The sequence below is a fragment of the Citrobacter sp. wls613 genome, assembly GCF_005281195.1.
GTDB lineage: Bacteria > Pseudomonadota > Gammaproteobacteria > Enterobacterales > Enterobacteriaceae > Citrobacter > Citrobacter gillenii.
In genome coordinates this window covers 385,155-442,825 of the sequence record NZ_SZXN01000056.1, presented here as the reverse complement: position 1 = coordinate 442,825, position 57,671 = coordinate 385,155, and the positions used below count along the sequence as shown (strand labels likewise).

Here is a 57,671-nt window from a genome sequence, read left to right as displayed (position 1 = left end):
TTTTGGTAGCAATATGGAATTCCTCGGCGCGACGATGCAGCAAACCGTTCATGCCGAGCAAAGCGCCATCAGTCACGCCTGGCTGCGCGGAGAAAAGGGACTTGCCGCCATTACCGTCAACTACACCCCCTGCGGCCACTGCCGTCAGTTTATGAACGAGCTGAACAGCGGGCTGGATTTACGCATTCATTTGCCGGGTCGTGAGCCGCACGCGCTGCGTGACTACCTGCCGGATGCTTTTGGTCCGAAAGATCTCGACATCAAAACATTGCTGATGGATGAGCAGGATCACGGCTTTGTGCTGCAAGGTGACGCGCTGACGCAGGCGGCGATCGCCGCAGCCAACCGCTGCCATATGCCGTACAGCAACGCCCCAAGCGGTGTGGCACTGGAATGCAAAGACGGTCAAATCTTCAGCGGTAGCTACGCTGAAAACGCCGCCTTTAACCCCACTCTGCCTCCGCTGCAGGGTGCATTAAACCTGTTGAATCTGAACGGCTACGATTACCCGGATATTCAACGCGCCGTACTGGCAGAAAAAGCCGATGCGCCGTTGATCCAGTGGGATGCCACTGCCGCTACCCTGAAAGCTCTGGGCTGCAACCACATCGAGCGCGTTTTGCTAGCGTAAAAAGGTCGTCATGTAGGCCGGATAAGCCAACGCCGCCATCAGGCATTATCGCCATAGCCTGATGGCAACGCGTTAGCGTCTTATCTGACCTACATGATCTAAACAGTATTGCTGAAAATCCCCTCAATCAGACTGCTGTTTCTTGCGCTACGCCGTCGGGTACAGTAGCCTGATTAACATTCCATCCCATTGCCGAGTTATCTACATGTTAAAGCGCGTGTTTTACAGCTTGTTAGTCCTGTCAGGCTTACTGCTGTTGACGGTGCTTGGCCTCGACCGATGGATGAGCTGGAAGACGGCACCCTATATCTACGACGAATTGCAGGATTTACCCTACCGTCAGGTCGGCGTGGTATTAGGCACCGCGAAGTACTATCGCACCGGCGTGATTAACCAGTATTACCGCTACCGTATTCAGGGCGCATTAAACGCGTATAACAGCGGTAAGGTGAATTATCTGCTGCTCAGCGGCGACAATGCCCAGCAAAACTACAACGAACCGATGACGATGCGTAAAGATCTGATTGCCGCTGGCGTCGATCCTGCCGACATCGTGCTTGATTACGCCGGTTTCCGTACACTTGACTCCATTGTGCGCACCCGCAAAGTATTTGATACCAACGATTTCATCATTATCACTCAGCGATTCCACTGCGAGCGCGCGTTGTTTATTGCGCTGCATATGGGCATTCAAGCCCAGTGCTACGCGGTACCGTCACCAAAAGATATGCTGACCGTACGCGTACGCGAATTTGGCGCACGTTTTGGCGCCCTGGCCGATCTCTATCTTTTTAAACGTGAGCCGCGTTTTTTAGGTCCGCTGGTGCCCATCCCGGCCCTGCACCAGGTTCCGGATGATGCGCAGGGCTACCCGGCGGTCACGCCTGAACAATTGTTAGAATTACAAAAGAAACAAGGAAAATAAGCATGGATGTGCAAACCCTCTTCGTCGTTTTAGCCTTTCTGTTAATCCCTGTATTTTGTTTTCGTGAAGCCTGGAAGGGCTGGCGTACAGGTGCGGTGGATAAAATAAAGAAGAACGCCCGTGAACCCGTTTATGCCTATCGTCATCAAGAACCGCTGCAATTCTGGTCATACGTTCTTGTTTACGCCGGATGCGGATGTTTATCTTTTGGCATGGTGATTTATTTAATCTTTTATCGATAAAATCCAGTTATTAATATTAGCGCTTGAGAATAGCTAATATTATGATAATAATTCCTATTTTAACATAAGGGATTAATGCTGCTTATCGGCATTTCCCTCACACCATCTTTTATTTGTGAAACCTTTCACAGAATACTCTTCCTGCAATGCTTAGCCTTAAGAAAGGCTTTTTTATTTTTATATTTTGTTATTAACAGTTCGCCTTAATTTACTCAAGCATTAAGGAAGAAAAGATGCCACAACAAAATTATCTGGATGAACTAACGCCCGCTTTCACCCCCTTATTAGCAATAAAAGAGGCCTCGCGTTGTTTATTATGTCACGATGCCCCCTGTAGTCAGGATTGTCCGGCACAAACTGACCCAGGGAAATTTATCCGCTCCATCTATTTTCGCAATTTTAAGGGTGCAGCCGAAACTATTCGCGAAAATAATGCGCTCGGCGCCATTTGTGCCCGGGTATGCCCCACCGAAAAATTATGCCAGCGTGGATGTACGCGCTCAGGAATAGATCAACCGATCGATATTGCACGCCTGCAACGTTTTATTACCGATTTTGAACAGCAGACGGCGATGAAAATTTATCAACCGGCAACCAAAACACGAGGCAAAGTCGCCATTATCGGCGCAGGACCAGCTGGGTTGCAGGCCAGCGTGACGTTGAGTAACCTGGGTTATGACGTAACGATCTACGAAAAGCAGGCTCAGCCGGGTGGCTGGCTACGCTTTGGCATTCCTGAGTTTCGCCTGCCCCAGTCTGTTTTGGATCTTGAGATTGCTCGTATCGTTGAAATGGGCGTCACCATCAAGTGCGATTGCGAAGTCGGCAACACGATCGCCGTCGAACAACTCAAAGCTGAAAATCGCGCCGTGCTGGTGACTGTTGGGATGTCTTACGGTTCCACCCTGCCATTGTTTGACGAGGCGGATAACGTTGAGATTGCCGTCGATTTCCTGCAACGCGTGCGACAGGCGCACGGTGATATCACCTTACCGCAGAGTGCGTTAATTATCGGCGGGGGCGATGTCGCCATGGATGTCGCCAGCACGCTGAAACTCCTCGGCTGCCCGTCAGTTACCTGTGTCGCTCGTGAAGAATTAGCTGAATTTCCCGCCAGTGACAAAGAGTTTACCAGCACGCAGGCATTAGGCGTGTCGATCATCGACGGTTTTACGCCGGTAGCGGTTGCCGGAAATAAAGTCACCTTTAAACACGTGCGTCTGCCAGGGGAACTCTCTCTTGAAGCCGAGCATATTATGCTCGCCGTCGGCCAACACGCGCAGTTGGATGCATTTCACGCGTTAACAGCGCAACGTAATCTTATTGAAACCCATAATTATCAAACCGCCGATCCGGTTATTTTCGCCGCTGGCGATATTGTCAAAGGAGATAAAACCGTGGTGTCTGCCGTGAAAACCGGTAAAGAAGCCGCTCAGGCAATTCATCACTATTTAGAGGGGGCTTGCTCATGTTAACGAAAGATCTTTCTATTACCTTTTGCGGCGTAAAATTCCCCAACCCGTTTTGCCTCTCTTCTTCTCCGGTAGGCAACTGCTTTGAGATGTGCGCCAAAGCCTATGACACCGGCTGGGGCGGCATTGTGTTTAAAACAATTGGTTTTTTTATTGCCAACGAAGTCTCCCCACGATTTGACCATCTGACAAAAGAAGATACCGGCTTTATTGGCTTCAAGAATATGGAGCAGATTGCCGAACATCCGCTGGAAGAGAACCTGGCCGCCATTCGTAAACTGAAACAACATTACCCTGATAAGGTGCTGATTGCGTCAATCATGGGCGAAAATGAGCAGCAATGGCAGGAGCTGGCACGACTGGTTGAAGAAGCCGGTGCAGATATGATTGAGTGCAACTTCTCGTGTCCGCAGATGACTTCACATGCGATGGGCAGCGATGTCGGGCAAAGCCCGGAGTTGGTTGAGAAATACTGTCAGGCAGTTAAACGCGGTTCCTCCCTGCCGATGTTAGCCAAAATGACGCCAAATATCGGTGATATGTGCGAAGTCGCTCTGGCGGCTAAACACGGAGGCGCTGACGGTATCGCGACCATTAACACCGTAAAATCCATCACCAATATCGACCTGAAGCGGAAGATCGGCATGCCGGTGGTCAACGGGAAATCCAGTATTTCTGGCTATTCCGGCAAGGCTGTAAAACCCATCGCACTGCGCTTTATCCAACAACTGCGTTCGCACCCAGAACTGCATGATTTCCCGATTAGCGGCATTGGCGGTATTGAAACCTGGGAAGATGCTGCCGAATTCTTGCTGTTAGGCGCAGCCACGCTGCAGGTCACCACCGGGATCATGCAGTACGGCTACCGTATTGTGGAAGATATGACCAGCGGACTGTCGCACTATCTTGCCGATCAGGGGTTTAACTCACTGGAAGAGATGGTCGGTCTTGCCAATGCCAATATTATTCCGGCTGAAGATCTTGACCGTAGTTACATCGTCTACCCCCATATCAACCTCGAAAAATGCGTCGGCTGCGGACGCTGCTATATCTCCTGCTATGACGGAGGACATCAGGCGATGGAGTGGGATGAGCAGACCCGTACACCGCACTGCGACACGGAAAAATGCGTCGGCTGCTTGCTGTGTGGTCACGTTTGTCCGGTCGCCTGCATCGATTTAGGCGAGGTCAAATTCAAAACAGGTGAGAAAGCACATGCAGTAACGCTGTAACACAAGTAACAAAAAGCCCGGTGCAGTCATTTCTCTGCCCCGGGCTTTTTGTTGTCTATCGTTACTTCTTACGCGCGTATTTCAGTGAGTCCAGCGCCACGGCGAAGATAATAATGCCGCCTTTAATGATGTACTGCCAGTAAGGGTTCACGCCGATGTAGGTCAGGCCATAGTTGATGACGGTGAAGATTATCACACCGGTCACTACGCCAAAGACGGTACCGACCCCACCACTGAACGACACGCCGCCCACGACACAGGCCGCAATGGCATCAAGCTCATACATAAAGCCGAGGTTGTTGGTTGCCGAGCCGATACGCCCTGCTTCCAGCAAACCACCGAAGGCATAGAACACCCCGGACAGCGCATAGATAATCAGCAGGTTCAGCGCAACGTTAACACCCGACACTTTCGCCGCTTCCGGGTTACCGCCAATGGCAAAAATGTTTTTACCGAAGCGGGTCTTATTCCACAGTACCCAAACAAAGGCCACCGCAATCAGCGCATAGAAGGTGATGTAGGAGAGTCGGAAACTGCCCAGCGCAATAAAGCCCTGCGCAAAGGTGGAGAACCCGCTGTCAAAGCCAGAAATAGGCGATGCCCCAACGAAATCGTAATACAGTGAGTTGATCCCGTACACGATGATCATCGTACCAAGGGTAGTAATAAACGGCGTCACGTTCAGGTAAGCAATGATGATACCGTTCACCAGGCCGATAATGGCACCGATGGCACAAACAATCAGTACCACCACGATGATCGGCATAGTGGCCATTTCCGGGAACACCTTGTTGGCGTTCTCCATAGATTGCAGCAACGTTGCGGCAACCACCGCCGCCAGGCCAACCTGACGCCCGGCTGACAGGTCAGTACCTTGGGTAACAATCAGTCCGGCTACGCCCAGCGCGATAATAATACGCACCGAGGATTGGGTCAGAATGTTACTCAAGTTCAGTAAACTTAAGAATGTGGGGTCCTGGAAAATAATAATGGCCAGCAGAACTAAAAGAACAACGTAAATTCCGCCTTCTTTCAGGTAAGTAAGAAAACTTTTCTTATTTAACGCACTCATGAGGAGCCCCTAATCTTAAAGGTGCAAAGACGCAAGACGGAGGATTTCGTTTTGCGTTGTTGTTTTCGTGTCAACAATTCCAGCCACGAGACCATTGCTCATAACCAGAATACGATCGGTAATACCCAGCAGTTCCGGCATTTCAGAGGAGATGATAATAATCCCCTTCTCCTTTTTCGCCAGTTCTGCAATTAACTGATAAATTTCAAATTTTGCACCAACGTCGATTCCTCGCGTGGGTTCATCCAGCATCAGTATCTCTGGCTGCGTTAACAACCAACGACCAATAACCACCTTTTGCTGGTTACCACCGGACAGGGAACCAATTTGCGTACGATGGCCAGGTGTTTTTACCCTCATTGAGTCAATAACCCATTGGGTATCGCTCTTCATGCGGGAATTATCCAACAGACCCACTTTATTTTTATAGTTCTGAATATTGGAGATTAACGAGTTAAATCCAATATCCAGATAGGCATAAATACCGGTTGAACGGCGCTCTTCCGTGACCAGCGCAAAACCATGGTTAATGGCTTCATTGGCGCTGTGGTTATTAATTTTTTTGCCGTGGAGCGTAATCGTACCCGATGATTTTTCACGAATACCAAAAAGGGTTTCAACGATATCCGTGCGTTTTGCGCCGACTAAACCGGCAATACCGAGGATTTCCCCTTTATGCAGATCAAAAGAGATATCACGAATTGACGGTTGACGTAACGACGTCAGATTGCGTACTTCAAGAATCACTTCACCAGGCGTGTTCTCTTTGTCCGGGAAACGTTGGTTCAGCGAACGTCCCACCATCATGGCGATGATCTTATCCATATCCAGCCCTTCAAGCGGCTGGGTGGCAATCCACTGGCCATCACGCAGGACGGTGATTTCATCGCACAACTGGAAGATTTCTTCCATCTTGTGAGAAATATATACGATACCGCAGCCACGTTCTTTCAGCTTACGGATGATGGTGAACAGATGATTAACCTCTTTTTCGGTTAACGATGAGGTCGGTTCATCCATGATGACGATTTTGGCGTCATACGAAAATGCTTTGGCAATTTCTATCATCTGCATTTGTGAAACCGATAACGTACCGACACGCGCACGCGGATCGATATCAATATCCAGCTCATCAAATATCGCTTTGGTATCACGGTACATTTTATCCTGGTCGACAAACATGCCTTTGGTGGGATAACGCCCCAGCCACATGTTGTCCATCACAGAACGTTGTAAAACCAGGTTTAATTCCTGGTGTACCATTGAAATACCGTTTTCAAGCGCTTCTTTAGCAGAATGAAAATCGATTTCTTTACCCTGAAATAAAATACTGCCGGAATCTTTTTGATAGATCCCAAAAAGACATTTTAATAATGTCGACTTTCCAGCACCATTCTCGCCCATCAAGGCATGAATAGAATGTGGGCGGACTTTTAAATTAACATTATCAAGAGCCTTAACGCCCGGAAAGGACTTGTTGATGCCGCTCATTTCCAACAAGTATTCGCCTGACGACTGAGTATTAGTGCTGACCATAATTATACCTTGTTGGCCTTGCAAAGCGTGTTATTAAGGGCGCAACCAAATTGCGCCCACAGACGGAGTATTTATTTGTTAGTGAACTCTGCCAGATTATCTTTATCGACGCCGACGTAAGGAATACGAACGATTTTATTCTCGATTTTCCAGGTCGTGCCATCCGCTGCGCCTTTGCCGGCTGCCAGGTTTTTCGCCAGATCGAAAGTCGCTTTCGCCTGGTTGTTAGCATCGTTCAGCACGGTACCGGCCATTGCGCCAGATTTAACCAGTGCCAGTGCTTCTGGCAATGCATCCACACCAAATACCGGTACGCTGGTTTTGTTGTGTGCTTTCAGCGCTTCTATCGCACCCATTGCCATAGCGTCGTTGTTCGCGATAACGACTTCAATTTTGTTAGCATTTGGACCGGACATCCACGCATCAACTTTATCTTTCGCCTGAGCGGTATCCCACATAGCGGTATCTAACTGCAACTGCTCAGTTTTAATGCCCTTGTCGTTCAGCTCTTTAATCACGTAGGTGGTACGTGCTTCAGCATCCGGGTGTCCCGGCTCGCCTTTCAGCAGAACAAACTGAATTTTACCGTCTTTGTTCAGGTCCCAGTTCGGGTTTGCCGCCCAGTGCTTAGCAATCAAATCGCCCTGGATGATGCCGGATTCTTTGGAGTCAGTACCGACGTAGAAGGCTTTATCATAGCTGTCCAGCGCTTTACGAGAAGGCTCTTTGTTGAAGAACACGATAGGAACGTTCTGACCGCGTGCTTTCTCAATGACCGTGCCCGCTGCTGCCGGGTCAACCAGGTTGATCGCCAGAGCTTTCACGCCTTTTGCCAGCAACACATCAATCTGATCGTTTTGTTTAGACTGATCGTTCTGGGAGTCATTCATCAGCAGCTGTACATCTGGCGCCGTTTTGGCATCTTTTTCGATTGCTTTACGTACCACAGACATAAAGTTATCGTCATACTTATAAATCGTCACACCAATACGGGTATCAGCAGCGTGCGCAGCCGCACCGAATAACATGCTTGCCATTACAGCAGACAGGGTCAACACCTTCTTATTCATGGTATCTCCGGTTTTATTATGCAGGGTAGTACTTGAGATAAATGCTCGGCGGGACAGAACGTTACTAAACTGTTACTGAACGCCGAAGCTCACTTTTAAAAATATTTCTTCCGTGTCTGGCAACGCTCCAAAAACAGGCTTTAATTGTTGTTTAAGACGCCCACACCTCGATGAAAGTGATTATTCACCGTTACATAGTAGTTACAGCGCAACAAACAGTGTCATCATAGCTATCGCATTGTTAAGATACTGTGAATTTACTCACAGATTGAAAGCGGTTACATCAGGTGACATTATCAGTTAGTGATCGGTGCCGCATTCTGTCGCAACGCCACAGAATGACGTCGCACCAGTGTCGGCATAAAACAGTGCGTTGCCGCCGGATCCAGCGTACCCGCCGCCCCTTGTAGCGCAAGCTCTGTCGCCATTTTCGCCATTGACGCAATGGGGTAGCGCACGGTGGTCAGTTGAGGGTCAGTGTAACGGGCAATCGGGATATCATCGAAACCAATGATAGACAGGTGTAATGGAATGGCGATGCCGTTGTCTTTTAACGCCGTCAGCGCTCCGGCAGCCATGTTGTCGTTGTAGGCAAAAACCGCCGTCAGCTGCAAATTGCGCCCCAACAACTCCACCATGGCTGATTCGCCCCCCGGCATATCCGGTGAACCGGTACCTACCCAGCTTTCCGCTGGCGTAATACCGTGTTCCTGCAACGCGCTCATCCAGCCCTCTTTGCGCATCGCATCATCTTCAATTCGGTGGCTTGACGCCAGGTAGCCAATACGTTGATGACCGTTATTGAGCAGCATGCGGGTGGCCATTTTAGCTCCGCTGATATTGTCCAGGCAGACACAGCGATGGGCGTAACCCGGCACAATGCGATTGATGAGCACCATGCCCGGGATGTGTTCCATAAACTCGCCTAGCTCGCGATCGCTCAGCGCTTTTGAGTGGACAATCAAGGCATTACAACGTTGGCGGATCAGGACTTCGATGGCATGACGTTCTTTTTCAGCTTCATGATAACTGTTGCCAATCAGCACATATTTCTGGTGCTGCTGAGCCACCAGATCCACGGCTTTCACCAATGCACCAAAAAACGAATCTGATACATCCATCACCACGACCCCAATGGTGTCGCTCACCTGCGTCGCCAGCGCTTGCGCATTGGCATTGGGTCGATAGCCTAACTGTGTCACAGCCTTCATTACCGCTTCACGGGTGTCAGGACTCACCAACGCACTGTTATTCAGTACGCGGGAAACCGTCGCTACAGAAACGCCAGACTGCCGTGCCACATCACGTATGGTTACCATATTCACTGCCCTGTTTAAGATTGCGGTTGCCCACGGACACCCCAGGCTGTGTATTTTGTCAGCACGGGGTACAGGACTGCGTGAGTCATGTCACAGAAATGAAAGCGGTTACATCCATTTTGTTAATGAATGTGATCCAGATCGTTATCTGGATGTTCGCGGCAATGATGTCCCTGAAGCACGCAGGGTTAATTGACGCCATAGCCACTCCACCGGGCCCTGCCGGTAAAAATGCAGCCAAATGACGGAGAAAAGCAGGTTAACAGCCCAGACGGGAATAACGAAAAACAGCAGCGTCAGCCGGTCGAATTGCATAAACAAACCGAACTGATAAAACACCGTGGTGCAGATAAGCGTCTGCAGCAGATAATTAGTCAGCGCCATGCGTCCTACGCAGGCAATAGCGATAACAATCTTAACGCGACTCAGTTGCGGCCAGAAACCAAACATCAACGCAGCGTAGCCGATGGTCTGAAACGGCGCGCTCAGTTCACGCGGGGCTTGTAGCAGGAAAGCACACCAGCGGTACGCCCAGTCGAGATGCCACTGCAGCATAATCGCAGGCAGATTGATTGCTATACCGGTCACCACCAGCAGCATACCTGTACGTCGATAATGCGACAAACTGTACTGCCCTTTCAGCCAGCCACTGCGCATTAATGCGGCACCCAACAGCATCATCCCCGCCAGTTGCCAGCCGTACTGCGCCCCCAGCGCCAGCAGGCTGTTTGACAGCATATCCACGCGGTTACTCACCGCTTCCATGCCGCCATTAATCTTCCAGTACTTTTCATACAGCAACGCGGAGGCATCCGGTGTCCAGGCGCGACTGGTTTCCCCCCCAGAAATCGAACCCAGCAGCAGCAGTACGCCGATCCCCACCAGATACAGCAGAGCACCGGTGTTAAACAGGCTTTTTACCGATGGGGCATCACGAATCAGCCGCCAGCCGATCAGGCCGATTAAGCCATACGCCAGCAGGATATCGCCATCCCAGAATAGTAAGCCGTGAATAAACCCCAGTAAGACCAGCAGCGTGAGTCGCGACTGGATCCAGCGTTTTCCGCGTGGCAGCAGCATTTGCAGGCCCGCGCCGAAGAGCAGAGCGAACAGCGTGAGGAATTTCACCTGCGCGAAGAGATCGAGCGCCGCCCAGGTCCAGGCATCCGATAAAGTAATGCTGCCAGACCAGGCCGGGTTGAGATATGCCGCCTTTGGCAAACCAAAGGCGCTGATATTGAGAAGCAGGATCCCGAGGATGGCAACGCCACGAATAAAATCCAGCGTGACATTACGCTCCATGGTCCTGCCCTTGTCAGTTGTGGTGACGTACAGCGCGCAGGAATTCCTGACGCGTATTCTGGCTGGATTTAAATAATCCGCCCAGTGAGGTGGTCGTAGTGGCGCTGGTCGCATCGCGAATACCGCGCGCTTTCACACAGTAATGCACCGCATCAATCGACACCGCCACATTATTGGTTCCCAGCAGGGTTTGCAGTGCAGTCAGGATTTGTTGGGTCAGACGCTCCTGCACCTGCGGACGCTGGGCAAAGAATTGCACGATACGGTTAATCTTCGACAAACCAATCACGGATTCTTTCGGGATATACGCCACCGTCGCTTTGCCATCGATAGTGACAAAGTGATGTTCGCAGGTGCTGGTCAGCGTGATATCACGAACGGTGACCATTTCATCAACCTTCATTTTGTTTTCAATGACGGTGATTTTAGGAAAATTGGCGTAATCGAGACCGGAAAAAATCTCATCGACATACATTTTTGCGATGCGATGCGGCGTTTCCATCAGGCTGTCATCGCTCAAATCGAGATTGAGCAATTGCATAATCTCGGTCATATGGCCGGAGATAAGACGTTTGCGCGTTTCGTTATCCATCTCTTGCACGGGCGGGCGCAGCGGTGTTTCGAGACCACGCGCAACCAGCGCTTCATGTACCAGGGCCGCTTCTTTACTGAGTGATGACATTTATTCTTCTCCTGCAGGTGTGGCGCCTCTGCCCTGCGTGGGGCAAAGTTTTTAGGCTGTGTCACAGCCAGAACATTGTGCGTGAGGCTGCGCACATAATCCAGTATTCACCGCGATAATTATTGAAATTGGCACCGCCTTTCAGCGTGTGGCTTTCATGCACCGCTCGATCGGGTCGATACGGAGTGTTAACGCGAGGTTATATAGATGATGATGTATGTTTGCCCATTGCGGAAGTGAAAGTTACTCACGGCATCATGAATTATCTGTATTATGGTGAATTCGCAAACATATTCAGATTCAACACAACAAGGAGCCGTGCATGGAAATGCTCGAAGAGCACCGCTGTTTTGAAGGCTGGCAGCAACGCTGGCGTCATGATTCCGCCACCTTAAATTGCACCATGACCTTCAGCATTTTTCTCCCACCGCCGCGCGAAAATACGCCGCCTCCGGTACTGTACTGGCTGTCGGGCCTGACCTGTAATGATGAAAACTTTACCACCAAAGCGGGTGCGCAGCGCATTGCGGCTGAGTTGGGGATCGTACTGGTGATGCCGGATACCAGCCCACGCGGTGAACACGTTGCGAACGATGACGGGTACGATTTAGGCCAGGGCGCCGGCTTTTATCTCAACGCTACCCAGGCCCCCTGGGCCGCGCATTTCCGCATGTATGATTATTTGCGGGATGAGCTGCCGCAGCTTATTCAAGCGCATTTTAACGTCAGCGAGCGCTGCGCCATCAGCGGACATTCGATGGGCGGTCACGGCGCACTGATTATGGCGCTGAAAAATCCCGGCAGATACACCAGCGTTTCCGCCTTTGCGCCGATTGTTAACCCCTGTCGCGTGCCGTGGGGCGTGAAGGCGTTTAGCGCCTATCTGGGCGAGGATAAATCGACCTGGGCCGAATGGGACAGCTGCGCGTTAATGTTAGCCAGTAAACCGGAAGAGGCAATTCCAACGCTTATCGATCAGGGTGATAGCGATCAGTTCCTTGCCGATCAGCTCCAGCCCGCCGTACTGGCAGAGACTGCCCGCCAGACCGCGTGGCCGATGACGTTACGTATCCAGCCAGGCTTTGATCACAGCTATTACTTTATTGCGTCGTTCATTGAAGATCACCTGCGCTTCCACGCGCAGTATCTGCTGAAGTAACCCCCCGAGGGCGCAAGCCCTCTTTGTTTCTCCATCATTCCTTCACTTTTTCTCCATTTTTATTTCGCAGCTATCTCTTTGATTTTATAAACACTTCCCAGAACATTACATCAAACACAAATGATTTCTATTATCATTTGTGTTTACAAAAGTTCATACTTTTGTACAATCCCTCCGCTTCTTTACTGAAAAGAGTCCTTAAAAGACAAATACATACAATTGTCATGGCCTTTCACATGACACGCAGTTAGATTCATTTAAATGGAATGATACAAATGACTATACCTCACGTTAGGGCCGTTGCTGCCGCAGTATGCGTCGCCAGCCTCCCATCACTCGTCTATGCCGCTGACCAGGATACCGTAGTAGTCACCGCGACCGGTTTCGAGCAAAAGATTCAGGATGCCCCCGCCTCTATTTCTGTGATCACCAAGCAGCAAATTGAGGATAAAGCCTACCGCGATGTCACCGATGCGCTCAAAGATGTGCCTGGCGTCGTCGTCACGGGTGGCGGTAGCAGCAGTGATATCAGCATCCGCGGGATGGCCTCGCAGTACACGCTCTTCCTGGTCAACGGTAAGCGGATCAGCACACGCGGCACGCGACCGAACAGCGATAACTCCGGCATTGAACAAGGCTGGCTGCCGCCGCTGGAATCCATTGAACGCATCGAAGTGATCCGTGGCCCCATGTCATCGCTGTACGGCTCCGATGCAATGGGCGGGGTGATTAACGTGATCACCAAAAAGGTATCGAATACCAAAGGCTGGAGTGGTTCTCTACATGGTGACGCCACCTTCCAGGAAGACCGTGACTCCGGCGATATTTACCAGACTAACGCCTATGCGTCCGGGCCGCTGATTGACGGATTACTCGGCGCAAAAGTCACCGGGTTATTCTCTCACCGTGCCGAAGATGAAATCGTCAATGGTTATAACGAACAGCGCATGCGTAATGGGGGATTAACCCTGAACCTTACGCCGGATGATAAAAACGACATTGACTTCGATTACGCCCGTGAACTGCAGGATCGCGACAGTACGCCAGGTAAATCCACAGCAGAAGAAAGCTGTCGCAACGGAAGCTGTAAGCCAAACAGCAAAAGCGAAAACAAGTATGTGCACACGACCTATTCATTAACCCACAGCGGTTACTACGACGACTTCAACACCACCAGCTATATTCAGCAGGAAGAGACCGATAACCCGGGTCGTCAGATGAAGTCCTATAACACTATTTTTAACAATCAGAACCAGATTTTCCTCGGGGCACATACCCTGACGGCTGGCGGGCAGTACCGTTATGAAAAACTGCGCGATAACGGTAACCAGCTGGAAGCGGCAGACGGTCTGAACAAGCTGACCCGCTGGAGTTGGGCGCTGTTTGCTGAAGATGAATGGGCCGTAACCGATACCTTCACGCTGACCGGCGGCCTGCGTATGGATAAAGATGAAAACTACGGTGACAACTGGACACCACGCGGCTACGGCGTATGGCATCTCAGCGATCAATGGACCCTGAAAGGCGGCGTGTCTGCAGGCTACCGCGCGCCGGATCTGCGCCAGTCGTCAGCAAGCTGGGGACAGGTGACCGGCGGTGGTCGTCTGAAAGGTATCATTGTGGGCAACCCGGATCTGAAACCGGAAAAGAGCCTGAGCGAAGAAATCGGCCTGCTGTGGGATAACGGCAACGACCTCAACGCGGGCGTGACGCTGTTCAACACCGACTTCAAAGACAAGATCACCGAAGTTCGCCGCTGTAACAGCAGCGCCGATCCGGCCTGTACCATCGGCGGAACCCACTATGATTTTGTCAGCGATCGCGTTAACGTCGATGAAGCCAATATGCGCGGCGTAGAATCCACCTTCGGCTGGAAAATCACCTCCGATCTCAACTGGACGGCAAACTACACGTTCACCGAATCTGAACAGAAAAGCGGTCAGTTCTCCGGTCAGCCGTTAAACAAAATGCCGAAGCATATGTTTAACACCACGCTGGACTGGCAGGCCACGCAGGATCTCGGTTTCTGGAGCCGTCTGAACCTGCGCGGGAAAACCTCTGAGTACCTGAGCCGTACCTCGATGGCTCAAGGGACACCGTCCTATACTCAAGTCGATGTTGGTGTGCGTTACTACGTGAGCAAGGATGTGCTGGCCACCGCTGGCGTGTACAACGTGCTGGATAAGCAAATCGATTACGAAACCTATGACACCATACTCGATGGTCGTCGTTACACGGTTGGCCTGACCTATAACTTCTAAGTTTGGCGCAATAAAAAACCCCGGCATTTACCCTGCCGGGGTTTTTTGTTATTTCTTGCCAAAATGCTTAAGACGATTTCTTCACGCGATCCGGGAATTGCATTTCGCTGTAACGCACGAAACGCGTCCCTCTGGTCAGTTTATAGCCGAACCAGATAATCAGGAACAGCGGAATACCAATATAGGTCGCCATCACGCCGCCCCAGTCAATGGTGTCTCTCAGGAACGCTTCGTAGTTTTGCCCCAGGGTGATTATCAGGCACAGCACGAACGCAAAGATCGGTCCCAGCGGGAAGAAGCCTGAACGATACGGCAGATCGTTTATATCACGCCCCTGCATCACATAACCGCGACGGAAGCGATAGTGGCTGATGGCAATCCCCAGCCAGGCGATAAAGCCCGTCATACCGGAGGTGTTCAGCAGCCACAGGTACACGGTCTGGTTGCCAAACATAGAGGTCAGGAAACACAAACCTGCCACCACCGTGGTCGCATACAGCGCATTACGCGGGACGCCGCCACGAGACAATTTGGCGAAAATACGCGGCGCTTTGCCGTCGCATGCCAGGGTGTAGAGCATGCGCGTTGAGGCATACATACCGGAGTTACCCGCCGACAACACCGCGGTCAGGATCACAGCGTTCATTACCGCAGCCGCAGAAAGCAGGCCCGCGTGCTGGAAGACCAGCGTAAACGGACTGACGCTGATGTCTTTCACATCGTTACGCAGCAGGCTTGGATCGGTATACGGAATAATCAGACTGATAATCAGGATCGCGAACACATAGAACAGCAGGATTCGCCAGAACACCTGACGCACCGCGCGCGGAATGTTCTTCTCGGGATCTTCAGATTCACCCGCCGCAATACCGATAAGTTCAGTACCCTGGAAGGAGAAGCCGACGATCATCGCCACACCAATCATGGCTGCAAAGCCACCGGCGAAAGGTGCATCTCCCGTAGTCCAGTTGCTCCAGCCCACCGGCTGAGCGCCTTTGAAGATGCCGAAAATCATCAGCACGCCAACCGCGATGAAGATAATCACGGTGGTGACTTTGATCAGCGAGAACCAGTACTCTGCTTCACCAAAACCGCGAACAGAGATGTAGTTCAGCAGGAAGATGACGCACAGGAACAGCGCACTCCAGATCCAACCTGGCGTATCCGGGAACCACCAGCTCATCACCAACTGCGCAGCGACCAGGTCGACGGCAATGGTGACCGCCCAGTTGTACCAGTAGTTCCAGCCCAGCGCGAAGCCAAAGCCTTCTTCTACATAGTTCTGACCGTAAGTGGAGAACGAACCAGAAACCGGCATGTACGCAGCCAGTTCACCGAGACTGGTCATCAGGAAGTACACCATCAGGCCAATCAGAATATAGGAAAACAGCGCGCCGCCTGGACCCGCCGCAGAAATGGTTGCACCAGATGCAACGAAAAGACCCGTACCGATGGAACCGCCAATGGCAATCATCGTCAGGTGGCGCGCCTTCAGTTCACGACGTAGCGTGGGCGCTTCTGTGGTTTTAGTTTCGGAAACCATGGGAAAATGCTATCCATCCAAAAAATGAGGCGCGATTGTAGCAGACGAAATGGCATTCTTCCGGCACAAATACGCTGTTATAAGAGACCTTCATGACTGGCCGTGGATTATAAGTAAAGCCGAAAATAGTCGGCATGCTGCCTGAAAAAATATCTCCGCCCTACTGCTGGTCGCTGTAGCGTAAAAAGCGCAGCAGCGCATTGGAGAGATGTTTTTGACGGTGATGGACACGCCAAAGAGTACGGACTAAACGCGGTAACGGTACAGGCACTTCACTCAGCGTTCCCGCCTGTAGCTGCTCCTCAATCACCCGACGTGACAGGCAGCTAATCCCTAACCCATGACGCACAGCATGCTTAATGGCCTCGGAGTTACCCAACTCCATGGCCATCTGAAATCGCGGCAAATGAGATAACAGTAGGTAATCCACCAATTCACGCGTACCGGACCCGCGCTCGCGCAGGATCCACGGTGAAGCCGCCAGTTGTTCAAGCGTAACGGGACCGTTTACCAGCGGTGACGTCGGTGCAGCAAACACCACCAGCTCATCCTCCAGCCAGGGTTCTGAGATGATTTCCGTACTGTGGCATGGCCCTTCTATCAGTCCAATGTCGACCCGGAAATCCAGTACGGCATTAATTACGTCCAGGCTGTTCCCCACGCTCAGTTCCAACGGCAGATCGGGAAAATCATGACGATAGTGGGCAATCATGGCAGGTAAAATGTAATTGCCGATGGTGCTGCTGGCATAGACGCGAATCGCCCCATTATCTTCCCGGAAAAGCTGTTCTATCTCGGCCGTTTGCTCAAGCAGCGCCAACGCGCGGGGATAGAGTAAACGCCCGTGCTCATTGACCACCAGACGTTTACCTACGCGATCGAACAGCTGTACGCCAAGCTGGCCTTCTAAATCAGTCAGCGCTGCGCTCACTGCGGATTGCGACAATGACAGCATGACAGAGGCCTGGGTTGTCGAGCCACTTTTCAGTACCTCGGCAAACACTTCAAGTTGTCGCAGGGTGATATGCATGGTCGTTTTCCTCTAGATGGCCCGTGTTTACCACTTATTCAGATTAATTATAAATATATAATCAATTTTATTTTTAAACCACTTCACCTTACTATTTTCTCCAAGAAATCATTCCATTGACAGGAGGGGTTATGACCGAACTCGCCCTAAAGAATCATCGACGTACAGTGTGGCATTTTATTCCGGGGCTTGCCCTGAGCGCAGTCATCACCGGAGCCGCGTTATGGGGTGGTTCTATCCCCGCGGTTGCGGGGGCCGGGTTCAGCGCCCTCACCTTAGCCATTTTACTGGGGATGGTCCTCGGCAACACCGTCTATCCGCACATCTGGAAAAGCTGTGACGGCGGCGTACTGTTTGCGAAACAACATTTATTGCGACTGGGGATCATCCTTTACGGCTTTCGTCTCACCTTCTCGCAGATTGCTGACGTTGGCGTCAGCGGGATTGTGATCGATGCGTTGACGCTGACCAGCACCTTTATGCTTGCCTGCTTCCTCGGCCAGAAGGTGTTTGGTCTGGACAAACACACCAGTTGGCTGATTGGCGCCGGGAGCAGCATTTGTGGTGCCGCGGCGGTACTGGCAACAGAGCCGGTCGTGAAAGCAGAAGCCAGTAAAGTGACGGTCGCTGTCGCCACCGTGGTCATCTTCGGTACCATTGCTATCTTCCTGTACCCGGCGATGTATCCGTTGCTTTCGCACTGGTTTAGCCCTGAAACCTACGGGATTTACATTGGGTCAACCATGCATGAAGTCGCACAGGTTGTTGCTGCCGGACATGCGATTAACCCGGATGCAGAAAACGCAGCCGTTATTGCCAAAATGCTGCGCGTCATGATGCTGGCTCCGTTCCTCATCCTGCTGGCAGCTCGTGTGAAACAACTGTCTCCGGCTAACGGCGGCGAAAAGAGCAAAATCACCATTCCGTGGTTTGCCATCCTGTTCATTGTGGTGGCGATATTTAACTCGTTCCACCTGCTGCCGCAGTCTGTGGTGAACATGCTGGTCACCCTCGATACCGTGCTGCTGGCAATGGCGATGGCCGCACTTGGGCTGACCACTCACGTCAGCGCGCTGAAAAAGGCCGGTGCCAAACCGTTACTGATGGCGCTGGTGCTGTTTGTCTGGCTGATTGTCGGTGGTGGTGCAATCAACGTTTTGATTCACAGCGTAATGGCATAATCAAACACGACTAACCCCCGTTGACCCGCTATACTCTCCCCTTTTGTATTTGAGTATGGCGGGTTTTTCCCGTCATATTTCGAGTTGCAGGCGCTGCTCAAAACGTAATGCGTTTTGTCCTGCAACTCGAACTATTTGGGGAATCAATTATGAAATATATTGGAGCGCACGTAAGCGCCGCTGGCGGTCTGGCCAATGCCGCTATTCGCGCCGCAGAAATCGATGCCACCGCATTCGCCCTGTTCACCAAAAATCAGCGCCAATGGCGCGCCGCGCCGTTGACTACTGACGTCATTGATGACTTCAAGTCGGCCTGCGAGAAGTATCACTTTAGCAGCGCACAAATTCTTCCTCACGACAGCTACCTGATTAACCTCGGCCACCCGGTCAGCGAGGCGCTGGAAAAATCACGCGATGCCTTTATTGATGAAATGCAGCGTTGCGAGCTGCTGGGGTTATCCCTGCTTAACTTTCATCCGGGCAGCCATTTAATGCAGATTCCGGAAGACGAATGCCTGGCACGCATTGCCGAGTCCATCAACATTGCCCTCGCGCAGACCCAGGGCGTAACCGCAGTTATTGAAAACACCGCCGGTCAGGGCAGCAATCTTGGTTTTAAGTTTGAGCATCTGGCCGCCATTATCGATGGCGTAGAAGATAAATCCCGCGTGGGCGTCTGCATTGATACCTGCCACGCCTTCGCCGCCGGATACGATCTGCGAAGCGCCGCCGAGTGTGAAAAGACCTTTGCCGAATTTGAACGTATTGTCGGCTTCAACTATTTACGTGGGATGCACCTGAACGATGCCAAAAGCACGTTTGGCAGCCGCGTTGACCGCCATCACAGCTTAGGTGAAGGCAATATCGGTCACGACGCCTTCCGCTGGATTATGCAGGATGACCGTTTTGACGGCATTCCGCTGGTGCTGGAAACCATCAATCCGGATATCTGGGCGGAAGAAATAGCCTGGCTGAAAGCGCAGCAAACCGATTCTGCCGCCGCCTGATCGGGCGGATTGAGTGAATAAAAAAGGGCCGAATCATCGGCCCTTTTGTGTCAGCAGCAGAAATTATGCTTTCGCCACCGCGTCCTCTTCTGGACGTTTCAGGAAGGCATAAGACAGACCCGCGACCAGCGTACCGGCAATAATCGCCAGCAGATATCCCACTACCGGCGTAATCGCGCCAGGGATCAGCAGTACGAACAAACCGCCATGTGGTGCCATCAGCTTCGCACCCACCGCCATCGACAGTGCGCCGGTCAGCGCACCACCGACGATACAGCATGGCAGCACACGCATCGGGTCACGGGCGGCGAACGGGATCGCCCCTTCGGTGATGAAGCACAGGCCCAGCACCAGAGCCGCTTTGCCCCCTTCACGCTGTGCGTTGTCGAATTTACGACGCGCCACCAGCGTAGCCAGACCCAGCGCCAGAGGGGGAACCATCCCCGCCGCCATAATAGCCGCCATCGGTGCATACGTCTGCGTACTGAGCAGGCCGACACCGAAAGCATACGCCGCTTTGTTGACCGGACCGCCCATGTCGGTACACATCATGCCGCCAAGAATCGCCCCAAGCAGCACTGCGTTCGCCGTTCCCATGGTTTGCAGCCAGTGGGTCAGGCTTTCCAGAATACCGGCAACCGGTTTACCAATCAGGTAAATCATTGCAAGCCCAACTACCAGGCTCGATAGCAGCGGAATGATCAGGATTGGTTTCAGCGCTTCCATACTTTGCGGCAGCTTCAGCTTGGTGCTGATGAGTTTCGCCACGTAACCGGCAAGGAAACCGGCGATAATCCCACCAATAAAGCCAGAACCGGTACTAACCGCCAGCATACCGCCGATAAGACCCGGCGTCAGACCGGGACGGTCAGCGATGGAAAATGCAATATAACCCGCCAGAACCGGCACCATGAGCGCAAAGGCTGAACCGCCGCCAATTTGCATCAACGCCGCAGCCAGTGTGCCCGGCTCTTCAAATGCTTTAATACCAAAGGCAAAAGACAGTGCAATACACAGACCACCGGCAACCACCATCGGCAGCATGTAAGACACGCCGGTCAGCAGGTGACGGTATGCACCTGCGCTCTCTTTCTTACCTTCTGTTGCTCCGGACTGCCCATTCCCTACAGGCTGGTACGGCGTCGCTTCGTCTACGGCTTTATCCAGCTCCTGCTTGGTTTTCTTCAGCGCCAGTCCGGTAGAGGTGCGGTACATCGGTTTTCCGGCAAATTTCGCCAGATCAACTTCAATATCCGCCGCCACAATCACCAGATCGGCCTGCGCCACCTCTTCCGGGGTAATCGCATTGCCTGCGCCTACTGAACCACGGGTTTCAACCTTCACCCACCAGCCGCGTTTTTTGGCTTCAGTTTCAATGGCTTCCGCCGCCATAAACGTATGCGCCACGCCGGTCGGACAGGCCGTTACCGCCACCACGCGTTTGGGGCCACTGCTAGCTACAGGCGCTGCCGCAACCGGTGCGCTGTAGGGTTTCGCATGACCTTTCGCTTCGCTCAGGAACAGTTCAGGATGCGCCACCGCACGGGAGATATCTCCCAGCCAAACTTTTTTGCCGTTCAGCGCACTGTCGTTAGGGAGGGTGTCACCCAGGACAATCGCCATCTCTGCATCATTCGGATTATCGATAATATCCAGATGCGCTTTTTGTGCCGCCGCTCCAAGCAGGGTTTTCGCCATGTAAGCGCGAGCCTGGCCGAGATTAGCGTCAATAATCAGCAGCGTTTTCATTATGCCTCTCCTGCTGTCAGTTAAACGGTTTTAAGTCGACGCGCGCCATCATCGCGGCCAACTGAGGACGATCGGTAATGCCGACATTGCTTTGGCTTACCGCCAGGGCGGCAACGGCAGTCGCCAGACGCAGAGTGTGTTCGCTGGACTCACGCATCAGCAGGCCATAAATCAGACCGCCAACCATCGAATCCCCTGCGCCTACGGTGCTGACCACCTCAACTGACGGCGGTTTAGCAATCCATTCGCCAGAGGCGTTAACCCACAATGCACCTTCCGCACCGAGGGAAATCACCACATGCGCAATACCCTGCTCACGCAGCGCATGCGCAGCTTCAATCACATCTTTCATTTCTGGCAGCTTACGGCCCGCCCAGATTTCCAGCTCACGACGGTTGGGTTTCACCAGCCATGGCGCCGCTTTCAAACCTGCAACCAGCGCTTCACGACTACTATCAAAGATAATGCATGGACACTGACTGCGCAGGCGCGTCATCCAGTCGGTGAAGGCTTCCGGACTCACGCCGGTTGGCAGACTGCCGCTGACGCAGACCATGTCGAATTGACCCAACCAGCTCAAGGAGTCATTCACAAAGCGTTCCCAGTCCGCCGGGGTGACTTCAAAACCGGAGAAGTTGAAGTCAGAAACTTCACCGTCTTTTTCAGTCAGCTTGACGTTAATACGGGTACGCCCCTGCACCACCTGAAAACGGTTGGCAATCCCCAGTTCGCTGAACAACTGCTGAAAGCCATCCTGGTTATCTTTACCCAGAAAACCACCCACCGTGACGTCGATCCCCAGGTCTTTCAGTACCTTGGCAACGTTGATGCCTTTACCCGCGGCATGCAGGCCGGTCGTTTTTACCAGGTTCACTTCACCGCGTTCAATTTCCGGACAAAAGCCGACCAGGTCATAGGCTGGATTCAGGGTAATAGTTGCGACACGTCTGCTCATTATGCGCCCTCCCCAAGACCGGCTGCGATGGCCTCGCCAATCGCTTTCAGCGCCTGTTCAGCATCTTCGCCCTGGGCGGTAAAGCGCAGGTGATGTCCTTTCTTCACGCCCAGCGCCACAACTTTCATCAGACTGCGTCCATTTGCCGGTTTTCCGGTTCCATCAAGATTTGTCACGGTAATTTCACTGTTAAATTGTTTAATGGTATTCACCAGCATGGTGCCCGGACGGGCGTGTAAACCATGCTCATTGCGCACAACAAACTCTGCGCTCAGCACATCATCAGTTAACGCATCATCACTGGTCAGCAGGGCCAGTACGGTCGCTGCATCCGCTTTCAGCAAGCGGTCAGCTTTATTTTCCAGCAGCAAATCGCTAAGGCGCTTGAGCACTGCCACGGGCTGATCGTCATTCATCGCGACGGTCACCAATAGCGCGGCCGTCTCGCCTTCTACGTCGAAGGCATTTGCCGCTCGGCTGAGCGCAACTGCGCTTCGCAGATTGCCTTGAGCACAATCATTCAGCCAAATCCCCTGGCCGAGGTTCAGCGGTTGCTCATTGATAGCCGTGGCAACAAAGTTAGCATCAACCGCACCCGCTTCTTTCAGACGCGCGGCGTTCAGGGCTTGCAGCGTGACCAGCGAACCGGCGACCACGTCCAGCGACAGCATGTCGTTGTCGAGCTTGAGCTGTTCGCTCTGCTTTTCACCCATCAGCAACGCGCGCAGTTCTTCTGCGGTGGTGGCGGATTTCAGCTGTTCAGCCACCGAATCATCGCTGAGTACGTGTGTCAGCTGACGCAGCAAACCCAGATGTTCGTCGGAGCTGGCCGCAATACCAATAGCCACATATGCAACCTGGTCTTCACCCCAGGTAATACCTTGCGGAAACTGGAATACCTGCACCCCGGTTTTCAACACCTGATCACGGGTGTCCGTGGTACCGTGAGGAATAGCAATACCGTTGCCGAGGAAAGTAGATGTTTGCTGCTCGCGCGCCAGCATGCCGTTGACGTAGCCTTCCGCCACGTTGCCAGCCTGCACTAACGCGGCAGCAACCTGGCGAATGGCCTCTTCTTTATTTCCGGCCTGTTCGCCCGGGTGAATATCCTGAACAGATAACTGGAACATGGTTCTCCTCTCCTGCTGAATTGAAACGATTCAGCTAACATGAGAAAAAAGGCGCCACCCAACTCCAACACTTAAGAAAAGATGACGCTGAAACGTTTCAAGAAGTGTTGCGCTTTCTGCTTCAGCACGCAAGTAAAGTTAGCAATTTGCTTGCTGAATTTAGATATAACGCACATTTTTTCTTCTGTGCATCAATAATTGCTGACATAGAAAGGAAGCTAAGTTATCGATTTCAGCATCGTCAGCAGACTGTTTTTAGAGACTGAAATGCTATTTTGATTTTTCATGCCGATTTTGATTTCGCGCCCTGTTTATTTTCTGGCAGGCAGCGTAAACTCCGCGTCTCTTCACATCACAGATATTGAAACATGCATAACACCCCGGTAGCCGCCTCCCCCAAGTCGTTTGATTTAACGTCTTCGGCGTTCCTGCTTGTCGCTTTTCTTACGGGTATCGCCGGCGCATTGCAGACCCCTACGCTCAGCCTTTTTCTGACCGATGAAGTTCATGCCCGTCCGGGTATGGTCGGTTTCTTTTTTACCGGTAGCGCTGTCATCGGCATCCTGGTAAGCCAGTTTTTAGCTGGGCGTTCTGATAAGAAGGGCGATCGCAAAAATCTGATCGTTTTTTGCTGCGTACTGGGGATGCTGGCCTGTGTGCTGTTTGCCTGGAACCGTAACTATTTTATTTTGCTGTTTGTCGGGGTCTTCCTCAGCAGCTTTGGATCGACCGCTAACCCGCAAATGTTTGCCCTCGCCCGTGAGCATGCTGACCGCACGGGCCGGGAAGCCGTCATGTTCAGCTCTATTTTGCGTGCTCAGGTTTCGCTGGCATGGGTGATTGGCCCGCCGTTAGCTTACGCGCTGGCTATGGGTTTCAGCTTTACGGTGATGTATCTGAGTGCCGCCGTTGCGTTTATCGTCTGCGGCGTCATGGTGTGGTTGTTCTTACCGTCGATGAACAAAAATGCGTCCCTCGCCACGGGCGCGGTGGAAGCCCCGCGTCGTAACCGGCGCGATACGCTGCTGCTGTTCGCTATCTGCACATTAATGTGGGGCACCAACAGCCTGTACATCATTAATATGCCACTGTTTATCATCAACGAACTGCATCTGCCGGAAAAACTCGCAGGCATTATGATGGGCACCGCCGCCGGGCTGGAAATACCGACGATGCTCATTGCCGGATACTTTGCTAAACGTCTGGGCAAGCGTTTGTTGATGCGGATCGCCGTGGTCGCCGGTTTCTTCTTTTATGCCGGAATGCTGTTGGCGCATTCGCCGGTCATTCTGCTCAGCTTGCAGCTGCTGAACGCGATTTACATCGGTATCCTCGGCGGTATTGGCATGCTCTATTTCCAGGACTTAATGCCAGGACAGGCGGGTTCTGCAACCACTCTTTACACCAACACCATCCGCGTGGGCTGGATTATTGCCGGATCGCTGGCCGGTATTGCCGCTGAAATCTGGAACTACCATGCGGTGTTCTGGTTTGCGCTGGTGATGATTATCGCCACGGTCTTTTGCCTGGCGCGGATCAAAGACGTTTAAGGTGCGGTGAGCGCTTCAAGCTCAATAAGGTACACCATAGCCTGGCGCGTTGTCTGGCCACACATTTCAGCGCTGGGCTGTAAGCCTGCACACACTTTTGGCCGCAGTGCGGAACCAAAAATTTTACAGCGCAGGAATTCATCAAGCTGAACGCATGGCGTATTGGCGGGCTTGCCCTCAGGCATGCCGGGGATGGGGCTGGAAATAGAAGGCGCAGTGCAACATGCGCCACAATCCGGACGGCATTCCATACAATATTCTCTTTAAGGTAAACCCGCGGATTGTGTAGGTAGCGAACAGTACCACCTTTTTTGCACCCGCAAAAGTGCGAATTCCGCTTGCCTGAATGACCCGGCGCGAGTAGTTTGACGCGATATTTTAGACACTCCTCACTACAGGATTTTTTCGATGCCAAGAGCGAACGAAATTAAAAAAGGTATGGTACTTAACTACAACGGCAAGCTGCTGATTGTAAAAGACATTGATATTCAATCACCGAGCGCACGTGGTGCAGCCACGCTGTACAAAATGCGTTTTTCTGATGTCCGTACCGGCCTAAAAGTCGAAGAGCGCTTCAAAGGCGACGATATTGTGGATACCGTCACCCTGAGCCGTCGTGGCGTTGATTTCTCTTACGTCGATGGCAACGAATATGTCTTTATGGATAAAGAAGACTATACCCCGTATACCTTCACCAAAGACCAGATCGAAGAAGAGTTGCTGTTTATCCCGGAAGGCGGAATGCCGGACATGCAGGTGCTGACCTGGGATGGCCAACTGCTGGCGCTTGAACTGCCGCAGACCGTAGACCTTGAGATCGTTGAAACCTCACCTGGCATTAAAGGTGCGTCAGCCAGTGCACGTAACAAGCCAGCCACCCTGACCACCGGCCTGGTGATCCTGGTTCCTGAGTATCTGAGTGCCGGTGAGAAAATCCGCATTCATATCGAAGAACGCCGTTATATGGGGCGTGCAGACTAACGTTTCTGCTAAGACACAGACTAAAAGGGACAGCGCACGCTGTCCCTTTGCTGTTTTCAGCGCTGACTGCTGAGATAAAAATCATCCATCAATAATGATTCCAGATACTGCTCATCCTCGCGCATAAAACGCACGATGACATTAACCGCCTGAGGGTAAAAGCCCTCGCCGTCGCGATGCAGACAGCTATCCCGGAACAATGATGCCCAGCACATAATATGATGATGCAAAAAGTAATATTGCTCAGCGACGCTCTGCTCTTTGTCTACCATTTTCGCCATTAACGCCAGCTGTACCGCAATATGATCGGCAGGTTCATTCTCCCGCGCAGCCAGCCCCTGTTCGACTAACAGCACATTCATTTGCCGTCGTTCTTCAGGTGCCGTCGTGTGCGGATAATGCCCTGCATAAGGAGACACGCTCTGTGGAGGGGCCAGCAAAAACAGTGAAGCAAAATCGGCCGCCAGCTCCAGTTGTCGGCATTCGCGCCGCAGCACCTGAGCCAGACTACGCGCTAACTTTTTGACGTCAGCAGCCAGTCCGGGGATCCCCGTCAGTGAGGTCATCCACTCCCGGCTCTCCTCGCTCTCAAGACGGGCTAATTGCTTCTCGTCCAGTTCACGAAACAGCAGTTGCGAAAACCACTGATATACTGCTGCACGCTGCTGATGAATGTGATTATGCGGCACTGGCCCCCTCCTCTTTCACTGTCTCAGGTCCACCGAAAGCGGTTACCTGCGGGGCCTTCTGCTGGAAGCGTTCAACCTCTACCAGCACGGAATGCGCGGAAGGGCCTTGCGCCAGCTGCGATGTTCCAATATCCGCACTCAGGACATTCGGATCGCCATAGGTGCATAGTGTCCCGGTTTTCCCGCCTTCCTGCGGGGAATACCACGCGCCCTCATGAATGCGGATCACGCCAGCGGGAAAATCGGCGCTAATCACTACGCCCGCCAGCACCTGGCCACGAGCATTGAACACGCGGGCGATATCTCCGGCTTTTAAACCGCGGGCGGCGGCATCCTGCTCGCTGATGTAAAGCGGCTCTCTGCCAGCCACCGCGTAGGTGTTACGAAACGCCTCGCTTGAGCATAACTGCGAGTGCAGACGCTTGTCCGGGTGACAGGATTGCAGATGCAGCGGATATTTATTCGTCTTGCCCTGATGGCTACGTTCAAACGGCTCCATCCACACCGGGTGTCCTGGACAATCTTCATATTGAAAACCCGCGATGGTTTTACTGTAGATTTCAATAAGCCCCGACGGGGTGCCTAACGGATTAAGATCGGGCTGGTCGCGGAACTCACCGTGGCGCACCCACGGCTGCCCCGCCGGATATTCAATATATCCGTCCCCTTTCCAGAAGGTATCAAAGTCCGGTAAGGTGACGCCGAGCGATGCGCCCATCTTCACGCCTTCGTCATAAAGCGCTTGTATCCACTGCATTTCATCGCGGTTTTCACGATATGCCACTTCTTTATCAAAGCGCTTACACAGCCCGGCAAATACGTCAAAGTCGTGACGTGCCTCATATTGCGGTTTGACCACCTGACGCAGCGCCATCAGTCCTTTATTCGAATGCGTGCCAAACTGCTCAATGTCATTCCGCTCAAAGCGCGTAGTGACGGGCAGGACAATATCGGCAAAACGACAGGATGCGGTCCATTGATGATCTAACACCACGACGGTTTCCAGCTTCTTCCATGCCTCAATCATGCGGTTGCGATCCTGCTGCGCATGGAACGGATTGGCCGCGCTGTAGACGGCCATTTTGATATCAGGCCAGGTTAACGTTTCACCGTTGAAGGCAATTTTCTTACCCGGCGCAAGCAGGCAGTCGACGATACGCGAGGTGGGAATATGCGCCGATGCGCCACGAAAATCCGCTTTATATTTCGCCTCTGGGGGATTGTTAATACTTCCCAGCCCCGACAGCACAGGCCCGGCCGACGTTACCGTTCCACCGCCGTTGTAGTGCCAGCCAAATCCTACACCGCCGCCCGGTAAACCAATTTGTCCGACCATGCTCGCCAGCACCACCAGCATCCAGGGATACTGCTCTCCGTGGTGCATACGCTGGACGCACCAGCCGCCCATAAACTGCGTGCGGCCTTTCACCAGCAGGCGGGCGAAGTCACGGATTTGTTCTGCGCTCAGGCCACAGATTTGGGCTGCCCATTCGGCGTTTTTCACCTGCTTGTCAGTCTCGCCCGTCAGGTACGGTAAAAACTGTTCAAAGCCGACGGTGTAATCGTTAATAAATGCCGTGTCGTACAGTTTTTCTTCATACAAGGTGTGCGCGAGCGCCAGCAGCAAAGCAACATCGGTTTGCGGTCGCAGCGCCAGTTGTTCAGCACCCAGATAGTTTTGCGATTTACTGCGCACCGGATCAACGCTGATGACGCGCATTTTGCCCTGTGCGACCGCCTCTTTAATCTGCTGCCAGTAGCCAAACGCTTCGTGGTCGGGTACCAGGAATTCTATCTGCAAATTCTTAATCGGATCGCAGCCCCACAACACGATGGTATGGGTATTCTCAATCACCAGCGGCAGCGAGGTTTGCTGCTCGTAGACTTCCAGCGAACCAATCACATGCGGCAAGATGACCTGTGCAGCCGCCGCCGAGTAGTCGCCAACGGTGGTGACATAGCTCCCGTGCAGGCCAAGCCCCCTATCCATTGCGCCACCCGCTTTATGGTATTTACCCACCATTTGCCAGTCGGCCAACCCGGTAAAGACACCGGAAGATCCGTAGTTTTTTTGCACCCGCTCCAGCTCTTCGTAAAACAGATCCAGCGCCCGATCCCAACTGACCCGCACAAAACGGTTATCACCGCGCTGGCTGCGGTCTGATTTTTCACGCTTACGTAACCAGTCCAGACGAACCATCGGGTAGCGGACTCGCGAAGGGTTGTAGACCACTTCACGTACTGCATTCAGCATATCGCACGGATATTTGTCGTGTTTAAAGGGCCGGGTTTCGGTCCACTCGCCGTTGACCACTTTGGCTTCAAAAGCGCCGTAATGCGAGCCGGACTGGATCCACTGCTCAGGGTTTTCTCCTGCCGCCCATACCTTTGATATCAGCGGGTTCGGCGCCAGCGCACTGGCGGCACCTACCGCCAGCATGCCGCTCAGAAAACGGCGACGGGACGGATTAAAATCGTGAATATCCATACATTATCCTCTTTATTATTGGGGGGCAGGCACATCGCTGGCGTGCGTCTGGAGGTATTTCAACAGCGTGCGTTCTTCCACCGGATTAAGCCGGTAATAGGTCGACATCGCTTTCAGTCCGGCAATCCAGCCATTGGCGGTATAACGGATGGTCGGCGGTGTGCTGTGGCAGGCGCTGCAGGTGGATTGCAGCATTTGTTCCGAGTATTCCCACACCGGTGCAATACTGGTGATAAGTCCCTGCGCGGAGGTCCATGCGGTCACGCTCACTTGCTGCCACTGCTGGTGCGAATCTGGGTCAACCTGGGTTTGCAGAATTTTTACGTTTGCCATCAGGGAATCATCAAGCACCGCGGAGAAAACGCGTTTGCCCATAAACTGCGTGATCACCCGCCCACGGCCTTTGCTTTCGCGCCACCCCGTCACTTCCAACTGGACATTACTGCCCTCTTTTTTCAGCACTCTGACTTCGGTGGCCGGAAAAAGTAGCGCTTTACCGGCGGGGCTCCCAGCCGTTGCCGTCAGGGCTTTCTCGCCTAACGAAAACAGCGTGGTCGCCTCCGACGGCGTCTCTCCCTGGCGTTGGAGTTGCTTAAACCGATCGCGAAAGCCGCTACTCATATCAGGCTTGTGATGGGCAATACCTTTGTGACAGTCAATGCAGTTGCTGTCTTTCGCCGCCGCTGCGGTCATTTGTGCCGCTGCATTCGTCGATTGCTTGCCGTGATCCATCGCCTCATAGCTATGGCAGGATTTACAGGCCGCTGAATTATTGGCGCTCATTCGCGCCCATTCCCGCTGAGCAAGTTCTGCCCGCTTGGCGGTAAACTTTTCAGACGTATCAATCGACGGGGAAATAAACGTATGGTAGAGATCGTTCAAGGCTTCCGTTTTGCGCAGAAGCGTCGGAACGATGCCTGGTGGAATATGGCAATCCTTACACTCGGCACGCACGCCGGAGGCATTGCGAAAATGTATGCTGGTCTGATATTCCTCCCCCACCGTACGCATCGAATGGCACGACAAACAAAACTCGGTGCTACTGGTGTAATGCACGCCTTGCCACGTTCCCCAAATGGCAAAGGCCATGGCAACGGCTCCACCAAATGCCCACCATAGCGCGTTCTTTCTCATCCACGACATATTTGGCTCCCTTATTTTAATAGCGACACGCTAAGGGATATTAAAAAAGAGAATAGAGACACCGGCAGCAGAGTATAGGAACAGCGTTCACTCTATGAGGCGAGTCAAAATAGTTAAAAATGGAAACTCGTAATATGCGGCTATCGTTTTAATAAGGAATTTCTCATGCTGGCACTGTTTCTCAACAGAGAAAGCCGTACATCGCTGCAACTGCAGATCTTTCAATTTTATTTTCAGGCTATTCAGCGGGGGAATTTGCTGTGCGGGGACAAACTTCCTTCTATCCGCGAGCAGGCGCAGGCGCTGAACGTGGCCAAAATCACAGTCGTTATGGCGTATGAAAAATTGATGGCGGCAGGGTTGATTAAGAGCCGACAGGGTATTGGCTATGAAGTGATCTTTACTACACCAGTACGTACACCCGCAGCACACATACCGTTAGCCCAGGGTTCACCGCCGGTAAAGCCTGAGCCTGCAGGCGTTTCCACCGATGTTTACGGTGAGATGGGACGGGATTTTTATTGCCGGATGGGCGTCCCCGACCCCAATGCCTTTCCCTGGTCAAGCTGGCGAAAATGGAATAATGCTCCCAGCGTACTAAAAGAGCAATTGTTTACCCGATATCATTCACCAAATGGATTATTTTCATTGCGTGAGCAAATGGTCAGATACCTTAATCTATCCCGGGGAATTAATACTCGCGCAGAAAACATCATTATTACCAACGGAATTCAGGAAGGGTTATCACTGCTCAGCCAAATATTTATTATTCATCACGCGGCAAGTCAGGAGAAAAAGTGTCATATTGTGACCGAATCCCCTTGTTATTCTGGAGCCTGGCATCTGTTTAATTACTACGGTGCCGACATTACGCCTATCGCGGTGGATAATCAGGGACTGTGCACGGATAAATTACCCGAATATGCAACCCAACTTTGTTACGTGACGCCCGCACATCAGTATCCGATGGGGAGCGTGCTTTCACTGGAGCGGCGTCTGTCGTTGCTGACCTGGGCGCAGCGTGTCGGGGCGTACATTATCGAAGATGATTATGATGCCGTTTTTACGTACGGCGAAAATCCCCTCCCCGCGCTGAAAGCCATGGATTATCACGATCGGGTTATCTATATGGGGACATTCTCAAAAACGCTGGGGCCGGGTGCGCGTCTTGGCTATCTCATTTGCCCGGATGAACTGCTCCCGGCAGTGCAGAATATGAAAGCGTTAAACAACAACGGCAGCCAGTGGTTATTGCAGCAGTTTCTCGCTGAGTTAATGCAAAATCAGGTTTTTTATACCCACCTCGGCAAACTGGCCTGCAGCTACGCGTCCCGGCTCGCGCTTCTCCGGGACGGTCTTTCTGCGCTGTTCCCCGACGGAAAAATTGACGGCGCAACGGCGGGCCTGCATCTCTCGTTACACATCGATCGCTCGCCCGACGTCATCGCCTTGCTGCAACAGCGCTGCCTGCAGGCAGGTGTTCGCTTTGATACGTTACAGGACATTGAAAATGGTTCAGAAGAAATCTGGCGCAAGGAGAACAACGCCGGGGTGATGTTTTTCGGTTTTGGCGGGTTGCAGTTACCGCAGATCAATAAAGTGCTGAGAGTGCTGGAGCAGGCGTTAATTCAGCCCTGAAGGCAGAACAGGGATCGAGCGACTCGCCCAATCCCTGTTGAGGCCATTACAGCAGATCGCGGAACTGCGTTTGTTTCAGCGCCAGCTCAACGCCACGAACTTCTGCCAGCCCTTTCAGACGACCAATTGCGGAGTAACCCGGATTGGTTTTCTTGTGCAGATCGTCCAGCATCTGATGCCCGTGATCCGGACGCATTGGGATAGGACGCAGATCGCCCACCTTCTTACGACGCTGTTCTTCACGCAGGATCGCCGCCACCACAGAGACCATATCTACGTCGCCCTGCAGGTGAGCACCTTCATGGAAGGTTTTCGGGTTATCTTCACGGCAGGTCGAACGCAAATGCGTAAAGTGAATACGATCGCCAAAGGTTTCAATCATTTTCACCAGATCGTTATCCGCCCGTACACCGTAAGAACCGGTACACATGGTGAAGCCGTTATAGATGCTGTCTACTGTTTCTTTCAACCACTGCATATCTTCAATGGTGGAAACAATACGCGGCAGGCCGAGGATCGGGCGCGGCGGATCGTCAGGATGCACGGCCAGGCGCACGCCTGCTTCTTCAGCTACCGGCACAATTGCGCGCAGGAATACGGCCATATTATTACGCAGATCGTCTTTGCTGATACCGTCATACTCCGCCAGGCGCGCGCGAAACTTGTCCAGCGTATAACCTTCTTCTGCACCCGGCAGACCGGCGATAATATTGCGAGTCAGCTTCTCTACATCGGCTTCGCTCATGGCATTGAAATAGTCCAGAGCCTGACGCTGTTCTTCTGCGGTGTAATCCGCTTCCGCACCGGGGCGCTGCAGGATATGCAGCTCAAAGGCCGCAAAAGCAATTTGATCGAAGCGCAGGGCTTTAGAACCGTCCGGGAGCTGATATTCAAGGTCAGTGCGCGTCCAGTCGAGGATCGGCATGAAGTTATAGCACACGGTATCAATGCCGCAGGTCGCCAGATTACGGATACTCTGCTGATAATTGGCGATCCACGTTTGATACTGTCCAGACTGGGTTTTGATGTCTTCGTGAACGGGAATGCTTTCCACCACCGACCAGGTCAGCCCCTTTTCAGCCAAAATAGCCTGTCGCTTTTGAATCTCTTCTACCGGCCACACTTCACCATTAGGAATGTGGTGCAAGGCGGTCACAACACCGGTTGCGCCAGCCTGACGCACATCATCAAGCGATACCGGATCGTTAGGTCCGTACCAACGCCAGGTTTGTTCCATTGCTTCACCTCACAAGTTGTTATACCAAATTAAGTTAGCTGCATGACGACTACCATACAGGCATCGGGTGGATGATCAACTGAACGCCGATGATTGATTGATCCAGCTCACATTCCCCGGATAAATAAGGCACACCAATTTAACTTGCTGTCATATAACTTTATACTGCCATTGTTAATTAATGGTTAATCAGGTGTATTTAATGAAGACAATTGCCTCGGCTTCACTCCCCAAAAATGTACAGATGCCACAGTACGATCGCCAACGCTTAACCTCGCGGATCGTACATTTTGGTTTCGGTGCTTTTCACCGTGCTCATCAAGCATTGTTGACCGATCGCGTACTCAATACGCAGGGAGGAAACTGGGGAATTTGTGAGATCAGCTTGTTCAGCGGCGATCGGCTGATGAGCCAGCTTCGTGAGCAGGATCATCTGTATACCGTGTTAGAAAAAGGTGCCGACGGCAATCAACCGATAGTGATAGGTGCCGTTAACGAATGCCTGAACGCCACGCTGGATTCGCTGGCGGCCATTATTGAAAAATTCTGTGAACCGCAGGTGGCGATTGTGTCGTTAACCATCACGGAAAAAGGCTACTGTATTGATCCGTCCACCGGGTCGCTTGATGTCACAAACCCACGCATTATTCATGATTTGCAGTCGCCGGATGAACCGCACTCAGCGCCGGGCATTATCGTCGAAGCCCTGCATCGCCGACGCGAACGCGGATTACCGCCGTTTACTGTACTCTCGTGCGATAACATCCCGGACAACGGGCATGTGGTGAAAAACGCGATCCTGGGCATGGCGCAAAAACGTTCGCCTGAGCTGGCGACGTGGATACAACAGCAGGTCAGTTTTCCGGGCACCATGGTCGACAGAATTGTCCCTGCAGCAACCGACGAATCGCTGGAAGAAATTGCCCAAGCGCTGGGCATCGCTGACCCCTGTGGCATCAGCTGTGAGCCGTTTATCCAGTGGGTGATTGAAGACAATTTTGTCGCCGGCCGCCCGCAGTGGGAAACCGCCGGTGTCCAGATGGTTGATGACGTGCTGCCGTGGGAACAGATGAAACTGCGGATGCTAAACGGCAGTCACTCATTTCTGGCCTATCTTGGCTATCTGGCCGGGTTTCAGCACATCAGCGATTGCATGCAGGACAACGCCTTTCGTGAAGCGGCTTACCGTCTGATGATGACGGAGCAGGCCCCCACGCTGCACATCACTAACGTCGATCTAAATCAGTATGCCGAAAGCCTGCTGCAACGTTTTGCCAATCCCGCACTGAAGCATAAGACATGGCAAATCGCGATGGACGGCAGCCAAAAATTGCCGCAAAGAATGCTGGAAGGGATCCGCGTACATTTATCACGGCAAAGCGACTGGCCTCTGCTGGCACTGGGCGTTGCGGGCTGGATGCGCTACGTGAGCGGCATCGATGATGCGGGTGCAGCCATTGATGTGCGCGATCCGTTGCGTGATAAGATCCGCGCGCTTGTCGAGCACAGTTCCCTATCAGAGCGCGTCAGCGCACTGCTTTCCCTGCGCGAGATTTTTGCCCCCGATCTGGTGCAAAATCCGCAATTCGTCGAAGCTATCGAGCAGGCCTGGCAGAATATTGCGCAATATGGCGCGCATCAGGCCGTCATGCAGACGTTAAAAAATTAACAATTTCTGCCATTCAGCGGGACGAAGCACGCCTTCGTCCTCTCTGCCCTTCTCTTTTTATCCTTTTTTCGCCAGGATTGTTGAACGCTATAACAGCATTTGATGATTCTGGAGCCAACGTGACCAAAACCAACCTCATTACCGGTTTTCTCGGCAGCGGTAAAACCACCTCTATTCTTCATTTACTCGCCAACAAAGATCCCGCTGAGAAGTGGGCTGTGCTGGTCAATGAGTTTGGCGAAGTCGGTATTGACGGCGCGCTGTTGGCCGACAGCGGCGCACTGCTAAAAGAGATCCCCGGAGGATGCATGTGTTGTGTTAACGGTTTGCCGATGCAGGTAGGCCTTAATACGTTACTGCGTCAGGGCAAACCTGACCGGTTATTGATCGAACCTACCGGCCTCGGGCATCCAAAACAGATTTTGGATTTACTCACCGCCCCGGTTTACGAACCGTGGATCGATCTGCGCGCGACACTCTGTATCCTTGACCCTCGCCTGCTGCTGGATGAAAAAAGCGTCGCCAATGAGAATTTCCGCGACCAGCTGGCCGCCGCTGACGTTATCGTCGCCAACAAAACCGATCGCGCTACGGCTGAAAGTGAACATGCCTTGCAAACCTGGTGGCAGCACTACGGCGGTCACCGTCAGTTGGTTCATGCCGACCATGGACACATTGACACGCAGTTACTGGATTTACCGCGTCTGAATCTGGCAGAGCTTCCCACAAGTGCGGCACACACCCACCAGCATGCCGACAAAAAAGGGCTGGCGGCACTGAGCCTGCCGGCACAGCAGCGCTGGCGTCGTAGTCTCAACAGCGGTCAGGGGCATCAGGCCTGCGGCTGGATTTTCGATGCGGACACCGTGTTCGATACCATCGGCCTGCTGGAATGGTCGCGTCTCGCGCCGGTAGGTCGCGTAAAAGGCGTCATGCGAATCAAGGAAGGATTGGTACGCATCAACCGTCAGGGTGATGACTGGCACATTGAGACCCAAAACGTCGCACCTCCGGACAGCCGTATTGAACTCATCTCGGACACCGAGACTGACTGGAACGCGTTACAGGGTGCATTGTTGAAGCTTCGTTTAGACGCTAACGCGTAAGGTTGCCTGCGATTTTGGCAATGGTGAACGACGATGAAAACCCGATACCCTTTTATTCTCCTGCTTAATATCGCAGGTCTGGCGCTGTTTCTGTCCTGGTATATTCCAGCCGGACATGGGTTCTGGTATTCCATCGATTTTGGTGTTTTCCATTTTTTCAACCAAAAACTGGTCGACAGCCCAATGTTCCTGTGGGTTGTCGCAATCACCAACAACCGCGCGTTTGACGGCTGCTCGCTGCTGGCAATGGGTGCCCTGATGCTGAGTTTTTGGCGCAAAGAAACCCCGGACGGTCGCCGCCGTATCATCGCAATTGGTCTGGTGATGCTGCTCACGGCGGTGGTATTAAATCAGTTAGGCCAGGCGCTTATTCCGGTTAAACGCGCCAGTCCAACGCTGATGCTGGATAATATTCATCGTGTCAGCGAGCTGCTGCATATTTCAACCAAAGATGCGTCAAGAGACAGCTTCCCGGGCGATCACGGCATGATGCTGCTTATTTTTTCCGCATTTATGCTGCGGTATTTCGGAAAAGTCGCAGGATTAATCGGCCTTATTATCGCTGTGGTTTTTGCCTTTCCTCGCGTAATGATTGGTGCTCACTGGCTTACTGATATCGTGGTCGGTTCGATGACCGTCGTTTTGATTGGCCTGCCCTGGTGGCTAATGACACCATTAAGCGACCGTTTGGTCACCCTGTTCACGAATTATCTCCCAGGTAAAAACAAACATTTTTTAAACAAATAACGCAGAGTAATTAACATCATCAGGGATACTTCTGATTCCCTGATGATATCTGACGATAATATCTCTTGCTGACTGTCATTCTCTTGTCATCTTATTCCTGTTGAAAATGAATGAATTGCGTGTTTTTCAGCCTAATTGTTCTTAATTTAGCCAATGCCGTTTATTCACTTTCTGTATCAATTTTTCTTATAAGAAATCACGTAAAATCACTCGCAATGACTGTGGCGATCGGGTAATCTCGAACTCGTTTTGCCTCGCGAGATAATTATTCTCTTTACGAATAAATTTGTGCGTTCTACCACAGATTTGACCATAAAGAATTGTCTCATCGTGCGTAGGTAATTAGTCTCGTCACGTTTGGCATTTTTTATAACGATATTTATCGTTAAGGACTTCAAGGGAAAACAAACAACATGGTCAAATCTCAACCGATTTTGAGATATATCTTGCGGGGCATACCCGCGATAGCAGTTGCGGTTCTGCTTTCTGCATGTAGCACAACGAACACCGCCAAGAATATGCATTCTGAGACGCATGCTGTGGGCAATGGAGATAACTCTTCACTGCAAGCCTCTCAGGATGAATTTGAAAGTATGGTACGTAATATCGATGTTAAATCTCGTATTATGGACCAATACGCTGACTGGAAAGGCGTGCGTTACCGCCTTGGCGGCAGCACTAAGAAAGGGATTGATTGTTCAAGTTTTGTACAGCGTACATTCCGTGAACAATTTGGTTTAGAGCTTCCTCGCTCAACCTACGAACAACAGGAAACGGGTAAATCCGTTTCGCGCACCAATCTGCGCACCGGCGATCTGGTTCTGTTCCGTGCGGGCTCTACGGGCCGTCACGTCGGTATTTATATCGGTAACAACCAGTTTGTACATGCCTCGACCAGCAGCGGCGTTGTTATTTCCAGTATGAACGAGCCTTACTGGAAAAAGCGTTACAACGAAGCCCGCCGGGTTCTGAGTCGCAGTTAATTCGTTTGGCAGCTATCCCTTGGCTATCCTGATGAGACAAATCAAAAGCACTGCTTAGGCGGTGCTTTTTGCTTTTCTTTTACACAACAGAAAAATCTCACGATAAGCGTCAATCCAGGCTATAGTCTTACAAATTAAGCGGTTTAATAATAAGCAGTTACTGCAGGTAAACATAAAGAACTATGTTCAAACGTGCCTCTTCTTCCGGTCGGAAAATCCTGATCACCTGTATTTTAACGGGGCTCGTCGTCGCCTTACTCGTCAGCACACTGCAATTTTTCGTCTCGTGGCACAAACGAGAAGTGAAGTACGACACGCTGCTCTCCGATATACAGAATTACGTCAAAAGTTACTTCTCAGAACTCAAAACGACCACCGATGAACTACAACCCCTGGTCACTGACAGTTGCCAACAAGTTGCCACGAAACTAACCTCCAGTGCGGCCTTTAGCCTGAACGTACGGGCTTTTTTGCTGGTAAAAGACAGCATCGCATTTTGCTCTTCCGCAACGGGCCCCATGAACACCCCCATCCAGGAGCTGATGCCGTCGATTAATATCAACCACGATATCGATGTGGCCCTGCTCCCGGGTACGCCGATGGTGCCTGACAAACCCGCAATAATGATTTGGTATCGTCATCCTGCCTTGCCAAATAGCGGCGTATTTAGTTCACTGAACATCAATCTGGCCCCCTATCTTCTCTATACCGCCCGGCAAGATGATTTTGACGGTATTGCTATTATCGTGGGCAAGACGGCTATTTCGACATTTTCAGCTCACCTGATACCCGTCTCCGATCTTCCTGATGCCTCAACCCCACGACAGGCGACGATTGACGGCCTGCCGGTGACCGTTCGATTGTACGCAGAAGAGTGGACGTATAACGATATCTGGTATTCCCTCATGCTGGGATGCATGGCTGGGATTATGGCGGCCCTGCTTGTCTGGTACTACATCTACACCCTCCGTTTACGGCCCGGGAAAGATATTCTGAACGCCATCAAGCACAATCAGTTTTATGTGGTCTACCAACCGGTCATGGAGATGCAAACGCTGGAGGTAAAAGGCGTAGAAGTCTTATTACGCTGGCGTCATCCAACGACGGGCGAGATCCCACCTGATGCCTTTATTCATTACGCCGAATCGCAGCAAATGATTGTGCCACTCACGCAGCATCTCTTTAAGCTGGTGGCCAGCGATGCCCCTGCCCTGCAAAAAGTACTCCCCAAGGGCGCAAAATTGGGGATCAACATCGCGCCTTCACATTTGCATGGTGAGAGTTTCAAAGCAGATATTCAGGAACTGAGCGCCTCGTTACCCGCCAACTATTTTCAGGTGGTACTGGAAATCACCGAACGCGATATGCTCGATCAGCACGAAGCCACGAAAATTTTTGAATGGCTGCATGCTGCCGGGCTCGAAATTGCCATTGATGATTTCGGCACCGGCCATAGTGCCCTTATCTATCTGGAACGTTTTACGGTCGATTACCTGAAGATTGACCGTGGATTTATCAATGCCATTGGTACCGAGACGCTGACGTCGCCGGTATTGGATGCCGTGTTGACACTCTCCAGACGCCTCAATATGCTGACGGTTGCTGAAGGCGTAGAAACGCAGGAGCAGGCCCGGTGGCTGCGCGATCGCGGCGTGCATTTCTTCCAGGGTTACTGGGTCAGCCGTCCGTTAAAGCTGGCTGATTTCGTACGCTGGATGGCGAAGCCAGATATGCCAAAGTGGTGATCGCACAGTGCGATTCGTCGATACACTACGCTTGCCGGAACCTCCCCGAGGCTCGGACATGAGGTCCATCGGCAGGTGGACAAGAAAAGGAAAACCCGTGCATAGGATTGTTCGCGTACTGCTGCTATTTTTCACCGTTATAGGTTTTAGCGCTCAGGCTCAGTCCATCAAAGAAAGCTATGCATTTTCCGTACTGGGCGAACCCAAGTATGCGTTCAATTTTACCCACTTCGACTATGTGAATCCCGCTGCCCCCAAAGGGGGGAAAATCACGCTCTCGTCCATCGGCACCTTCGATAATTTCAACCGCTACTCGATGCGAGGGAATCCCGGCGCCCGGACTGAATCACTTTACGATGCGCTGTTTACCACTTCCGATGATGAACCCGGTAGCTATTACCCGCTCATTGCCGACAGAGCCCGCTACGCGGACGACTATTCCTGGGTTGAAATCGCCATTAACCCGCGCGCGCGTTTTCACGATGGGTCGCCGATCACCGCCCGCGACGTTGCCTTTACCTTCCACAAATTTATGACCGAAGGCGTGCCGCAGTTTCGTCTGGTATACAAAGGGACCACCGTTAAAGCGATCGCCCCGTTAACCGTGCGAATTGAGTTAGCCAAACCGGGTAAAGAAGACATGCTCAGCCTGTTTTCATTACCGGTGATGCCTGAGAAATACTGGAAAGATCACAAGCTCAGCGACCCGTTATCCTCCCCACCCCTTGCCAGCGGACCTTACCGCATCACCCAATGGAAAATGGGGCAGTATATCGTCTACTCACGGGTCAAAGATTACTGGGCCGCTGACCTGCCGGTTAATCGTGGGCGCTGGAATTTTGATACCCTCCGCTACGACTATTACCTTGATGACAACGTGGCCTTTGAAGCATTTAAAGCCGGTGCATTTGACCTGCGTCTTGAGAACGATGCCAAAAACTGGGCAACACGTTATACCGGTAAGAACTTCACAAAACAGTACATCGTCAAAGCCGAACAAAAAAACGAGTCGGCGCAGGATACGCGCTGGTTAGCGTTTAACATCCAGCGTCCGGTGTTCAGCGACCGCCGTGTTCGTGAGGCGATCGCATTGGCCTTTGATTTTGAATGGATGAATAAGGCGTTGTTTTATAATGCCTGGAGCAGGACGACCAGCTATTTCCAGAACACCGAATATGCCGCCAAAAATTATCCCGACGCGGATGAACTGGTGCTACTTGCGCCGATGAAAAACGATCTGCCTCCCGAGGTCTTCAGCCAAATCTATCAGCCACCCACATCAAAAGGCGACGGTTACGATCGTGAAAACCTGCTGAAGGCCAGTGCACTCCTGGACAAGGCCGGATGGGTATTGAAAGGGCAGCAGCGGGTCAACATCACCAGCGGCAAAGCGCTGACTTTTGAGCTGTTGCTCCCGGCAGGCAGTAACAGCCAATGGGTATTGCCGTTCCAGCATAACCTGCAGCGGCTGGGCATTACGATGAATATCCGCCAGGTCGATAACTCACAAATCACCAACCGCCTGCGCAGCCGCGACTATGACATGATGCCAAGGCTGTATCGTGCGATGCCGTGGCCCAGCTCGGATCTGCAAATTCTGTGGGCTTCCGAATATATTGATTCCAGCTATAACGCTCCCGGCGTGCAAAGCCCGGTCATTGATAAGCTGATTAGCCAGATCATTGCGGCGCAAGGTAATAAAGCAAAACTTATCCCGCTGGGACGCGCACTGGACCGCGTGTTAACCTGGAATTATTACATGTTGCCGATGTGGTTTATGGCCGAAGATCGGCTGGCATGGTGGGACAAATTTTCGCAGCCAGCCGTTCGCCCGATTTACACCATCGGCGTGGACAACTGGTGGTATGACGTCAACAAAGCGGCCAAACTTCCCGCTGCCAGACGACAGGGAGAATAAATGGGCGCATATCTGATTCGACGTCTGCTGCTGGTGATCCCGACGCTCTGGGCCATCATTACCATCAACTTTTTTATCGTGCAGATTGCCCCAGGCGGCCCGGTCGAGCAGGCCGTCGCCGCCATTGAATTCGGGCAAAGTGGCGCACTGCCGGGCGCCGGTAGTGAGGGTGTGCGTGCCAGCCACGCGCAAACCGGCGTCGGGAACATCAGCGACAGCAATTATCGTGGTGGTCGCGGCCTGGATCCGGAAGTGATTGCTGAAATCACCCGCCGTTACGGATTCGATAAACCGATTCACGAACGTTATTTCAACATGCTCTGGAACTATATCCGCTTCGATTTTGGCGACAGCCTGTTTCGCAGCGCCTCGGTCCTGACATTAATCAAAGACAGCCTGCCCGTCTCCGTCACGCTGGGATTATGGAGTACGCTGATTATCTATCTGGTGTCGATTCCGCTGGGGATCCGCAAAGCGGTGTACAACGGCAGCCGCTTTGACGTGTGGAGCAGCGCATTCATTATTATCGGCTACGCCATCCCCGCATTCCTATTTGCAATTTTATTGATCGTTTTCTTTGCCGGCGGCAGCTATTACGACCTTTTCCCGCTACGCGGTCTGGTTTCCGCCAATTTTGACGCTCTGCCCTGGTATCAAAAAATCACCGATTATCTGTGGCATATCACCCTGCCGGTGGTGGCAACGGTGGTGGGTGGATTTGCCGCACTGACGATGCTAACCAAAAACTCCTTTCTGGATGAGGTTCGCAAACAGTATGTCGTCACCGCGCGCGCTAAAGGCGTTAGCGAGAAAAACATTCTGCGCAAACACGTCTTTCGTAACGCCATGCTGTTAGTGATAGCCGGTTTCCCAGCCACCTTCATCAGTATGTTTTTCACCGGCTCACTGTTGATTGAAGTCATGTTCTCGCTGAACGGTCTGGGATTACTGGGCTATGAATCAACCGTGTCACGCGACTATCCGGTGATGTTTGGTACGCTTTATATCTTCACGCTGATCGGCCTGCTGCTCAATATCCTCAGTGATATTAGCTATACGCTGGTCGATCCGCGTATTGATTTCGAGGGACGCTAATGTCGCGCTTAAGCCCCGTCAATCAGGCCCGCTGGGCGCGTTTTCGCCACAATCGCCGTGGCTACTGGTCGCTGTGGATTTTTCTGCTGCTGTTCGGCTTAAGCCTGTGTTCCGAGCTGATTGCCAATGATAAGCCACTGCTGGTGCGCTATGACGGCAGCTGGTACTTTCCACTGGTCAAAAACTACAGTGAAAGCGATTTCGGCGGCCCGTTAGCCACCAAAGCAGATTATCAGGATCCGTGGCTGCAGCAGCGTCTGGAAAGCCAGGGATGGATCCTGTGGGCACCCGTGCGCTTTGGCGCCACCAGCATTAACTTTGCCACCGACCCCCCCTTCCCTTCCCCGCCGTCCGCACAAAACTGGCTGGGCACCGATGCCAACGGCGGCGACGTACTGGCACGCATCCTCTATGGGACCCGCATTTCCATCCTGTTTGGTTTGATGTTAACCCTGTGTTCCAGCGTCATGGGCGTGATGGCCGGTGCGCTGCAGGGCTATTACGGCGGAAAGGTGGACCTGTGGGGGCAACGCTTCATTGAAGTCTGGTCCGGGATGCCGACGCTATTTTTGATAATCCTGCTCTCCAGCGTCGTCCAACCCAACTTCTGGTGGCTATTGGCCATTACGGTCGTGTTTGGCTGGATGAGCCTGGTCGGCGTGGTACGCGCAGAGTTTTTACGCACGCGAAACTTTGATTACATCCGCGCCGCACAGGCGCTCGGCGTGAGCGATCGCAGCATTATCCTGCGCCACATGCTGCCGAATGCGATGGTCGCCACGCTGACTTTTTTGCCGTTTATTTTATGTAGCTCAATTACCACACTGACCTCGCTGGATTTTCTGGGGTTCGGCTTACCGCTCGGCTCCCCGTCGCTCGGAGAACTGCTGTTGCAGGGAAAAAACAACTTACAGGCACCGTGGCTTGGGATCACCGCGTTCGTGTCGGTAGCCCTGTTGTTATCGCTGCTGATCTTTATTGGTGAAGCGGTACGCGACGCATTTGATCCCAACAAGGCGGTATAAGATGACGCAACCTCTGTTAGCCATTGACAATTTATCGGTCGGTTTTCGTCAGCAGGGAACCGTACGTACCGTGGTGAACGAAATTTCATTGCACGTCGAAGCCGGGCAAACCCTGGCACTGGTGGGCGAGTCCGGCTCGGGTAAAAGCGTCACCGCACTCTCGATTTTACGTTTGCTCCCCACACCTCCGGCGGTCTATCTTGCCGGTGATATCCGCTTTCACGGTGAATCACTACTCCACGCCAGCGAACAAACGCTACGCGGCGTACGGGGGAATAAAATCGCCATGATTTTCCAGGAGCCAATGGTGTCGCTTAACCCGCTGCACACTCTGGAAAAACAGCTCTATGAAGTGTTGTCGCTGCATCGGGGGATGCGTCGGGAAGCCGCACGGGCAGAGATCTTGACCTGTCTGGATCGCGTCGGGATCCGTCAGGCCGCCAAGCGTCTGGCGGATTTCCCGCACCAGCTTTCCGGCGGAGAGCGTCAGCGCGTGATGATCGCCATGGCGCTGCTCACTCGCCCTGAACTGCTGATTGCCGACGAACCCACCACCGCACTGGATGTTTCCGTGCAGGCACAAATCCTGCAACTGCTGCGCGAGCTACAACGCGAGCTGAATATGGGCCTGCTGTTCATCACCCATAATCTCAGTATCGTCAAAAAGTTAGCTGACACCGTTGCGGTGATGCAAAACGGTCAGTGCGTTGAACAAAACCGTGCCGGGCAACTGCTTTCTGCCCCCACCCATCCTTACACGCAGAAATTGCTCAACAGTGAACCTGCCGGCGATCCAGTGCCTTTACCCACCGGCCAACCCCCCTTGCTGGAAGTGGAGCAGCTTCGCGTCGCTTTCCCCATCCGTAAAGGGCTGCTTAAGCGCGTGGTGGACCATAACGTGGTGGTCAACAACGTCAGTTTTTCTCTGAAACCGGGAGAAACGCTGGGACTGGTTGGCGAATCAGGATCGGGGAAAAGTACCACCGGTCTGGCACTGCTGAGGCTCATCGCCTCACAAGGACGCATTGTATTCGATGGTCAGGCGCTGCATACCTTAAACCGCCGTCAACTGCTGCCGGTACGCCACCGCATTCAGGTTGTCTTTCAGGACCCTAACTCATCGCTGAACCCGCGCCTGAGCGTGTTACAGATTATTGAAGAGGGGTTACGCGTGCATCAACCCACGTTGTCTGCCGAGCAACGTGAAGCGCAGGTGAAAGCGGTAATGGCAGAAGTCGGCCTGGATAGCGACACGCGGCATCGTTACCCTGCCGAGTTTTCCGGTGGTCAGCGTCAACGTATTGCGATTGCCAGAGCACTGATTTTAAAACCATCGCTGATTATTCTGGATGAGCCGACATCGTCACTCGACAGGACCGTCCAGGCGCAAATCCTGACGTTGCTTAAGTCATTACAGCAAAAGCATCGCCTGGCCTACATCTTTATCAGCCACGATTTGCATGTTGTACGTGCGCTATGCCATCAGGTTATTGTGCTACGGCAAGGAGAGGTCGTGGAACAGGGGCAATGCGAGCACGTCTTCAACGCGCCACAACAAGCCTATACGCGTCAGCTGCTCGCGCTAAGCTGACGCTCAAAATGGGTTATTATTTGAAAAAGGTTCTGCGATAGCCACGCCGAAATTTTTCAGTCTGCAGGTCGCTGCAAATTCATCCTGACGATTGACGAACAGACACGGCTCCCCTTCACATTCCAGTACGGAACACGGAACTTCAATGTCGCTCAACGCCTGGCTGAGTTTATGCATTACCGACCACGCACTGTCACCGTCCGGACTGAGTAACTTGAGCGCCACCAGGCTATTCTCATTGCTCTGGCCGTTTTGCGGAATCGGTTCAACTTTTGAACCTGCGAAACCCACCGACCAACGATAGCACTGCGGCAGACGGTGAACGATTGAGAGTTGTAATGTCATCACTTTCTTTCCCTGGAAGTACAATTACTTCACAATTATTTTACATCAATATTAACACATCATTGACAATACGTCTTTAGACAGTTGGCAAACGTTTACACCCTGTCCGTATGCCACTTTCCGAACCCAATATTTAAATTTATTCAACGGTTCTGGCAGTTTTCCGGGCTATATGTACGCGTTTCTGCGATCTAACTCAACCTTTTTAACTACAATGATGTGACTTTTTACATAAATTGATTTTACATAAAATAAACATAACCAGGGGAATAGATAGATTAGCGGTTGATGTACATCAACTCCGGAGGGCAAATGCCCCCCAGGTTGTGTATTAGATCACCGTTTTTTTGGCTCGACTGGCATAGAGATAGAAGAGAATGGAACAGGACGCACAAAAGGCAATCGTCCAGATCATCGGCCAGGCCGAGTTAAAGGTCGCCAGTGACAGTAGCGCACCTACAATGGCACCGATGCCAAAGCGGAAGGTTCCCGCCAGCGACGACGCCGTGCCAGCCATATGCGGGAACTCATCGAGGATCACTGCCATCGCGTTAGATGACACCATCGATACGCAACCAACAAACGCCGCAACACCGACCACCAGCGCCCAGAAGCCCAACCCGAACAGCGCGCTAAATACCATCCAGCCCGCCATAACAAACTGGATCCACAGCCCGGTGCGGAACATATTCAATGCCCCAACCCGCCGAACAAAGCGGCTGTTAATAATGGTCATCACAAACAGGAAGACAATGTTCAGCGCAAAGTAATAGCCAAAGTTCTGCGGCGAAACATGGTTGATCTCAATGTAGACAAAGGGACCAGCGCTGAGAAACGAGAACATCCCGGCAAAACTAAATCCGCTGGCCAGCATATAGCTCAACACGCGCTTATGGCGAAACAGCGAGGCGAAATTGCCCATTGTGGTACGCAAACGAAACGGCTGGCGTCGCTCAACGGGCAAGGTCTCTTTGATCAAGGTGAAAATCATCACCGAAGCCAGAATTGCCGCCACGGCCAGGATCCAAAAGATGTAGTGCCAGCTTAACCATACCAGCACCCAGCCACCGACAATCGGCGCCAGCAGCGGCGCAATCGTCGTGACCAACATGACGAAGGACATCATGCGTGAAAACTCTTCTTTCGGATAAATATCGCGCATCAGGGCGTTAATCACCACGCTCGCCGCCGCAGCCGCCAGACCGTGGAAGAAACGCATAGTGATCAATTGATCGATAGTTTGTGCCAGCGCGCAGGCGACTGCCGCCGCCGCAAACACCAGCGTTCCCCCCAGAATCACCGGCTTACGCCCGATGCTGTCTGCCATAGGGCCGTAGATCAGTTGCCCCACTGCAAACCCCAAAATATAGGTACTGAGGGTCATTTGCGCACTGCCCGCAGGCACGCCAAACTGAGCAGAGATCACCGGCAGCGCCGGAAGATACATATCAATCGACAACGGCATTAACATGGCCAACAAGCCAAGGATAAAAACAATGGCAATTGAAGAGTTCTGCCGGGTGGTCACATTTAGCTCCTGAAATTAACGAGGGGTTACGTTAACGCTGGCGATTTCTTCTTCAGTCAAGGGGCGGTATTCGCCGGGCGCAAGATCGTCATCCAGTTTGATGGCGCCGATGCGCTCACGGTGCAGTTCCACAACATGGTTGCCAACGGCGGCAAACATACGCTTAACCTGATGATAGCGCCCTTCGCTAATGGTCAAGCGCACCTGGGTTGGCGTAATCACTTCCAGCACCGCCGGTTTTGTCAGATCTTTTTCGTTATGCAACTGTACACCACGAGTAAACTGTTCGGCGGTATCTTCCGCCACCGGCGACTCTAACGTCACCAGATAGGTTTTCTCACAATGGTGACGCGGGGAGGTGATGCGGTGTGACCACTGACCGTCATCGGTCATCAGTACCAGCCCGGTGGTGTCGATATCCAGACGCCCTGCCGCATGCAGCTTGTGGGCAACAGGTTCATCGAGGAAATAAAGCACTGTCGGATGATCCGGGTCTTCCGTGGAGCACACATAGCCCTGAGGCTTGTTGAGCATAAAATAGCGCGGGCCATTTTGCTGAGTCAGTGAATTACCGTCGTATTCGACGTCATGTTCTGGCAGCAGTTTAAAGGCGCTATTTCTGACGATTTCGCCATCGACGGTAACGCGGTTACCACGGATTTCACGCCCGGCAATAGCGCGGCTGACGCCGAGTTGCTGAGCGATAAATTTATCAAGTCGCATGAGTGTGATTTTGCCTGTAACAATACGGAAATCGAGCGTTATGCCCGAAAAGTGGAGCCGTTTTCCGCTCAGTATAGCGGGCTAACAACTTCCCTCAAGGGAAAAAGATTCGTGGCATACTATTCATTGTTATTGTTTACCCTAGTGAGACCATGACTTTTACACTTCGTCCTTACCAACAAGAAGCCGTGGATGCCACGCTCAACCATTTTCGCCACCACCGCACACCTGCGGTCATCGTCCTGCCAACCGGGGCGGGTAAAAGCCTGGTGATTGCTGAACTGGCGCGTGTGGCGCGTGGGCGCGTATTAGTGCTGGCGCATGTGAAGGAGTTGGTCGCACAGAATCATGCCAAATATTGTGCGTTGGGGCTGGAAGCCGATATCTTTGCCGCTGGCCTGAAGCGTAAAGAGAGCCACGGTAAAGTGGTTTTCGGCAGCGTACAGTCGGTGGCACGTAATCTGGAAGCGTTTCAGGGTGAATTTTCCCTGCTCATCGTCGACGAGTGCCATCGCATTGGTGACGACGAAGAGAGCCAGTATCAGCAAATTCTGACTCACCTGACCCACGTCAACCCTCACCTACGCCTGCTCGGACTGACCGCTACGCCTTTCCGCCTCGGTAAAGGCTGGATTTACCATTTTCATTATCACGGTATGGTGCGCGGCGATGAAAAAGCGCTTTTTCGCGACTGTATTTATGAGCTGCCGCTGCGCTACATGATTAAGCACGGCTATCTGACGCCGCCAGAGCGCCTCGACATGCCGGTCGTCCAGTATGACTTCAGCCGCCTGCAAGCACAAAGTAACGGTTTGTTCAGCGAAGCTGACCTCAACCATGAGCTGAAAAAACAGCAGCGGATAACACCGCATATCATCAGCCAGATTGTTGAATTTGCCCAGTCGCGTAAAGGCGTCATGATATTTGCCGCTACCGTGGAGCACGCGAAAGAGATTGTTGGTCTGCTGCCCGCAGACGATGCCGCACTGATCACCGGTGACACGCCTGGCGCAGAGCGAGATGTGTTGATTGAGGATTTCAAAGCCCAGCGCTTTCGCTATCTGGTCAACGTAGCGGTGCTGACCACCGGGTTTGACGCCCCACATGTCGATCTCATTGCGATCCTGCGCCCCACCGAGTCCGTAAGCCTGTACCAACAAATCGTCGGGCGTGGGCTACGCCTGTCGCCGGGAAAAACAGATTGTCTGATCCTCGACTACGCGGGCAATCCTCACGATCTTTACGCCCCGGAAGTCGGTGCGCCAAAAGGAAAAAGCGACAACGTTCCGGTGCAAGTATTCTGCCCCGCCTGCGGGTTTGCTAACACCTTCTGGGGTAAGACCACAGCCGATGGCACGCTGATCGAACACTTTGGCCGTCGCTGTCAGGGGTGGTTTGAAGATGATGATGGCCATCGCGAGCAGTGTGACTTTCGCTTCCGTTTTAAAAACTGCCCACAGTGCAATGCTGAAAATGACATTGCCGCTCGCCGCTGTCGGGCATGCGATACCATACTGGTCGATCCGGACGATATGCTGAAGGCGGCGCTCAGGCTCAAGGATGCGCTGGTACTGCGCTGTAGCGGCATGGCGTTACAGCATGGCCAGGATGACAAAGGTGAATGGCTGAAAATAACTTATTATGATGAGGATGGCGCCGACGTCAGCGAACGATTTCGTTTGCACCCCCCCGCTCAACGTACCGCCTTTGAACAGCTGTTTATTCGCCCACACACCCGCACGCCCGGCATCCCTATACGCTGGATAACCGCCGCCGACATCCTGGCGCAGCAGGCGCTGTTACGCCATCCCGATTTTGTGGTCGCTCGCATGAAAGGTCAGTACTGGCAGGTACGTGAAAAGGTCTTTGATTATGAAGGCCGCTTCCGACGGGCACATGAATTGCGCGGTTAATCGTACTTTTGATTGATGTACCCGTCATTTGAGGATAGAATCTCGCCCGCTTTTGCATACGCAAAGCAGATCACTTACCTGTTGCTGGGTCGCCTGTAGCAGGAATTATTAAAGAGAGATTTAAATGTTTACTATCAACGCTGAAGTACGTAAAGAGCAGGGTAAGGGTGCGAGCCGCCGCCTGCGTACCGCTAACAAGTTCCCGGCAATCATCTACGGTGGCGCAGAAGCCCCGATTGCTATCGAACTGGATCACGATTCAATCATGAACATGCAAGCTAAAGCTGAATTTTACAGCGAAGTTCTGACCATCGTTGTTGACGGTAAAGAAGTTAAAGTTAAAGCTCAGGCTGTACAGCGTCACCCGTTCAAGCCGAAACTGGCTCACATCGACTTCGTTCGCGCGTAATCGCCAACAAGTTGAAGAAAAACCCCGCCTCGGCGGGGTTTTTTTATGTCATTTTTAACCGATGACAACGTATGACATGTGGCCGGATAAGGCATTTACGCCGCCATCCGGCATCATCCATGTTATTTCCCGCCAGAAGTACGACGCTGCAACTGATCGCGCAGGTTAGGCGGCGTACCTTTAATGGTTAAGGTGTCCGTCGCCGGATCCCAGAAAATGCGTTCGCCCAGCAGCATGGCGTCGAAATTGATCGTTAACCCACCGCCGCTACCGGCAAACTTGGTTAACTGACGCAGCGTGCTGCGATCTGCCGGGAAGCTCTCTTCCAACTCATAGCCTTTATCCGCGGTAAATTCACTGAAGCTGACTTCGCTGACGCCGGAAAGTTCTTTTGACAGGGACTCCAGTTCAATCTCTTCACCAGCCTGAAGCTGCTCGTTACAGTAGCTATAAACCTGCTGACGCACGTTCTGGCGTTCAGCTTTATCCAGTTGAGCTTCGGCAGTGAAGTCGTCTACCGCCTGCAGCAGGCCACGGTTTTGCGCTTTCGCATTCAGTCCTTCGCTGGCCCCGAGGAAATCCATAAAGAAATCGGCAACTTTACGCCCTACCCTTCCTTTCAGGAACGTCAGATACCGCGTGGACTCCGGGTTGGTTTCCCACTCGGTTAAATCAATACGCGCCACGATATCAGCATGATTGATATCCAGATAGTGCGTCGGGTTGATATCCAGATTTTCATTCACGCGCATGCTGCTTAAGTTGTTCAGCACCGCCACCAGCAGATACTCTACCGCCAGGTAACGGTAATGACAGAACAGCACGATGCCGCCGTCAGCAAACGGATACTTCGCCAGCTCATCGCGCAGACGCCCGGTTGCGGCACGACTGAACGCCAGAAAATCCTCTTCGCCCTGACGCTGCAAACGCAGCGTTTGCGCCAGTTCGCTCTCTTCGCTAAACAGGCCATAGGCTTTATTCTTGGCGCTATATACCCGATGCAGCTCAGCCATCATCTCGACAACGGTCGCCGTCGGCTCCAGTAATGAATCGCGCAAGACCAGCTCAAGGTTCTGCTCATCACGCTTGATAAGCTGGTGCAGGGCAATCTGGTTGATATCCAGACTCATGATAAACTCTCCTTTAAGACCGGGCGGTATTCAACCACCTGCCGGGCAGTGACGCAATAGAAGATAAAAAAGCAGAAAAAAAACTGTCGCTACGGTAATATGTTGCCCTTTCATGAACAGACAGATTTCGATTTATGCCACAAATTTCCCGCTATAGTGACGAACACGTTGAACAATTGCTGAATGAAATGCTCAACGTACTGGAAAAACATAAGGCACCGACCGATCTTTCCCTGATGGTACTGGGAAACATGGTCACTAACCTTATCAATACAAGCGTCGCACCGGCCCAGCGCCAGGCGATTGCGAATTCATTTGCCCGCGCATTGCAGTCTTCGATAAACGACGACCAAGCGCACTAAGAGCCTGCTCCGGGGAAACGAACAACAGTTTATGGTAACTCATCGTCAACGCTACCGTGAGAAAGTCTCCCAGATGGTTAGCTGGGGGCACTGGTTCGCCTTGTTCAACATTCTGTTGGCCATGGTGCTCGGTAGTCGTTACCTGTTTGTCGCCGACTGGCCGACAACGCTTGCAGGTCGTGTTTATTCTTATCTGAGCGTTGTCGGGCATTTTAGCTTCCTGGTGTTTGCCGCCTATTTGCTGATCCTGTTCCCCCTGACGTTTATCGTCATGTCCCAGAGGCTGATGCGATTCTTATCAGCCATCCTGGCGACCGTGGGCATGACGCTGCTGTTGATTGACAGCGAAGTGTTCACCCGTTTCCACCTGCATCTCAATCCGATTGTCTGGGAACTGGTCATTAACCCCGATCAGAACGAAACGGCGCGTGACTGGCAGCTGATGTTCATCAGCGTGCCGATTATTCTGCTAATAGAAATGTTGTTTGCGACCTGGAGCTGGCAAAAGCTGCGCAGCCTGACGCGTCGCCGTCATTTCGCGAAACCTTTAGCCGCTTTCTTTTTCGTATCGTTCATCGCATCGCATGTGGTGTACATCTGGGCGGACGCCAATTTCTATCGGCCGATCACTATGCAGCGCGCAAACCTGCCGCTGTCTTACCCAATGACAGCGCGTAAGTTTCTGGAAAAACATGGTTTGCTGGATGCGCAAGAGTATCAGCGCCGCCTGATCGAACAAGGTAATCCGGAAGCGGTCTCCGTACAGTATCCGCTTAGCGATTTACGCTATCGTGATATGGGTACCGGCCAGAACGTCCTGCTGATCACCGTAGACGGTCTGAACTACTCGCGCTTTGAAAAACAGATGCCAGCCCTGGCGGAATTTGCCGGGCAAAATATTTCCTTCACGCGCCATATGAGTTCCGGTAATACCTCCGATAACGGTATTTTTGGCCTGTTCTATGGCGTGTCGCCAAGCTATATGGACGGCATTCTGGCAAGCAGAACGCCTGCCGCGCTGATCTCTGCCCTGAATCAACAAGGTTATCAGTTGGGGTTATTCTCCTCTGATGGCTTTACCAGCCCGCTCTATCGCCAGGCGCTGCTGTCAGACTTCTCCATGCCAAGCGTGCAGACACAATCTGACGAACAAACGGCGAACCAATGGATCAACTGGCTGGGCCGCTACGCGCAGGAAGATAACCGCTGGTTCTCATGGGTCTCCTTTAACGGGACTAACATTGATGACAGCAACCAGAAGAACTTTGCTAAACGCTACGCCAACGCCGCTCAGGACGTAGATGCGAACATTAACCGCGTTCTGGGCGCCCTGCGTGATTCGGGTAAGCTCAACAACACGGTGGTGATTATTACCGCCGGTCGGGGTATCCCACTGTCGCAGGATGAGAATCGCTTCGACTGGTCGCGCGGTCATCTTCAGGTTCCACTGATAATTCACTGGCCGGGTACACCCGCTCAGCGCATTAATAGCCTGACCGATCATACCGACCTGATGACCACGCTGATGCAGCGACTACTGCACGTCAGCACACCGGCAAACGAATATTCGCAAGGCCAGGATTTGTTTAATGCCACGCGACGCCACTATTGGGTAACGGCCGCCGACAGCAGCACAATGGCGATTACCACTCCAGAAATGACGCTGGTGCTCAACAACAACGGTAATTACCAGACCTATGATTTGCGCGGCGAGAAGATTAAAGATCAGAAACCACAGCTGAGCTTACTGCTACAGGTTCTGACGGATGAGAAACGTTTTATTGCTAACTGATTAATTATAAATCAGTTAGTAAACCATCCTCTTGCAATCGTGGTGGAAAGCAGTAGTATTAGCGCCATAGTGTCGGCACGTAGCGCAGCCTGGTAGCGCACCGTCATGGGGTGTCGGGGGTCGGAGGTTCAAATCCTCTCGTGCCGACCAAAATTCCCCACAAAAACCAATCTTCTACGATTGGTTTTTTTATGTCTGCAATTTGCCGGGACTCAGCGCCCTCTTTCCTGGCCGGTGCCTGGCATAATTCACCCTGCTGACTTCTCTTCCAGCTGCTTGCATCTTTAATATCAACATTGTTTATTATTGCCGCTCATTAAAGTTGATATTTAATTAATGTTGTCAAACAGCAAATCGAGATTACAGTAATGACACAAATATTTTATTAATTTTTCACTTTAATAAACCCTGCTTAAACGTTAAGCATTTCATAGCAGAATGAATCGCTGGTCGGATATGTGCGAAATAAAATAAATAAGAACATGACATTTCTATCCTAACCCTACGATGGTAAAAATGAAAAAGTTAATGATGGCATTAGTGGCAGCTGTAGCGTTATCAGGTTGTGCACAGCAAACCTTTAAAATAAATAACGGCATTGCCGAAAAACCGACCCAAGAGGTCAAACAGAGCTTTTTTGTTCACGGCATAGGCCAGTCACAAACTATTGATGTAGCACTTGTTTGTGGTGGTGCAGACAAAGTTATCCGTACCGAAGTACAGGAATCGGGAATGGATGTTTTCTTGCGTATTATTACTATCGGTATCTACACACCTCGTGAGGCGAGAGTGTATTGCGCTAAATAATACGATGAGCAGGTGTTCGATGGATACCTGCTTAGCAATAATGTGCCTGCCATTATTTAACACGATTGAAAAATAGTGACGTAATAACTGAATAATTTTTGTGTCGTTAAGAAACACATTTAACGCTATCTGTTGATAGTGACACTTCCGTACTCGCCCCATCGACTTACTTATAAATCAAAATCAACGCATAACCCTCTTTATACACACAAAGTTGTATTTAAAATACATGTTTATATGTGTAAAGATATGTCAGGGGAAAGTACCTTCCCCCTCCTGCGTCGCGATGGCTCAGGCTTTGTACAATAAAAAAGGTTAGGTTATGCATTACTCAAAGCGTTTATGGCTAACGCTTCTCGTTATCTGCCTGGCGTCCTTTGGCGTGCTACTGTGGCTGGGCGGCGAGATTTATCAGCAGGCTCCGCCTATTCCGGCACAAGTTATCACGACGGATGGTGAGCAGGTTTTCACCGGGGAACAAATTCAGGATGGGCAGGAAGCCTGGTTTAAATCTGGCGGTCAACAGCTGGGTTCCGTTTGGGGCCATGGCAGCTACGTTGCGCCTGACTGGTCTGCGGACTGGCTGCACCGTGAAGCGCTTGCCTTACGCGACATCATCGCCGAGAAAAAATATCAGCAACCGTTCGATGCGCTAACGCAAGAACAACAGCTGGTTGCGGGCGGCCTGATGAAACAGGAGATGCGCCATAATAGCTATGACGCGCTGCGTAATGTCATCATTATTACACCGGAGCGCGCCAAAGCCATTCGTGAGGTTGCCGCGCATTATGACGGTCTGTTCAGCGACGCGCCTGATTTCCACGCGCTGCGCGTTGACTATGCGATGAAGGAAAATACACTTTCCTCTTCTCTGGACCGGCAGGATCTCGGCGCCTTCTTCTTCTGGAGCGCCTGGGCTGCCACCACCGAACGCCCAGGTGATACCATCACTTACACCAGCAACTGGCCGCATGAAGCGCTGGTGGGTAATACGCCAAGTGCCAGCTTAGGCATCTGGTCTATTGCCAGCGTCATTCTGCTGCTGGGCGGTATTGGTGCCCTGGTCTGGTACCATTTCCGTAACGAAGAAGACGAAACCATTGTCTCCCCGGCCAGCGATCCGCTGTTCCGGCTGACGCTGACACCGTCGATGCGCGCAACCACAAAATATTTTTACGTGGTTATCGCCCTGTTTATGGTGCAAATTTTCCTCGGTTCGATGACTGCGCACTACAGCGTGGAAGGCCAGGATTTCTTCGGCATCCCGCTATCGAAAATCTTACCGTACACCGTACTGCGTAGCTGGCACACCCAGCTGTCAGTTCTGTGGATTGCTACCGCGTGGCTGGCAACCGGTCTGTATATCGCCCCGCTGATTTCCGGCAAAGAACCCGCATTCCAGCGTCTGGGCGTTAATATTCTGTTTGTTGCGCTGCTGATTCTGGTGGTTGGTTCGCTGGGCTTCGGCTGGTTGGGTGCAATGGGCTATCTGGATGCCAAACAGAACTTCTATATTGGTGCCCAGGGTCTCGAGTTCACCAACATGGGACGCATGTGGCAGTGGCTGCTGTTTATCGGCCTGATGATTTGGCTGGTACTGGTGGGACGTGCATTATGGCCTGCCCTCACCCGTCCATCAGAAAACCGTGGTCTGATCATGCTGATGTTCCTGGCAGCCATTTGTATCGGCCTGTTCTACTCTACGTCCCTGATTTGGGGCTTTAAGACGCATTACGCCATTGTTGAATACTGGCGCTGGTGGCTGGTTCACCTGTGGGTAGAAGGTTTCTTTGAAGTCTTCGCCACCGCCGTGATTGCGCTTATCTTCTGTCGTCTCGGTCTTATTCGTAGTAGCGCGGCGAACAAAGCAACACTGTTCTCGACCATCATCTTCCTGTTTGGTGGCATTCTGGGAACGCTGCACCACCTGTACTTCACTGGCGCACCGATCTCCGTTATTGCCTGGGGTTCAATTTTCTCTGCACTGGAAGTGGTACCGCTGTCGCTGGTGGGGATTGAAGCTGCACACAGTTACTCACTGGCACGTAAAGCACCGTGGGTACAGCGTTACCGTTGGATGATCTTCTTCTTCGTGGCCGTGGCATTCTGGAATATGGTCGGCGCTGGCCTGCTGGGCTTCGCCATCAACCCGCCGATTTCACTGTACTACGTGCAGGGTCTGAACCTGACGGCAGCGCATGCTCATGCCGCGCTGTTTGGCGTATACGGTATGCTCGGTATTGGTCTAATGTTGTTCTGTCTGCGTGGTCTGCTGCCGGACAACCATTGGGTTGATTCTCTGTTGAAATGGGCATTCTGGTTGATGAACATCGGCTTAACGTGGATGGTCTTTGTCTCGCTGCTGCCGGTAGGGATTTATCAGTCATGGGCCAGCATTGATAAGGGGCTGTGGTACGCGCGCTCTCCGGAAGTGATTCACTCGCATATCGTTGAAACACTGGTCTGGCTGCGTGTCCCGGGCGACATCATCTTCGGTATCGGTGGGCTGCTGCTGGCGCTCTTTGCACTGAAGCTGCTTACCAAAGCCAGCGCTAAATCGATGACGCTGGCAAACGAGAAAAACTAAGCGCCATTTTTAAGATGACGCTCAGCAATTAAAAGGCAACCGCAGCGCCAGTCGTTGCGGTTTTTTTATTTCGTCTCGCAAACCGGCAGCACCTTGATTCAAGTCATAAAGAGTATTCTTTGTAAAAATTCCAATGAGAGCTTTTTGAGTCAGGATATACTATTTGCACCTGTAAAAAGTAGGGTCACGTTGCCTTATCATCTGCGTGATAAATCAGGATTATCCCATGCCCCGAAATATAACGAAATTAAGAGTGCTCAGGAGAAGAAGATGCCTGAATTAACACCTTTTAAGGTGATGATCGTTGATGACCACCCACTCATGCGGCGAGGAATCAGTCAATTACTGCAGCTGGATAGCGCATTTGACGTGGTTGCCGAAGCAGGCGACGGCGCGAGTGCTATCGATCTGGCAAACCGGCTTGACCTGGATGTGATCCTGCTGGATCTCAATATGAAAGGTATGAGCGGACTGGATACCCTGAATGCGCTGCGCCGGGATGGCATCACAGCACAAATTATCATTCTTACCGTATCGGATTCCGCCAGCGATGTTTATGCCTTAATTGATGCTGGCGCTGACGGTTATTTGCTGAAAGACAGCGATCCGGAAGTGTTGCTCGAAGCTATTCGCAGCGGTGCGAAAGGCGGTAAAGCCTTCAGCGAACGCGTCAGCAACTACCTGCGTGAACGTGAGCTATTTGGCGCAGAAGAAGATCCGTTCAGCATGCTGACCGAACGCGAACTGGATGTATTACACGAACTGGCACAGGGGCTGTCAAACAAACAGATCGCGTCAGTGCTGAATATCTCCGAACAAACAGTAAAGGTGCATATTCGCAATCTGCTGCGCAAACTTAACGTGCGTTCTCGCGTTGCGGCTACCATCCTGTTTTTACAAACACGCGGCATGCAATAACCAGATATTGCCCGATGGCGCTACGCTTATCGGGCCTACAAGTTGCGTGCATCA

At 52.2% G+C, this 57,671-nt stretch carries 48 protein-coding genes and 1 tRNA gene (1 of these 49 only partly in view); 29 read left to right on the top strand and 20 right to left on the bottom strand.

The features are described 5' to 3' along the window. The 5 genes from cdd to preA form a co-directional block, all read left to right on the top strand. Positions 1-631: the 3' portion of a cytidine deaminase gene (gene cdd / locus FDX01_RS12155; RefSeq protein WP_137399839.1), read on the top strand. The gene continues 254 nt to the left of window position 1, outside the view; 631 of the gene's 885 nt are visible here — the last part of the coding sequence; its start codon lies off the left edge, out of view; it ends in the stop codon at positions 629-631. A 205-nt stretch (positions 632-836) separates the two neighbouring features. Beyond that, a complete protein-coding gene (gene sanA / locus FDX01_RS12150) occupies positions 837-1,556 on the top strand; it encodes an outer membrane permeability protein SanA (protein ID WP_096756491.1) in 720 nt (239 codons plus the stop codon). 2 nt (positions 1,557-1,558) lie between these two features. After that, positions 1,559-1,798 (top strand): DUF2542 family protein, encoded by a 240-nt coding sequence (locus FDX01_RS12145; RefSeq protein WP_096756490.1) that lies wholly within the window; start codon positions 1,559-1,561, stop codon positions 1,796-1,798. 233 nt (positions 1,799-2,031) lie between these two features. Next, positions 2,032-3,273 (top strand): NAD(P)-dependent oxidoreductase, encoded by a 1,242-nt coding sequence (locus FDX01_RS12140; RefSeq protein WP_137399838.1) that lies wholly within the window; start codon positions 2,032-2,034, stop codon positions 3,271-3,273. After that, complete coding sequence (gene preA, locus FDX01_RS12135; protein ID WP_137399837.1) at positions 3,267-4,502, top strand: NAD-dependent dihydropyrimidine dehydrogenase subunit PreA; 1,236 nt, start codon at positions 3,267-3,269, stop codon at positions 4,500-4,502. The genes FDX01_RS12140 and preA overlap by 7 nt, the downstream gene beginning before the upstream one ends. Positions 4,503-4,563: 61 nt before the next feature. Here the strand turns inward: preA and mglC are convergent, their stop codons facing one another. The 6 genes from mglC to folE all read right to left on the bottom strand — a co-directional run bounded on the left by mglC (position 4,564) and on the right by folE (position 11,483). Beyond that, positions 4,564-5,574 (bottom strand): galactose/methyl galactoside ABC transporter permease MglC, encoded by a 1,011-nt coding sequence (mglC, locus tag FDX01_RS12130; protein ID WP_115258030.1) that lies wholly within the window; start codon positions 5,572-5,574, stop codon positions 4,564-4,566. A 15-nt stretch (positions 5,575-5,589) separates the two neighbouring features. Beyond that, on the bottom strand, positions 5,590-7,110 hold the full coding sequence (gene mglA, locus FDX01_RS12125; protein ID WP_096756486.1) for a galactose/methyl galactoside ABC transporter ATP-binding protein MglA: 1,521 nt from the start codon (positions 7,108-7,110) through the stop codon (positions 5,590-5,592). 71 nt (positions 7,111-7,181) lie between these two features. Then, positions 7,182-8,180 (bottom strand): galactose/glucose ABC transporter substrate-binding protein MglB, encoded by a 999-nt coding sequence (gene mglB, locus FDX01_RS12120; protein ID WP_096756485.1) that lies wholly within the window; start codon positions 8,178-8,180, stop codon positions 7,182-7,184. Between the two features lie 296 nt (positions 8,181-8,476). Continuing rightward, positions 8,477-9,499 carry an HTH-type transcriptional regulator GalS gene (gene galS / locus FDX01_RS12115; protein ID WP_096756484.1) on the bottom strand — a complete coding sequence of 341 codons (1,023 nt, stop codon included), beginning with the start codon at positions 9,497-9,499 and terminating at the stop codon, positions 8,477-8,479. Positions 9,500-9,643: 144 nt separating this feature from the next. After that, positions 9,644-10,801: a DUF418 domain-containing protein YeiB gene (yeiB, locus tag FDX01_RS12110; protein ID WP_117343462.1), complete on the bottom strand. Its 1,158-nt coding sequence runs from the start codon at positions 10,799-10,801 to the stop codon at positions 9,644-9,646. Positions 10,802-10,814: 13 nt separating this feature from the next. Next, positions 10,815-11,483 (bottom strand): GTP cyclohydrolase I FolE, encoded by a 669-nt coding sequence (gene folE / locus FDX01_RS12105; protein ID WP_096756482.1) that lies wholly within the window; start codon positions 11,481-11,483, stop codon positions 10,815-10,817. Between the two features lie 322 nt (positions 11,484-11,805). Between folE and fghA the strand changes: the two genes are divergently transcribed. Both fghA and FDX01_RS12095 read left to right on the top strand, forming a co-directional pair. Next, positions 11,806-12,642 carry an S-formylglutathione hydrolase gene (gene fghA / locus FDX01_RS12100; RefSeq protein WP_137399836.1) on the top strand — a complete coding sequence of 279 codons (837 nt, stop codon included), beginning with the start codon at positions 11,806-11,808 and terminating at the stop codon, positions 12,640-12,642. Between the two features lie 275 nt (positions 12,643-12,917). Beyond that, positions 12,918-14,903, top strand: coding sequence for a ligand-gated channel protein (locus FDX01_RS12095; protein ID WP_137399835.1), 1,986 nt, complete (start codon positions 12,918-12,920; stop codon positions 14,901-14,903). A 67-nt stretch (positions 14,904-14,970) separates the two neighbouring features. Here FDX01_RS12095 and lysP read toward each other — a convergent pair whose 3' ends face one another. Beyond that, positions 14,971-16,446 (bottom strand): lysine-specific permease, encoded by a 1,476-nt coding sequence (gene lysP / locus FDX01_RS12090; protein ID WP_096756479.1) that lies wholly within the window; start codon positions 16,444-16,446, stop codon positions 14,971-14,973. A gap of 160 nt (positions 16,447-16,606) precedes the next feature. Then, positions 16,607-17,476, bottom strand: a complete 870-nt coding sequence (gene yieE / locus FDX01_RS12085; protein ID WP_096756478.1) for a DNA-binding transcriptional regulator YeiE — start codon at positions 17,474-17,476, stop codon at positions 16,607-16,609. Between the two features lie 131 nt (positions 17,477-17,607). Here yieE and FDX01_RS12080 point away from each other — a divergent pair, with 131 nt between their 5' ends. Then, positions 17,608-18,657 (top strand): YeiH family protein, encoded by a 1,050-nt coding sequence (locus FDX01_RS12080; RefSeq protein WP_117343461.1) that lies wholly within the window; start codon positions 17,608-17,610, stop codon positions 18,655-18,657. Positions 18,658-18,806: 149 nt separating this feature from the next. Then, on the top strand, positions 18,807-19,664 hold the full coding sequence (gene nfo / locus FDX01_RS12075; protein WP_115258023.1) for a deoxyribonuclease IV: 858 nt from the start codon (positions 18,807-18,809) through the stop codon (positions 19,662-19,664). A gap of 63 nt (positions 19,665-19,727) precedes the next feature. Here nfo and fruA read toward each other — a convergent pair whose 3' ends face one another. The 3 genes from fruA to fruB are packed head-to-tail and all read right to left on the bottom strand — an operon-like array spanning position 19,728 to position 23,498. After that, positions 19,728-21,413 (bottom strand): PTS fructose transporter subunit IIBC, encoded by a 1,686-nt coding sequence (fruA, locus tag FDX01_RS12070; RefSeq protein WP_117343459.1) that lies wholly within the window; start codon positions 21,411-21,413, stop codon positions 19,728-19,730. Between the two features lie 16 nt (positions 21,414-21,429). Further along, entirely contained in the window at positions 21,430-22,368 is a 939-nt protein-coding gene (gene fruK, locus FDX01_RS12065) for a 1-phosphofructokinase (RefSeq protein ID WP_003834544.1), read from the bottom strand. Beyond that, positions 22,368-23,498 carry a fused PTS fructose transporter subunit IIA/HPr protein gene (fruB, locus tag FDX01_RS12060; RefSeq protein WP_096756470.1) on the bottom strand — a complete coding sequence of 377 codons (1,131 nt, stop codon included), beginning with the start codon at positions 23,496-23,498 and terminating at the stop codon, positions 22,368-22,370. Before fruB ends, fruK begins: the two co-directional genes overlap by 1 nt. Before the next feature lie 368 nt (positions 23,499-23,866). Between fruB and setB the strand changes: the two genes are divergently transcribed. Further along, entirely contained in the window at positions 23,867-25,048 is a 1,182-nt protein-coding gene (setB, locus tag FDX01_RS12055; protein ID WP_117343457.1) for a sugar efflux transporter SetB, read from the top strand. On the opposite strand, the gene FDX01_RS12050 is transcribed toward setB, so the two are convergent. Next, positions 25,045-25,299, bottom strand: a complete 255-nt coding sequence (locus FDX01_RS12050; RefSeq protein WP_096756468.1) for a YkgJ family cysteine cluster protein — start codon at positions 25,297-25,299, stop codon at positions 25,045-25,047. The two genes, setB and FDX01_RS12050, sit on opposite strands and share 4 nt — an antisense overlap. Before the next feature lie 157 nt (positions 25,300-25,456). Here FDX01_RS12050 and yeiP point away from each other — a divergent pair, with 157 nt between their 5' ends. Continuing rightward, complete coding sequence (gene yeiP / locus FDX01_RS12045) at positions 25,457-26,029, top strand: elongation factor P-like protein YeiP (protein ID WP_096756467.1); 573 nt, start codon at positions 25,457-25,459, stop codon at positions 26,027-26,029. Between the two features lie 56 nt (positions 26,030-26,085). On the opposite strand, the gene torD is transcribed toward yeiP, so the two are convergent. From torD to torC, 3 genes are read right to left on the bottom strand one after another with little or no spacing between them, the layout of a single operon-like run. Further along, positions 26,086-26,718 carry a molecular chaperone TorD gene (gene torD, locus FDX01_RS12040; RefSeq protein WP_137399834.1) on the bottom strand — a complete coding sequence of 211 codons (633 nt, stop codon included), beginning with the start codon at positions 26,716-26,718 and terminating at the stop codon, positions 26,086-26,088. Next, entirely contained in the window at positions 26,708-29,206 is a 2,499-nt protein-coding gene (gene torA, locus FDX01_RS12035; RefSeq protein WP_137399833.1) for a trimethylamine-N-oxide reductase TorA, read from the bottom strand. The genes torD and torA overlap by 11 nt, the downstream gene beginning before the upstream one ends. Before the next feature lie 15 nt (positions 29,207-29,221). Continuing rightward, entirely contained in the window at positions 29,222-30,349 is a 1,128-nt protein-coding gene (gene torC, locus FDX01_RS12030) for a pentaheme c-type cytochrome TorC (RefSeq protein WP_137399832.1), read from the bottom strand. Positions 30,350-30,514: 165 nt separating this feature from the next. Between torC and FDX01_RS12025 the strand changes: the two genes are divergently transcribed. Then, complete coding sequence (locus tag FDX01_RS12025; RefSeq protein ID WP_137399831.1) at positions 30,515-31,987, top strand: PLP-dependent aminotransferase family protein; 1,473 nt, start codon at positions 30,515-30,517, stop codon at positions 31,985-31,987. 46 nt (positions 31,988-32,033) lie between these two features. On the opposite strand, the gene uxuA is transcribed toward FDX01_RS12025, so the two are convergent. After that, positions 32,034-33,224, bottom strand: coding sequence for a mannonate dehydratase (gene uxuA / locus FDX01_RS12020; RefSeq protein WP_137399830.1), 1,191 nt, complete (start codon positions 33,222-33,224; stop codon positions 32,034-32,036). A gap of 202 nt (positions 33,225-33,426) precedes the next feature. Here uxuA and FDX01_RS12015 point away from each other — a divergent pair, with 202 nt between their 5' ends. The 9 genes from FDX01_RS12015 to yejF all read left to right on the top strand — a co-directional run bounded on the left by FDX01_RS12015 (position 33,427) and on the right by yejF (position 45,103). Continuing rightward, a complete protein-coding gene (locus tag FDX01_RS12015) occupies positions 33,427-34,893 on the top strand; it encodes a mannitol dehydrogenase family protein (RefSeq protein WP_137399829.1) in 1,467 nt (488 codons plus the stop codon). Between the two features lie 119 nt (positions 34,894-35,012). Beyond that, positions 35,013-35,999, top strand: coding sequence for a GTP-binding protein (locus FDX01_RS12010; protein WP_137399828.1), 987 nt, complete (start codon positions 35,013-35,015; stop codon positions 35,997-35,999). Positions 36,000-36,032: 33 nt separating this feature from the next. Further along, positions 36,033-36,746, top strand: coding sequence for a phosphatase PAP2 family protein (locus FDX01_RS12005; protein ID WP_115258012.1), 714 nt, complete (start codon positions 36,033-36,035; stop codon positions 36,744-36,746). A 413-nt stretch (positions 36,747-37,159) separates the two neighbouring features. Continuing rightward, positions 37,160-37,729: a bifunctional murein DD-endopeptidase/murein LD-carboxypeptidase gene (gene mepS / locus FDX01_RS12000; RefSeq protein WP_096756458.1), complete on the top strand. Its 570-nt coding sequence runs from the start codon at positions 37,160-37,162 to the stop codon at positions 37,727-37,729. Between the two features lie 182 nt (positions 37,730-37,911). Continuing rightward, positions 37,912-39,474 carry a cyclic di-GMP phosphodiesterase gene (locus tag FDX01_RS11995; protein ID WP_135911720.1) on the top strand — a complete coding sequence of 521 codons (1,563 nt, stop codon included), beginning with the start codon at positions 37,912-37,914 and terminating at the stop codon, positions 39,472-39,474. A 106-nt stretch (positions 39,475-39,580) separates the two neighbouring features. Then, the gene (locus tag FDX01_RS11990) at positions 39,581-41,392 is read left to right on the top strand and encodes an extracellular solute-binding protein (RefSeq protein ID WP_249360957.1); all 1,812 of its coding nucleotides are present in this window, start codon (positions 39,581-39,583) and stop codon (positions 41,390-41,392) included. Further along, positions 41,393-42,487, top strand: a complete 1,095-nt coding sequence (locus FDX01_RS11985; protein WP_115258009.1) for a microcin C ABC transporter permease YejB — start codon at positions 41,393-41,395, stop codon at positions 42,485-42,487. After that, complete coding sequence (locus tag FDX01_RS11980; RefSeq protein ID WP_137399826.1) at positions 42,487-43,512, top strand: ABC transporter permease; 1,026 nt, start codon at positions 42,487-42,489, stop codon at positions 43,510-43,512. Before FDX01_RS11985 ends, FDX01_RS11980 begins: the two co-directional genes overlap by 1 nt. Position 43,513: 1 nt before the next feature. Continuing rightward, positions 43,514-45,103 (top strand): microcin C ABC transporter ATP-binding protein YejF, encoded by a 1,590-nt coding sequence (yejF, locus tag FDX01_RS11975; protein WP_115258007.1) that lies wholly within the window; start codon positions 43,514-43,516, stop codon positions 45,101-45,103. A gap of 3 nt (positions 45,104-45,106) precedes the next feature. Here yejF and FDX01_RS11970 read toward each other — a convergent pair whose 3' ends face one another. The 3 genes from FDX01_RS11970 to rsuA form a co-directional block, all read right to left on the bottom strand. Then, positions 45,107-45,451: a YejG family protein gene (locus FDX01_RS11970; RefSeq protein WP_029139605.1), complete on the bottom strand. Its 345-nt coding sequence runs from the start codon at positions 45,449-45,451 to the stop codon at positions 45,107-45,109. A gap of 328 nt (positions 45,452-45,779) precedes the next feature. Further along, positions 45,780-46,976, bottom strand: coding sequence for a Bcr/CflA family multidrug efflux MFS transporter (locus FDX01_RS11965; protein ID WP_135911718.1), 1,197 nt, complete (start codon positions 46,974-46,976; stop codon positions 45,780-45,782). Positions 46,977-46,991: 15 nt separating this feature from the next. Beyond that, positions 46,992-47,699 carry a 16S rRNA pseudouridine(516) synthase RsuA gene (gene rsuA / locus FDX01_RS11960; protein ID WP_096756451.1) on the bottom strand — a complete coding sequence of 236 codons (708 nt, stop codon included), beginning with the start codon at positions 47,697-47,699 and terminating at the stop codon, positions 46,992-46,994. Between the two features lie 152 nt (positions 47,700-47,851). On the opposite strand from rsuA, the gene FDX01_RS11955 reads away from it, so the two are divergent. Both FDX01_RS11955 and rplY read left to right on the top strand, forming a co-directional pair. Further along, entirely contained in the window at positions 47,852-49,612 is a 1,761-nt protein-coding gene (locus FDX01_RS11955; RefSeq protein WP_137399825.1) for a DEAD/DEAH box helicase, read from the top strand. Between the two features lie 124 nt (positions 49,613-49,736). Continuing rightward, positions 49,737-50,021, top strand: coding sequence for a 50S ribosomal protein L25 (rplY, locus tag FDX01_RS11950; protein WP_045445132.1), 285 nt, complete (start codon positions 49,737-49,739; stop codon positions 50,019-50,021). Between the two features lie 122 nt (positions 50,022-50,143). Here rplY and yejK read toward each other — a convergent pair whose 3' ends face one another. After that, entirely contained in the window at positions 50,144-51,151 is a 1,008-nt protein-coding gene (yejK, locus tag FDX01_RS11945) for a nucleoid-associated protein YejK (protein ID WP_005129293.1), read from the bottom strand. A 134-nt stretch (positions 51,152-51,285) separates the two neighbouring features. Here yejK and FDX01_RS11940 point away from each other — a divergent pair, with 134 nt between their 5' ends. The 6 genes from FDX01_RS11940 to narP all read left to right on the top strand — a co-directional run bounded on the left by FDX01_RS11940 (position 51,286) and on the right by narP (position 57,617). Next, positions 51,286-51,513 carry a YejL family protein gene (locus FDX01_RS11940; RefSeq protein WP_096756447.1) on the top strand — a complete coding sequence of 76 codons (228 nt, stop codon included), beginning with the start codon at positions 51,286-51,288 and terminating at the stop codon, positions 51,511-51,513. A 31-nt stretch (positions 51,514-51,544) separates the two neighbouring features. Continuing rightward, complete coding sequence (gene yejM / locus FDX01_RS11935; protein WP_115258003.1) at positions 51,545-53,305, top strand: LPS biosynthesis-modulating metalloenzyme YejM; 1,761 nt, start codon at positions 51,545-51,547, stop codon at positions 53,303-53,305. Positions 53,306-53,378: 73 nt separating this feature from the next. Next, positions 53,379-53,455, top strand: a tRNA-Pro gene (locus FDX01_RS11930). 366 nt (positions 53,456-53,821) lie between these two features. Further along, positions 53,822-54,112, top strand: a complete 291-nt coding sequence (locus tag FDX01_RS11925) for a Bor family protein (RefSeq protein WP_137399824.1) — start codon at positions 53,822-53,824, stop codon at positions 54,110-54,112. Positions 54,113-54,434: 322 nt separating this feature from the next. Then, positions 54,435-56,699: a nitric-oxide reductase large subunit gene (locus tag FDX01_RS11920; protein WP_137399823.1), complete on the top strand. Its 2,265-nt coding sequence runs from the start codon at positions 54,435-54,437 to the stop codon at positions 56,697-56,699. A 270-nt stretch (positions 56,700-56,969) separates the two neighbouring features. Then, complete coding sequence (narP, locus tag FDX01_RS11915) at positions 56,970-57,617, top strand: nitrate/nitrite response regulator protein NarP (protein ID WP_115257955.1); 648 nt, start codon at positions 56,970-56,972, stop codon at positions 57,615-57,617. Positions 57,618-57,671 lie beyond the last annotated feature (54 nt).

Excerpts from the sequence above, each read along its gene's own strand:
- yeiP (WP_096756467.1), top strand. The coding sequence starts at position 25,457 with ATGCCAAGAGCGAACGAAATTAAAAAAGGTATGGTACTTAACTACAAC.
- FDX01_RS12145 (WP_096756490.1), top strand. The coding sequence starts at position 1,559 with ATGGATGTGCAAACCCTCTTCGTCGTTTTAGCCTTTCTGTTAATCCCT.
- fruA (WP_117343459.1), bottom strand. The coding sequence starts at position 21,413 with ATGAAAACGCTGCTGATTATTGACGCTAATCTCGGCCAGGCTCGCGCT.
- rplY (WP_045445132.1), top strand. The coding sequence starts at position 49,737 with ATGTTTACTATCAACGCTGAAGTACGTAAAGAGCAGGGTAAGGGTGCG.
- yejM (WP_115258003.1), top strand. The coding sequence starts at position 51,545 with ATGGTAACTCATCGTCAACGCTACCGTGAGAAAGTCTCCCAGATGGTT.
- FDX01_RS11940 (WP_096756447.1), top strand. The coding sequence starts at position 51,286 with ATGCCACAAATTTCCCGCTATAGTGACGAACACGTTGAACAATTGCTG.
- FDX01_RS12025 (WP_137399831.1), top strand. The coding sequence starts at position 30,515 with ATGCTGGCACTGTTTCTCAACAGAGAAAGCCGTACATCGCTGCAACTG.
- FDX01_RS12005 (WP_115258012.1), top strand. The coding sequence starts at position 36,033 with ATGAAAACCCGATACCCTTTTATTCTCCTGCTTAATATCGCAGGTCTG.
- FDX01_RS11980 (WP_137399826.1), top strand. The coding sequence starts at position 42,487 with ATGTCGCGCTTAAGCCCCGTCAATCAGGCCCGCTGGGCGCGTTTTCGC.
- mglC (WP_115258030.1), bottom strand. The coding sequence starts at position 5,574 with ATGAGTGCGTTAAATAAGAAAAGTTTTCTTACTTACCTGAAAGAAGGC.
- nfo (WP_115258023.1), top strand. The coding sequence starts at position 18,807 with ATGAAATATATTGGAGCGCACGTAAGCGCCGCTGGCGGTCTGGCCAAT.
- torC (WP_137399832.1), bottom strand. The coding sequence starts at position 30,349 with ATGTCGTGGATGAGAAAGAACGCGCTATGGTGGGCATTTGGTGGAGCC.
- fruB (WP_096756470.1), bottom strand. The coding sequence starts at position 23,498 with ATGTTCCAGTTATCTGTTCAGGATATTCACCCGGGCGAACAGGCCGGA.
- FDX01_RS12050 (WP_096756468.1), bottom strand. The coding sequence starts at position 25,299 with ATGGAATGCCGTCCGGATTGTGGCGCATGTTGCACTGCGCCTTCTATT.
- fghA (WP_137399836.1), top strand. The coding sequence starts at position 11,806 with ATGGAAATGCTCGAAGAGCACCGCTGTTTTGAAGGCTGGCAGCAACGC.
- FDX01_RS11985 (WP_115258009.1), top strand. The coding sequence starts at position 41,393 with ATGGGCGCATATCTGATTCGACGTCTGCTGCTGGTGATCCCGACGCTC.
- narP (WP_115257955.1), top strand. The coding sequence starts at position 56,970 with ATGCCTGAATTAACACCTTTTAAGGTGATGATCGTTGATGACCACCCA.
- sanA (WP_096756491.1), top strand. The coding sequence starts at position 837 with ATGTTAAAGCGCGTGTTTTACAGCTTGTTAGTCCTGTCAGGCTTACTG.
- mglB (WP_096756485.1), bottom strand. The coding sequence starts at position 8,180 with ATGAATAAGAAGGTGTTGACCCTGTCTGCTGTAATGGCAAGCATGTTA.
- FDX01_RS11955 (WP_137399825.1), top strand. The coding sequence starts at position 47,852 with ATGACTTTTACACTTCGTCCTTACCAACAAGAAGCCGTGGATGCCACG.
- yeiB (WP_117343462.1), bottom strand. The coding sequence starts at position 10,801 with ATGGAGCGTAATGTCACGCTGGATTTTATTCGTGGCGTTGCCATCCTC.
- FDX01_RS11995 (WP_135911720.1), top strand. The coding sequence starts at position 37,912 with ATGTTCAAACGTGCCTCTTCTTCCGGTCGGAAAATCCTGATCACCTGT.
- rsuA (WP_096756451.1), bottom strand. The coding sequence starts at position 47,699 with ATGCGACTTGATAAATTTATCGCTCAGCAACTCGGCGTCAGCCGCGCT.
- mepS (WP_096756458.1), top strand. The coding sequence starts at position 37,160 with ATGGTCAAATCTCAACCGATTTTGAGATATATCTTGCGGGGCATACCC.
- FDX01_RS11920 (WP_137399823.1), top strand. The coding sequence starts at position 54,435 with ATGCATTACTCAAAGCGTTTATGGCTAACGCTTCTCGTTATCTGCCTG.
- FDX01_RS12015 (WP_137399829.1), top strand. The coding sequence starts at position 33,427 with ATGAAGACAATTGCCTCGGCTTCACTCCCCAAAAATGTACAGATGCCA.
- folE (WP_096756482.1), bottom strand. The coding sequence starts at position 11,483 with ATGTCATCACTCAGTAAAGAAGCGGCCCTGGTACATGAAGCGCTGGTT.
- yejF (WP_115258007.1), top strand. The coding sequence starts at position 43,514 with ATGACGCAACCTCTGTTAGCCATTGACAATTTATCGGTCGGTTTTCGT.
- FDX01_RS12080 (WP_117343461.1), top strand. The coding sequence starts at position 17,608 with ATGACCGAACTCGCCCTAAAGAATCATCGACGTACAGTGTGGCATTTT.
- yejK (WP_005129293.1), bottom strand. The coding sequence starts at position 51,151 with ATGAGTCTGGATATCAACCAGATTGCCCTGCACCAGCTTATCAAGCGT.
- uxuA (WP_137399830.1), bottom strand. The coding sequence starts at position 33,224 with ATGGAACAAACCTGGCGTTGGTACGGACCTAACGATCCGGTATCGCTT.
- FDX01_RS11925 (WP_137399824.1), top strand. The coding sequence starts at position 53,822 with ATGAAAAAGTTAATGATGGCATTAGTGGCAGCTGTAGCGTTATCAGGT.
- lysP (WP_096756479.1), bottom strand. The coding sequence starts at position 16,446 with ATGGTTTCCGAAACTAAAACCACAGAAGCGCCCACGCTACGTCGTGAA.
- setB (WP_117343457.1), top strand. The coding sequence starts at position 23,867 with ATGCATAACACCCCGGTAGCCGCCTCCCCCAAGTCGTTTGATTTAACG.
- FDX01_RS12095 (WP_137399835.1), top strand. The coding sequence starts at position 12,918 with ATGACTATACCTCACGTTAGGGCCGTTGCTGCCGCAGTATGCGTCGCC.
- galS (WP_096756484.1), bottom strand. The coding sequence starts at position 9,499 with ATGGTAACCATACGTGATGTGGCACGGCAGTCTGGCGTTTCTGTAGCG.
- FDX01_RS12140 (WP_137399838.1), top strand. The coding sequence starts at position 2,032 with ATGCCACAACAAAATTATCTGGATGAACTAACGCCCGCTTTCACCCCC.
- mglA (WP_096756486.1), bottom strand. The coding sequence starts at position 7,110 with ATGGTCAGCACTAATACTCAGTCGTCAGGCGAATACTTGTTGGAAATG.
- preA (WP_137399837.1), top strand. The coding sequence starts at position 3,267 with ATGTTAACGAAAGATCTTTCTATTACCTTTTGCGGCGTAAAATTCCCC.
- fruK (WP_003834544.1), bottom strand. The coding sequence starts at position 22,368 with ATGAGCAGACGTGTCGCAACTATTACCCTGAATCCAGCCTATGACCTG.
- torA (WP_137399833.1), bottom strand. The coding sequence starts at position 29,206 with ATGGATATTCACGATTTTAATCCGTCCCGTCGCCGTTTTCTGAGCGGC.
- yieE (WP_096756478.1), bottom strand. The coding sequence starts at position 17,476 with ATGCATATCACCCTGCGACAACTTGAAGTGTTTGCCGAGGTACTGAAA.